This window comes from Calothrix sp. FACHB-168, from assembly GCF_963889195.1.
Lineage (GTDB): Bacteria > Cyanobacteriota > Cyanobacteriia > Cyanobacteriales > Nostocaceae > Aulosira > Aulosira anomala_A.
In genome coordinates this window covers 57,672-111,697 of the sequence record NZ_CAWPNJ010000028.1, presented here as the reverse complement: position 1 = coordinate 111,697, position 54,026 = coordinate 57,672, and the positions used below count along the sequence as shown (strand labels likewise).

The following is a 54,026-nucleotide window of genomic DNA, read 5'->3' as shown; positions in this document are numbered from 1 at the left end:
TTTTTTGGGGCGCTTCCCCTACCCGTTTATGGTGTATTTTTTTAGTTCAGTAAATCTGTTGCTGTTATTTTCTGTTTGCTTCCATTTAGTCTAAACTCCAGCTAGAAGGGTATTGCTATACCAACAAAGCCTGCAAAGGCAGGCTATCAAACTTTTAGCCTGCCTTTGCAGGCTTCGTATTTCTAGCCCCACCCTTATAGGGTGAGGGCGTTTTTGCACATTTGGGATGCTCCCCCCGCTAATTGCTTTCCTTCGGAACGCTCCGCAAACGCAATGTAGGGAGATATTTTTACTTCTCAGAAACACGCACTGCCTCTTTTTGGCACAGTTTTCGGGAAATGTGGGTAGTAATAATTAGCTTTGTGAGGGAGATGACGATGCAAAGCATGAGATCCATACCCCGAAACTTTCACCGCAGACATGGGTTAATTTTATTTTATTAATCATACAGTTAGGGGCACAAAATTTTGTGCCCCTGGGATATCTGTGTATAATTTTATCGCGCTTCCCTGAATAGGTGAAAAACCGAGTAATTATTGAATACCTAGCAATTCCACATCAAATACTAGGGTAGCGTTAGGCGGAATTACACCACCAGCACCACGAGCGCCGTAACCTAAATCTGGGGGGATAATTAACTTACGCTTACCACCAACTTTCATGGTGCTAAGTCCTTCATCCCAACCTTTGATGACTTGTCCAACACCAAGTTTAAAGCTAAAAGGTTGACCGCGATCGACTGAACTATCAAACTTTTTACCATCAGTTAAAGTTCCGGTATAGTGAACTACAACCGTTTGTCCAGCTTTTGGAATCGCCCCAGTTCCTTCTTCGATTTCAGCATATTGTAGTCCAGAATCAGTAGTCACGGTATTGGCGTCAGACATAATATTGCTCGCAATCAAATTATTGTTTTCAGTAATAGTAGTGGCTGCTGGTGCAGTGTCGGTGAGATTAGCAGCTATAGCAGAGTCCTGTTTACTACCAATTTGTGCTAAAACTAACACCACAACACATACCAGCATTAACCCAACGCTGAGTAAAATCGCTTTCAAAATTAAGCCTCCCTATAATGGCTAATGTGTCTCAGTTTGACTAACAGGACACAATTAGTAAATCACAAAGGATGTCTTAACGCCAAAGCTTATTTTCTAAATCTCGTACTTGCCGTTCTAAACGATCGATTCTACCGCGTAATTCATCTACTTCTGATTGCCGCGCTACCCCTAAATCTTGCATCATATTCCGCATTTGCCGTTGCATTTGCGCTTCCCAAGTTCCCTGTTCCGATCGCAATTGCTGTGCAATATCATCCATCACAGCTTTAGCTTGTTCAGGATTCAGCTTACCATCTTTCACCAGTTCGTCGCCCACTTGCCGCAGCTTATCTGCTACTAAAGATGTTGTCCCAATACCAAGCATTAATAACTGCTGCATCCAATTGTTATTATCCATACTCCCTTCCTGTGAAATTATTTCAACCCAGCCTACCCTTGCGCTTGTGTATATGCAATTGAGCTATGCTAATAAAAGCGTAGCTATTCTAGCCTACAACTCTATTTTGGCAAATTGGCAAGAGTAAGGAATAGAAGTAGGTGTGGTTATTACGAAATTGGGCATGGGGCATGGGGCATGGGGCATGGGGCATAACACACCCTACTTAAGTAACCATTGTACAGACAAGGGTTCATCGCGTCTCTAACGATTCATCGCGTCTCTAATGACAATTAAGCTTGCAATGCCTTAACGCATTTATTTACTACTGAACTGATTGTTTGTTTAATTTGATGGTTGCGGTTCCAGCGTTGGAAGGCTTTTTCGTATTCTTCGCCTTTGATGAGTAAGGTATTCCAGATATCTAAGCCTACGAGGAAGCCGCAAAATAATAGAATATATCGCGACCAAGTAAGACCGCCACCGCTCAGTAAATCTACTAAGATAAAGAAAACGTTGACAATGGCGTAATTTCCCAATCGCTTTTTCAATCTGTCTTGACGGTAGAGATTAAATACTTGCCGACGTTGGACTTCGCTTTGTTGCGATCGCCAATCCCGTTCTGCTAATTTGAGAATATCTGGTGATATTTCTAACTCTCCAGCGATTTCTAGCAACTCATTGTAAGAAAATTCTCTATTTATATTTTCCGCATGACTAGCGATCGCTAATTGCAAAATTTGCTGTACATCTTCTTGGCTATAAGAACGGATACTGTTTGGTTCAAATGCTGTCATAGTTCTTACTCTGAGTATCAGTTTTAATAATTATTTAAGTAGGTCATTGGTCATTGGTCACTTGTACTGAGCGAAGTCGAAGTATTGGTCATTGGTCATTTGTTAGGTTTTCTAGCCTATACTGCTTAGTAGGAGTTATCCAGCTATGCCAGCATCATTACTACTATTTTCATTATTTCTAGATTAACAAATCTAGCTATTGTCGGTGGTAGGAATTTATATTTTCGCCTGTAGGGGCAATGGCACTGCCTTGCCCTGAAGATTGTATCGGACTCAACCGATAACGCCTATATTTGTTGAGTCCAAAATTCTGCATTGCAATAAATTACCAGGCTAATATAACAATTCTCGCTGAGATGAAAACCCTCAGGTCATGGCAGTGCCATGCCCCTACATCTGGCGATATATTTGGGTCAGCGACAAGTATTGTAAAAATTTTTTCGTCATAATTACTTAGTAGGGTGCGCAAATAAGTAAGTTGACTGTAAACAATAAATCTATGCAAAATCGCTACCGAGTTTACATCCGTCGCTTGTTAATTGCGGCTGTTGCCACTTTATTATTATCACCCGCACTTTTCTACGGATTTTTGTGTCTGTTTCGCCCATCCCGCACTGATGAACAGCAGGTATTGTTTCAAGGTATTGTTTACCAACGGCGGGCTATTTCCCAACCGCGCCCGGTGACAATGCATATTGTCACGGTTGATTTAACAGCACCGGGGATTAAACCTTTCGTCACGCCGGGAAATCCCCATAAAGGGAGAAGAAAAACCTTCGCCCGCACTACTTCAGAATTTCTCCAAGAATTTCAGCTGCAATTGGCGGTAAATGGTAGTTATTTTCACCAGTTTTATGAAAAAACTCCTTGGGATTACTATCCCCATAGCGGCGATCCTACCCGTCCTTTAGGGGAATCTATTTCTAATGGACTGCGCTATTCTCAATCACAATCGGATAAGGCGGTGATTTGCTTTGGTAAAAATAATCTGGCGCAAATTATCGCTAATGGTAAATGTCCTCAAGGTACTATTCAGGGAATTGCCGGTCAAGAAATGTTCGTTGCTGATGGTAAGACTGTGACTGCGCAAATTTCTGAGAATAAACCTTATCCCCGGTTAGCAGCTGCAATCAACCGGGAGGGTAATAAACTTTGGTTAATTGCTATTGATGGTAAACAGCCTTTGTATAGTGAAGGTTTAACTTTGACTGAGTTGGCGCAAACTGCGATCGCTTTAGGTGCTGATAATGCAGTTAATTTAGATGGTGGCGGTTCTGTAACTTTAGTTATGGACAAAATGAAAAAACCTCAGGTATTAAATGCTCCCATTCATACCAGAATACCGATGCGGGAACGTCCAGTTAGTAATCACTTAGGTTTTTATGCTGTGCCAGTAGATGTTAAAACCTCTACATCGAAATAACCGCACTTTAAAGGACGGACACCTCTACTGTGAGAAAGATTAAAATAAATTTACATTTCGTTACACTAGAGACATCGAGAGGAAAGCAAACCTCAAGATAATGAAATCAAAGGTGAACGACATGAATGGCACAATTCGCGTTGGTAATCTCTTCGGGATTCCCTTTTATATCCATCCATCATGGTTTTTAGTTCTGGGTTTAGTAACTTGGACTTATAGTAGCGGACTGATGGGACAATTTCCCCAATTATCCGGGGGGCTAGCTTTAATCTTAGGATTGATGACAGCGCTGTTGTTATTCGCCTCTGTCGTCGCCCACGAATTAGGACATAGCTTCATCGCCCTGCGTCAAGGAATTGATGTTAAATCCATCACCTTATTTATCTTTGGTGGTTTAGCTAGCTTAGAAAAAGAATCGGAAACTCCAGGCGAGGCTTTTTGGGTAGCGATCGCAGGGCCGTTGGTTAGTATACTGATATTTGCTGTAACTACAGTAGTTGGTTATGCTACCGCCGCAACAGGCCCAGTAGCCGCAATTCTTGGTGTGATAGCTGCGGTTAACTTAGCTTTAGCGCTATTTAACTTAATTCCTGGCTTACCTTTAGATGGCGGGAATATACTGAAAGCTTTAGTTTGGAAAATCACAGGCAATCCTTATAAAGGTGTCACATTTGCCAGCCGAGTCGGACAGATATTTGGTTGGATTGCGATCGCCTCTGGTTTAATTCCCTTACTATTAGTTGGCAGCTTTGCTAACGTTTGGAACTTGTTAATCGGTTTCTTCTTGTTGCAAAATGCTGGAAATGCGGCACAATACGCCAGAGTTCAAGAAAAACTCACAGGTTTAACCGCCGAAGATGCAGTTACACCCAATAGCCCGATAGTTTCTGCAAATATCACCTTAAGAGAATTTGCTGATGAAAGAATTATCACTGGTGAAAGCTGGCATCGCTTCCTAGTTACCGATGATAACGGACAATTAGTAGGCGCGATCGCTGCCAATGATTTACGCACTATCCCCACAACAGAATGGTCACAAACGCAAATTAAACAAGTAATGCGACCGATTGCTGAATCTACCACAATTCAATCTGACAAACCGTTAACAGAAGTAATTCAGCTACTCGAACAGCAAAAATTATCTGCACTGACTGTGATTCGTGAAAACGGCGTACTCGTCGGGATTTTAGAAAAAGCAGCGATTATTCAACTACTGCAACGCAGATCTGAATTAAATCCTGCATAATTTGGGCATAGGGCATAGGGCATGGGGCATTGGAATTCTCAAACAATAGTCACCGCATTTCTCACAAGCTGTAGGGGCGGGTTCATAGATATGCTCTCATCATCCATGACTATTTAGCTTAATCCGCCCCTACGATTTCTTAACAACGAGAAAACTTAAATGGGCAAAATTCGTGAGAAATCCAGGTAGTATCTATCCTAATGTGCTATTAGCCATCAATGTAAAATATTCCTTCTCGAACCTCCCTCAGCAAAGCTGGGGGAATTTTTTATAAAATTCCAGCCTGCGAAGCTGGCTTTGTAGCAATAGCCCCAGGCTTCGAGCCTGTGGGCGGTATGTTGGGTAAGTGAGAATATATTTGATAAATATTTAGGGGTAAATGGTAAAACTTATCATTCACCAACAATGTGCGGAAAATTTTCACAAAACAAAAATCTATGCAATTTTAATGACAACTAATTTGCTGCACGTAATATCAAGTAAGATTTCTCATACGATAATAATCGTTGAGTGTATCTCTCTATGTCTAAACCCTTGTCTCCTCCCTCCAGCAAACCTGCAAGTCCTTTCTTCTCCTCTGGCCCTTGTTCCAAGCGTCCTGGCTGGTCTGTGTCTCAGCTAGAAAACGCCTGTGTCGGACGTTCCCACCGTTCCAAAGATGGTAAAGCCAAAATCAGCGATGTCATTGAACGTTCTAAAAAAATTCTTGGCGTTCCTGCTGATTACCGCTTAGGTATCGTTCCCGCATCGGATACAGGCGCAGTAGAAATGGCTTTGTGGTCGCTTTTGGGAAGCAGACCCCTAGATATCCTGGCTTGGGAAAGTTTCGGTCAGGAATGGGTGAAAGATGTCACAGATGAGTTAAAGTTACCTGATACTCGCTTGATTAAAGCACCCTATGGCAGTTTACCTGATTTAAATTCTGTTGATTTTAGTCATGATGTTGTCTTTTTGTGGAATGGTACCACATCCGGCGTGCGCGTCCCCAACGGCGACTGGATTAAAGACGATCGCGAAGGCTTAACTATTTGCGATGCGACATCCGCAGTATTTGCGATGGATATACCCTGGAGTAAATTAGATGTTGTCACTTACTCTTGGCAAAAAGTATTAGGTGGTGAAGCACAGCATGGCGTAATTGTCCTTTCTCCCCGCGCTGTGGAACGTTTGGAAAGTTATAAACCAGCTTGGCCTTTACCTAAATTATTTAGAATGACCCAAAAAGGTAAGCTGATTGAAGGTATTTTCAAAGGAGATACCATCAACACCCCATCGATGTTGTGTGTGGAAGATGCTTTAGATAGTTTAATCTGGGCGGAAAGTATTGGCGGACTTCCCGGTTTAATTAATCGTAGCGAAGCTAATTTAAAAGCGATCGCGCAATGGGTAGAAAGTAGCGATTGGGCAGATTTCTTAGCAGAAACACCAGAAACTCGCTCTTGTACTTCCATTTGTTTAAAAATTGTTGATTCTTGGTTCACCAGCCAAACACCAGAAGCACAAGCTAAATGTGCATCTGAATTAGCCAAATTGCTGGAAAAGGAAAAAGTGGCTTACGATATCGCACCCTATCGCGCCGCACCTCCAGGTTTACGCATTTGGGGAGGCGCAACAGTTGAAACCGCAGACATCGAAGCATTGCTTCCTTGGTTAGACTGGGCTTACAGTACAGTTAAAGCTGAATTGATGTCTTTAGTTTAATATGCTCAGGGGCTTTGGTTGAGCGAAGTCGAAACCAACCGCCCCGAACATTCATCTGGTTAGGGACATCCAATTTTTTAAATACCCAATAAATAAATTTGTAGTGCGAGCATCTTGCTCGCTTTTGAACACCAGCGAGCAAGACTTCGGCGTGAGCGCTCAGTCGAACGCTGCTCGCACTACGAAATATGGGTAATTTATTTTTTTGAAGTTTCGTTCCTCAACCCAACCTTGTATATTGACTATTGACTATTGACTATTGACCATATAATCAACCAACATCAAAGCTAATTGACAAGGTAGCAGTATCAGAATTACTTATCGGCGTAGCTTGCTGAACAACAATCCCACCGCGCACATCTGTTAAATCGCTCAATAAATCGCCCATTATCTCATCTGCACCTCTGGTTTCACCTCTTAATATTAATGTGCCGCGATCGCGCTTTTGTTCTCTGGCTAAAGCTGATAATGTCTTGACTGCATTCTTTAAGGGTTTTTTACTGATAATAATTAACGCTTCTCCTGTACCTTTCTCAATCGCTTGGATGGGATTACCAATATCAACAGTTTTATTTGCGGGTAATACCATTGATTCCTCAGCTATAGCCCATTCATAAGGAAATACAACTAATAAATCACCAGTAGAATCAAATAGCAAAACCGCAAAATAAACGGGAGTTGATTCGTTATTTGTGACGCGGAACTGAAACTGTTTTTTTACAATCACCTTGCGAGAATAGATTTCCTCTGCATTTCCCCGATTATTAAGGTGGCGTTTTGTTGCAGTTCTGGCTACCATTTTCCCAGGTTCATCAAGTAAATATATTCCCGCTTCCACATCCAAGGCTGAAGAGTTGCTATTAAGGGTTTTTTTGATAATACTCGCTGCTAGCATTGACTTCAATTTTGGATTTAATCTTTTTACCGCATCTTCTACTGTTTCGCCAGGATTATCAAAAGATTCTAATACTAGTTCCCCACCTTCTGTAAATAAACACAAACTATTGACATCTGGTAACTTTCCTAAGGATTGCTGCTGCAATTTTTGGCGATAAGCAGGTGTGATGCGACTGAAAATATATTGTACACCATTAGGATAAGGTGGATTTTGCTTTTGGGGTAAAATTGCTTGAATTCGATTGATAGATTCTATTGCTTGCTTCGCTTTATTAATATCTTTACCCAAAGATAGATCTAAGCCAATATTTAACTTTAAATTTTTGGGGACTATGCGTGTTAATTCTTGTAGCAACATCCCCGATTTTAAAGCAGTAACATTATCTTTTTTGATCAGTTTTGCTTGCGCTTTTAAACCGCGACGCGGAGAAACTAACTCTACTTCTCCAGAGACTTCACCCTGTTGATTCACAATTGCAAAAGTAGCCTTTTCTCTAAAAGCGTCTAAACTTTCCTTATCTACTCCCCCTAACCACAAGGTAGCTTTGTCACCATTACCTTCAATAATTACTGCATCAGTTGGGGGAATTCTGTTATTAATAAAATATACTGGCTGATTTGCTTGCCCATCAACTCGCGGAGTCTGCCTGTAGACTGAGTTTAGCACCGGAGTAACTTGAGCGATCGCACTACCTACATTACCAGTTTGTTGCCATAAATATTGCGTTAATAAGTAAGTAAATGCACCAGCATGAAAATCACCAAAACTAGCATCAGCCGCTACTTGATATCCTTGCGCTGAAGCTAAAACTATACCCTTACGCTGGTTATCTCTACGCCTTCTCGCCAATTCTTCGGCATTAATATTCAGCCGTTGCATCAAATCTTTTTGATAAGCAATTTCTTCCTCCGATACTTTTCTATCATTATTCAGAGTCGAACGGATAACTAAATTTCCCCTTGTTCCACCACCAGAATAACAACTATCTAATACTACCGTTACATTCTCTGTATTCAAAGCCGAAATTAGCAAAAATAAAGTCCGCCCCGTAATATCCCTAGCTAGAGGCTCATTGCCAATATCAGCAGTCACTAAGGTACTATTATAAGCATCATTATTTACCTTATTACCATCAAATTCAGCCAGACGAGAACCATGTCCAGAAAAGTGGAAAACTACCACATCCCCTGGTTTAGCTTGTTTAATTAAATGCTTTTCAAATTTTTCTAAAATATTTTTCCGCGTAGGTGGTTCATCTTTTGGATCGCTGGTTAGTCTCACAATATCTTCAGATTTAAAACCGAAGCGATGAATTAATAACTCTTGCTGTAAATCTACATCGGTAATACAGCCACGAAGATTACTTCCTTGCAGCTTAGGATAATCATTAACCCCCACTAATAACGCCAACTTCCGCCCTGTATCCTGGGCTAAAACTTGTCCATAGCGATTTCCTTTTTGCCAAATATCAAATTGGCTCAAACCTAAAGTAGCTAAAGTTGAGGTAGAGAATTGTAAAAAATGACGGCGTTTCATAATAACTATGTTCTTTCTTGCAATGCAATTTGTTTTACAGACAATTGGTATAAGTAGTAGCGTGTCTAGCTTAAAATTTTGCAATATAATTTTATTGTGGGGTGGACATCTTGTCCGCCCAAAACGGGCGAGACGCCCATCCCACAAGAGTTTTATTAATGCACCATTTTAGCCGTGTCAGTCCACTACTTAACTGGCTAAAACTTAAGGGTTACTGGCTAAATAATCTCTCATAGCAGTAGGTGTATTACTTGATGAACAATAATCAAAAGAGGGAATTTGTTGCTGAATCTCCTTTAACTCTGGCGATGGATTTGGTACAGCATAAATTTCCCTTAATGCATCCGCCCACATTTGCTTTTTAACAAACAAATCTACTTTTTCTAAAGCAATCGTCTCTGTCATAGTTCCTTGCTGTTTAGATTTAGCTTCGATTTGTTGCAATTCACTAGCAATTTGATTCCGCTTTTCTTCTCCCATAATCTGAAAAGATAGTAGTTCTACAGGGAAAGGAATATGTAACCACAAACTGTATACCTGACCCGGTTGTAGTGGTTCGCCATCATATATAATGCTGGTTTGACCTGGAGAAATTTCTTTATCCCAAAAAGCCTTTTCACTACCCGGTTTAAATAACTCAATGCGCTTGACATTTCCTTGTTTCATATTCCAAAGAAATAAGGGTTTTAAACTCCAAATCTCCAGAGGCGTATTTGCATTTATATTTGTTGATAAAGCAGGATCTACTAAAATTTGCGGTGAAATGACACAAAGTTTTGGATCTCTTCCCCCAGCAGGAACTTTTGGACGGCGTAATAATGTCCATAAATCCCTTAGTCCCAAGGATATAAAATTATTATTTGTATTACTAATTGAATTTTGCGGCAGTTGTTTTTTAATAGTAGCTGCGCTAGATATTGTCAAGCCAAAATTAGCAATCAATACATTTGTTAACAAAATAGCCTGTAATAATTTCAATTTATTCACGAATGTTTCTCCTTGTAGCAATTAGGATGTAAATACCGAAAGTTAATGAGGGAAAAAACCAGGGAAGTAAAATCGCTGCTGAGGTGTAAATTTGTAACGAACTCAAAAGATAAATGACTAATCCACCCCAGAATATCTTAAATATTTTTACCTGATTGCGAGGATTTTCAATGATAATTAAAGTAACTGCTTTCCCTAACAAAGCACCTACTAAAATCATCAAAAAATCCGGTACAGGTACAACTAATCTTTGAGTGAGTAAATGGTGAACCATGTAAGCATGGGCTGCGCTTCGAGAAAATATACCATCTCCCCACCCATTCCAAAAAGAAATTGCTGGAGGTACAGTTTCATTGTCTTCACCCTTACCTCTAATTCCCGCTTGTTTATATCCAGATGGGACAATAATTACTACTTTATCTTTTAAGTCATGGTGTATTTGGGTTGTTGATTCACAAGAACCAAGTAACTCACAAGCCGAGATACTTTTGTAAACTTGGCTAGGAGGAAGAGAAAAGTCAAGAATTGGTTGAAAAGATTGTTGCAAATTAGATAAGGGATGTAAGCGCAAGTTTTGCAAAAAATTATATCTTGCATCTGACGATTTTATTGGTTGAGTAATAGTATTGCGAAAATCATTTTGGCTAGATAATTGCGGTTTAGGTAAATTAGCAAATAATGAATTTTGTGACTTTTGATGTTGTACAGCATAAGCTAAGGCTAAAAGATAGCTAAAAGGGTAATTTTTCTCATTATTTATCTTTGTTGGTAACTCAACATACCATCTAGCAATATAAACATCACCCGCCATACTCCAATTCAAACTAGCAATATCAGCAGTGACAGTTTCTTTTATATTTTCATCTTCAGTAGACAACGCCCCAAATACAAACCAATTTCCTTGAGATACAGCACCACGAATCGCCTGATTAAGTAGTTTAGTTTGCTGTGGTTGCTGTCCACCTTGATCTAAAATATAATCAATACCGATTAATTGCGAATTGGATTGAGATAGTTTTTGAATTATCTTGGCTAAATAACTATAATCTAAAGGATAAACTTGTTTAATGTTATCTTCATTTAACGATTTATTATCAATTTTGACTAAGACTAAGGGAGACTCTTGTTTAGAGAATTGATGAGTAAATTGGCGATAAAATGCTTGCAGCCATATCCGCTTATCTAAGAAAAAATCTTGGACATGAGGCAGTAAACTAATTAATAAAAGCAATAATAACCAACTCTCATATTTTGGTTTTGGTAACCATTTTTTAACTGCATTCCAAAAACCAAACGATTTCAGGCGAAATAGTTCTGCATCTGGATGACGATAGAGTGAAGGAACAAGATAAGCAGAAGGGTAAGAAAATCGCGTAACTTGTTGTTTGAGATATTGACAAGCATCTAATAAAGCCTGATGAACATCTTTGTATTCAGCTAAACTCTTGACAAATTGCACTAAAAATTTACGTGCTACGTGATTGTGTATTGGTTCTCGCATCACAATTACTTGGCTTAAACCCAAGTTAATTAGTGATTCAGCAATATCTATTCCACTACAAGAGTTAAAAATTGCAAACTGTAGTCCTCTCGCTTGCGCCTTTTTCAATACTTCTGCAATATCTTGAATTCCTAAAGAAACATTGGGCGCTACATATAACTCTCCCCCAGTTAATATATTTTCGTTACTGTGTCCAGCAAAAAACAAAATATCCCAGCCTTTATTATCATTAATTGCATTAAATATTTCTGTTTTTAATTCTGTTTCATTATCGGCATTAAGTACTTTAGATTTTTTCGTATTCCAACCGACAAATTCAATATATGCAATTGAATTTAGCGATTCTAATTCTTGTTTATCAGCTTGAAAATTTAAGTGCGTATCATAACCAATAATAGCTAAAATTCTCGCTTTACGTTTTAACGGACGGATAGGTTGATTGCGAATAGTCGCCGGAGTCCGGTAAATTTTGATTTTTTCGGGGATACCTAAATCTGTGCCAATTTCCCAAGTTTCCCAAGGTAATCTAGCTATTTCTATGGGGTTACAAGTTAAGAATACTTCAACAGATTGATATTTATCTGCTAATTTTCGCGCCGCATTCGCAATTTCCCGGCGAATATTAATTAAATCAGGACTCAACAACCAGCGATAAAATTCATCTAAAAATTGAGCTTCTGCATCTTTAAGTTGTTTGCTACGGTCTACTGTAATTTTACCAACACCGCTAATTACTTTTCTGCCGCGAAAATTTTTATTAATTACATTCCAGCCACGCAGATGAATATTAGGTAATTCCTGTTTCTGCAAATCGTGGATAGTTTTACGTCCCCGTAAATGTCGATAATAATCTAAATAAGCTCTTTGCCAATCTTCATAACATTGAGTTAATGATAAAGGATAATCAACTTGTTCGGTAATTTTTTGTCCTTCTCCTTGTAATTCAAATTGACATACTGATTGAATGCGAGTTACTGTGAGGTTAAAAAATGTTCGCGTTGTCGTCATGATTTTTTATTTGTCATTTGTCATTGGTCATTTGTAATTTGATAAATACAATGCATCAAAGTCAGTATGTGTAGTAAACTGACATATTTAAAATGTTGCAATCTAATTTTCTTGTGGGGTGGACATCTTGTCCGCCCAGGACGGGCGAGACGCCCATCCCACAAGAGTTTTACTAATGCAATATTTTAGCCTTATCAATTCAGTAGGGTGCAGATAGATTATCTACTCAAACTCACATATCTCTCATGAGGGGGAGGATATGTAGAAATTTACGGAGAAATCATCATTTGAGATGCAATATCTTAATATTACTTAACAACCATGCCAGCTATACCAGCTATTAAGCGGCAACTATCAAGCTAATTACAAATGACCATTGACCATTGACCATTGACCATTGACTATTGACTATTAACCATTAAACTCTAATGGCGGTAATGTTTGCGTTTGTCCGTTAGCAGATGTAATATTCACTAAAAATTGATCGTCGTAACTTCCCTCAACGAGAGTAAAGATATAATCCTGTTGCTGAGGTTGTAATTCTTCTTCTACTAAAATCTCGGTTTTATCAATTACTCGCAATGTAAAGCCAGAGGTAGGAGAGTTATTATCTGTAATAGTCTTCAAAATTAATAGTAGATTCCAGCCAAAGTTGTCATCTGGTAATAACCAAGTCACAGCATATAAGCGTAGTAAACATTCTAATTGTATTTCTTGATAAGCTCGTCCTGCTGTTGGGGGAATATCTATATTATGTGTAGTTTGAATGTGAGTGAGAATATTGTCTAATTCTTGTTCAGGGGTTTGATTGGCGCTGAGTAATGGGGTAAATGGTGCTAATACCTGCCAAGATAATTCTGGAATTGCTTGATATAATTGATGATTTAACCATGACCTTACATTAACGGCTGGCTGGGTGACAATTTGTAATAAATCTGGTGTTGTTAGTACTTCTATTCCCTGTTTCCAAGTCAAAACTTTGCACAGAGGAGAGTTACGTAATTGCAGTAATAGTGTTAAGAATTCTGCTGAAATTGTAGCGAGAAAATTTTGGCGATCGCGCGGAATTTCTGGTAAACTAATTGCCGAAGGTGAGAGACATTGCAAATACAGCAATAATTCGTTAGCATCGCTGTTAAACCAATCTAGCGGTAAGCGATAATTCCAATCTAAATCTGGTTTTAGTTGTGGTTGATATTGGCTGATTTCGTCATATCGTAAAAATCCCCTGATACTAGCTAACTCTATTTCTTCCTCAATACCAATGACTATATAAAAATGGGCATTAAATTCCGGTAAATCTAATAATGCTCTGGGTATAGTAACCTCTACATCACTAAAACCAAGATTGGGAATTAAACAAACTTTAAATTTACCAATAGATAGATTAAATGCAGTATTAATTACATCTGCATATTGAGTTTGCCAAGTTATCAATTCATCTTGATTAATTTTCAGTGTTGGTTCCCGTTCTGCTAACCATTCCCTACAAGCGAAATAAGTTAAAAACTGTAAATAAATCTGCCATTGTTTCGATTGATTGTGATATTTTAAACTATGCTTACTAGCTTCAGTAAAATATGCTGATGTTAAAGTAATGGATTCAGAAATTTGACTGAATTCTAAAAAATAATCCGTTTCATCATGATGTACATACATAATACTAAGTCCTTTTTCTGATTTCTATGCGCGTGCAAAGATATTCGCAAATAGCTTTAGCCAACTGGTTGTGGATGAGTTGCTTTGCTCCCGTACTTGCATCTATTCTCGCTTTTTCCATGACAGCTTGAATTTCTTCATCCAGGATAGCTTTTATTTTTGAGTCTAGTTCTATTATTTGGCTAGGATGAACATAAGCTTGTGCTATATCATTAACACATTCAAGTAAATAAGATAAAGTATTGCGACCAATATCAATGCGTAAATTTTTCAATGCTAATAATCGACTCACTTCTGGTTGATCCGTTAAATTTAATTGTTGAGCAATTTCTGTCATTGAAACTCCGCAACAATGAAATAAATGCAGAGCTTGAATATATTTTTCTGCCTTTTTTAAAGATTTAGGGGTTTTTTTACCTTGTAAGTAATCGAATCTAGCTCGAATGACTAAAAAAGCCGCATTAATCAGACATTGCTCGAAATTTTGCTGATACTTGGCTAAAAATGCTAATGGTTCGTCGGATGTTTCGGGAATGAAAATTTGATTATCATCTACTAAAGGAGTTAGACGAGGTAACCCTTGTTTAGCACGGATGCGTTCTGCGCGAATTAACTGAGCAAGATTTTGCAGACATTCGCGGATTTCTTCAGGAGCAGTGATTTCTTGATATAAATTTGCAATTTGTTGCAATTGTTCCCAAGTCGGCTCTGGATATCTAGTTTTAGCACCATTTTTTCTAATTTGTAATAGATGGGTGCGATAAATTTGGTGATAACTATTGAGAAGTTGGATGGCTCGGTCAATTTCAATTTGTGTGCGCTGGTAATTTGATAAAATTCGAGCAAGGTTTCCTGGTGTGGTGTAGTTGAGAATCATCCAATCTGTGATTTGTTCAATACCATGTTCTAGTAAAAACTGTTTGACAGTGCGATCGCTCTTTAGTATCCTGTTTGTCCAAGTTGATAAATTACTTTTTTCTGGGTCAAAAGTCTCTAAAATCTTCATAGTCAGGGATTGAGCATGATTAGCGTTTTTGCGATCGCCATCCAGCACCAGTGGTAACATCTCCTCAAGAGTAAAATCATGGGTTTTGCCAAATTTACTGGTTAAACCCTCGCAAATCGCCTTAATTTCGTGATAAATAAAGCAGCGCAGACAACCCAGCGCCAATTGCTGAAGATTTCCATCATGACGATATAACTGCATCAGTTGGCGCTGAATATCCCTGTCTGGTATATTTTCTTGCTCAAGTATCCCGGAAAACTGTTGCAAGAAAAACGCTTTATTCTGCATCAGTTCATGACAACAACTACGACCAAAACTATTAATGCTAACTAAGAGCCAATATTTAGATGCTCTATCTATCCCTGCTCGATTCAGATGCTTTTTGGCTACCATAAATGATAGTTTATTCGTGTTTTCACTAGTGAGATTGAGTTAAGATTGATAAAATCGCACCTAGCTCGTCTAAACGGCAGTATTTTGCCAAATTTCTGAATATACATTACCTGTTAATGGACTCCCGTATTCTCTACTTAGCTATATCTTTGGAGAATTTGAACTTATGTATTTTTTGGATGAACCATTTCCGCTTCAGATACAGCACTTTGATTGATATTAACTAGGGTGGTGCAATGAAAGATAGCTGAAGAAGGTTGTCATTAGTTATTGGTCATTTGTCATTTGTCTTAGGTTGGTCTTCCCGCATGTAAACCCAACTATGCCAAGCTTTTTAGTTGTTGGGTTTACTTCCTTAACTTAACCTAAATCTCTTATTACCTTCGGCAGAGAATAATCTCAAATCCCTATGTTTACGTCTATTTTCCACAAATGAATTTAGATGATGAAGCAGATATGCGTTCGCTCAATTCATTATTTTATTTAGCATTCAAAGTTAAGGGTATATTTTTCTCTCCTCGTAGTTACAAAAGAGGAAATATTTAGGACAAAATTAACTTTTTCAGAAATTATGTGCTATTTTCATTTAAAAAGTAAATTATTTTATTTTATTTATCAAGGGTGTTTGCAGTGGCAAGTTACTTATTTTGCCATTGATTTACCGTTTATAAAGACTGATATTTCAGTCTTTATAAGTGACCGTCTTTTTAGGCAACTGCACAAAAGCAACTAAACAAATTTGGAAAATTGGCTAGACATTTTAGGAGATAAACACCATGACTACACTAAAAGGAAACCGTAGAAACAACCGCTTAGTTGTACCTAAAGGAGATGCGAATCTTAAAAGTTATCAAATTTTCGGTCTTGGCGGTAACGATACCCTCATAGGTGGCGGTGGTAACGACACCATCATTTCGGGTAGCGGCAGTTCTTACCTCGATGGGGGTAACGGTAATGATATCCTGATTGGGGGCAGTGGCAAGGATACACTCGTTGGAGGTAGTGGCAATGATACCCTCAATGGTGGGGATGGTAATGACTTACTTGATGGCGGTAGCGGCAATGATATAGTGCTTGGGGATCTCGGCGATGATACCCTCAATGGAAATGATGGTAATGATAACCTCAATGGATATGATGGCAATGATAGCCTCAATGGTGGGACTGGTAATGACTTCCTTGATGGAGGTAACGGCAATGATATAGTGCTTGGGGATGTCGGCGATGATTTTGTCAATGGCAATGATGGCAATGATAACCTCAATGGAGGGGCTGGTAATGACCTCCTTAATGGCGGTAGTGGCAATGATATAGTGCTTGGGGATCTCGGCGATGATACCCTCAATGGCAATGATGGCAATGATACCCTCAATGGCAATGATGGTAATGATAGCCTCAATGGTGGGGCTGGCAATGACCTCCTTGATGGCGGTAGCGGCAATGATATAGTGCTTGGGGATCTCGGCGATGATACCCTCAATGGCAATGATGGCAATGATACCCTCAATGGCAATGATGGCAATGATACCCTCAATGGCAATGATGGTAATGACCTCCTTGATGGCGGTAGTGGCAATGATATAGTGCTTGGGGATGTCGGCGATGATTCTGTCAATGGCAATGATGGCGATGATTCTGTCAATGGCAATGATGGCAATGATACCCTCAATGGTGGGGCTGGCGACGATATAGTATTTGGGAATACTGGTAATGACAGCCTCGATGGTGGGGCTGGCGACGATATAGTATTTGGGGATACTGATAATGACAGCCTCAATGGTGGGGCTGGCAATGACATTGTAGTTGGTGGTCAAGGTAGCGACACCCTCACTGGATTTAGCGGTGTGGATTACTTAATTGGTGGTGGTTTCGTTGACTCGGCTGGTAATATTAATGACCCTTTCGCTCCCTCAGCTAGAGATGGCGTTCGAGACACTTTCGTACTGGGAAATACTACTAATAGTTTCTATGCCAATGGTGGTGACAGCGACTTCGCGGCTATTTTCGGCTTTGAGGCAGCTAGTGATGTTCTTGCTGTCAGCCCATCTATAGGTTTGGCACTAGGAGTTGGAACTGTTAACGATCCTTTCTTCGGTGGGGTGAGTGGTACATTACTTTACGCTAATCTTTCTACTGGGCTGGACTTAATTGCCGTACTAGTAGACCTATCACCTAATTCACTCACTAGCGCTAACTTCATCGCCGCTGCGTAAAGTCGTCTTTTTGAGAGCTACTTTGCCATAATCTCGCAACATACCCTTGCTAGAGACATAGCACCGCAATTGTTAGCTCAACTGCCCCATCCTCTTTTGAATGGGGCTTTTAACTAGGCGATAAAAACTTCTGTCATTTGTCATTTGTCGTAGGTTGAGCGTACCGCGTGTAAACCCAACTATGCCAAGCTTTTTAGGTATTGGGTTACCCTACGGGAAGCCGCTCCGCGTCTACGTTCTTCAACTCAACCTACATCTAGGTTACGAAATGTAAATAGCCTTGAAATCCTTACCAATGACAAATGACAGCCGTCACCAGTTATGTTTAATTGCACCGCCTTACTGAAATTTACAAAACTTTTACATAACCCCCCAACCGCCAAAGATATATGTAGGTAATTTCAGTGTCTTGACAATTCATCTATGCGTCGTAGTCCTTATCTTTTTATAGCTCAACCCTTACAACGCCTCACCCTTGCATCTTTGGTGCTATACTTCACATCTCCCTTGGGTGCTTTAGAACTAGTACCCTTGAGAACAGCGCCAGCATCAGCACAAAGCACCAATAATCGCAAAACCGAAGCGGATAGACTACTCAAACAAGGTGATGAACTGTTCGATAGCGATGAAAATCAAGCGGCGTTAAAACTTTTCCAACAAGCTTTGACAATATACCGTCAAATTAAAGATAGCCAGGGAGAAAGTATCGCGCTCAGAAAAATTGGCACTGTTTACGATTATTCGGGTGAGTCCAAACAGGCGATGACTTACTATAAACAAGCTTTAGACATTGCTGAAGCTATTAATAATACTGATTTAACATCAAGAGTATTGAGCAATTGGGGACTTGCTTATTTACATTTGGGAAATAGTCAGCGTACAAATGAATATTGCCAAAAAGCTTTAACAGTGGCTCAAGAAAGTAAAAACTATGAAACTGAAGCATTAGCATTAAAATGTATATCGGCTTTTTACTTGAATAGTCAGAGCTTTGAAAAAGGAATTGATTTGTTAGAAAAAGCTTTGGAAGCTATACGCAAAGCAAGCGGTACTCCAGAGGATAAACTGCGCCAAAGCAGGCTTGAATTTAATATCCTTAACGCTCGTGGTAATCTTTATTATGCCCTTGGTGGGTTCAAAATTTTCAATAAGGATGAAGCTGGTCATCAATTATTAAATCAGTCGATTCAAGATCAGCAACAAGCTCTAGCAATTGCTAAACAAATAGGCGATACTCGCAGACAGGGCGAAGCCCTCTTGGATCTTGGAGATACATACTCTTTCCAAACTCAGTATTCCAAAGCTGTAGAAACATTCAACCAAGCTTTAAAGCTTTTCCAAGCTAGTAAAAATTCTCGAATTCAAGTAAGAAAAACTTACACCAATTTGGGTGATGTTTACAAAAGATGGGGCAAGAAAAAGGAAGGACTAAAATATTATCTGCAAGCCCTAGAAATTATCAAAACAGAAGTGCCTAATTCTCCTGGAGAAAAACTCTCTCAGAATACAAATCAAGGCTGGCTTTTGTTAAATATTGGCATTGCTTACTCTGAGACAAGTAAGTATGAGGAAGCAATAAATTATTACGAAGATGCATTAAAAATATTGCATTCCGCTCTCAAGCAATCCGAAACAATTACTAACCCAACTGTGAAATATCAACAAACAAACATCAACAATGGAATTCAGTTGAGTTATCTAAATCTGTGTGTCGCATACAAGTTTATAGGTAAATATGAAGAAGGAACTAAAGCTTGTAAAGCTGCTGAAAATTATAGGAGTAATTCAGGTAATTCTACTTTGCCAAAAAATCTCTCTTCAGACAAGCTTAAATCAACTAAATCTCCTGAAAAAATAGCCAAGGCAGAAAAAGAGTTACAAGACGCTAAAGAAAGTTTAGAACAAGCACGAGTATTTCAGAATAAAAGCTTGGAAGCATATGCCCTAGCTAAGATTGGTGATGCTTATTCTGATTTAGGAAAATATCAGGAAGCTGAGATATATTTTAAACAAGCTATAGAACTTAGCAAGAGTGTTGAAAGTCCTGAATATAAACCAGTGCTATTTTTTCTTGTTGGAAATTTTTACAGTAAACAAAAAAAACAGGATGAAGCAATTGAGTATTACAAACAAGGCGGAGATTATGCCAAAGAAACTGGTTATAAACTACAAGAAGCAAATATATTTGCCCATAGTGGTATGACTAGTTTTTTAGCAAATAAACTACCTGAAGCCACTGATGCTTTATATAGAGCAGTGGATGTTTTTGATGCGATGCGTGATGAATTAAAAATAGACGGTAATCGGATTGCCATTTTTGAAACCCAGGCTAGAGTATTTAGTCTGTTACAAAAAGTTTTAATAGAGCAGAATAAATTCCCAGAAGCATTAGAAGTTGCCGAACGCGGACGTGCTAGGGCGTTTATTGCTTTATTAACATTACGAAATGCCAAAAAAGGCAATAATAAACAAAATACTGAATTACCAGAACTAATTCCGCCAAAAAATCAAGATTTGCAAAGAATTGCCAAACAACAAAACGCCACAATTGTAGAATATTCAGTACCCGAGCCTCCGCGATATGATGATGGAATTCATGATGAAAATCAGCCAGTATGGGATGGTAAAGAAATTTATATTTGGGTAGTTAAACCAACTGGTGAGATAGAATTTAAATCTCAAAAAATCAATATTCCTTTAAAAAATTTAGTTGCCACCACTCGTCTATCTATTGGAGTAGTAGATGATTCTCGTGGCCTTTTTAAATCAGAATATAACGTTAACGAAAAGCTATATCAACTGTTAATTAAACCCATTGCTCAATATTTACCTACAAATCCGAATGAAAAAGTTATTTTCATTCCCCAAAACGAATTGTTTTTAGTTCCCTTCCCTGCAATTAAAGATGAGCAAAATAAATACTTAATTGAAAAACATACTATTCTCACAGCGCCAGCAATTCAGGTATTAGAACTTACGCATAAACAACGCCAACAAGTAACAGGAACTGGGGCGTTAGTTGTAGGTAATCCAACCATGCCTATTCTTGCCAAGAAAGGAGCAACACCGCAACAGTTGCAACCTTTAAAAAATGCAGAGCAAGAAGCGCTTGAGATTGCTCAAATACTCAAGACTAAATCTTTAATTGGTAAGCAAGCTACTAAATCTGCTGTGAAACAACAGATGCTAAATGCGAGATTTATTCACCTAGCAACGCATGGATTGCTGGATGATTTTGGCTTGGGGATTCCAGGTGCGATCGCACTTGCACCTGATAATATTCCTAATGGCGAAAAAAATGATAATAACGGTTGGTTAACTGCTAGTGAAATATTGGATATGAAATTAAAAGCCGAACTAGTAGTATTAAGTGCTTGTCAAACAGGACAAGGTGATATTAAAGGTGATGGAGTAATTGGGCTTTCTCGCTCTTTAATTGCAGCAGGTGTTCCTAGTGTAGTTGTGTCTTTATGGAGTGTACCTGATGAATCTACCAAGTTATTAATGACGGAGTTTTATCGACAAATGCAGCAGACACCTGATAAAGCTCAAGCACTACGTCAAGCTATGTTAATTACAATGAAAATTAAAGAATACTCCGATCCTATAAATTGGGCGGCGTTTACTTTGATTGGAGAATCGACGTAAATTTTAAACAATCATTTCTTTACTAGCTTCTAAATCACCTCTCCCCGCTTCGGGAGAAGGTGATAAAGCCACCTATAAAACTCAGGAGATTGAAGCCATTTTCTGTGTCAAAGAAGGTTTGGTAAGAGGTTAATCGAACTCACATTAAATTCACAGTCAATTTTTCCTGAATTTTTTATATATTCTCCCCATGCAGGGAGATATATGCAATTAGCAATAAACTAGAAGGAGTTAAAAATATGAAATGCTCAATTAAGCAATATTTCGGTGTTTGTATAGCATTAAGTTTAATAACTTATATTCCTATTTCAGTTAATGCACAAACGACTCAATCATCAATAGCAGGAACTTACAGTTGCCAATATTTAATATACGGTTTAATGGGTGTTGTACCTGTTCCTGCACCTAGCCCAGTGGGTACAATCCAGCTTGATGGTAGAGGTAGGTATTCTTCTGATAATTTTGGCAGTGGTAATTATGTATTTGATTCCTCAAAGAAAACAGTGAGTTTCATAGATGGAAAAATGGCAGATGCAGTTGCGGCTTATTCTATAGATGAGAAAGGTAATCCAGAAATTAGTTTTGAGCCAGAACTTAATCCTAAAATTAAGTTTGATCAGTCTCACTATTGCCCAAAAGATAGTAATTAAAAAAGGTACAGATCATTGTAAGCGCACAATATTGTTTATCTGTGTCAACTTAATCTAAAAATAGCCTCTCTTTTAGCTTTGTCACCCGCCTTTCGACTTCGCTCAAGGCTAATAGCCAAAGTAGGGGCGGGTTCAGCGAGATAGTCGTGAATTATTGGAGCATATCTGTGAACCCGCCCCTACTGAAGTAGACTCAAAATTTTGCTACATATCTAGTCATCTTTAGATGACTTTCGCTATGAGCAAGGAACTTCAGTTCCTTGCGGGGCAAAGGTTTCGTGTTAAGTTGACACTACCTGTGGACTTTATTAATCTCTCATCTTCCTGTATGTACACAGAATACAATTTTTTAGGGTGCGATCGCGGATAGATTTTGCATAATTATATCGAGCTTATGGGCGATCGCTTTTTTTCATCTTCTGCAATCAACGATAAATAAAAAAGAGTTAAAAATATGAACTGTTTAACGCCCTCACCCTAGAAGGGTGGGGCTAAATAAACAAAGCCTGCGGAGGCAGGCTAATAATATGCATCTTCATATCGAAATGGTATTACACCTGTGTTGATTCGAGATTTATCAATTAGGAATTATCGTACATAAAAGGGTTTAAGACCCCTACGTCTATAAGTAGTATCATTTTCAGTAGGGGTTTAAATCGCCGTCTGAAAACGGTAAACTTTTTTGGAAGCAGGAGAGGATGTCAAAGTCAGAATTACTGCTTTAAAGGATGAAGGTAGTATTAAAAATGTCAAATATTATGAGTAACGACAATCAAATTGCGATCGCTCACCATGAATGTATTTCTCTTTGCTAACCCACAATTAAGTTTATTTACTGACTGGCAAGAATGGATAACTGTATCTGCATATTTAAGTTTGACAGTTTTGGTCATCTGGGGTGTATTTAACGCCCAGAAGCGATGAAAATTACCGCTTAAAGAAACGACATATCAGTTCACCTGGGTCTTTGTCGCCAAATGCTACAAAAGTCCCATCTTTGAGAATTTTAACTTGAGAGCGGCAGTTATAAACTTTCGTCGGCTCTTTGACATCATCTACGCTCACAGAAGCTTTGTATTCCCAGTAGTTTTTAGCACTACGTTCAATACTGAGAATGCAAACACGATGTCCATGATAGTTTTGGCATACAGCAGCAGTAGCTGGAAGCGCTACTGTCAACGAAAGCATCAGCACCAGTAAAAAAGTCAGATATCTAATCGCGCTCATGGGATCTTTATTCTCATTTGCGGGAAATCATACAGTATCTAGGTGCAACCTGCTGTATCTATGACGTAGAATGGGTAGATTTACCAGCTTATTTCCCCAAAAATGGCGATCGCAGAAAAATATGTAGGAATTGTGGTGGCAAAATCTGTATTGCATTCAACTAATTTATTAACTTATTGCAATTAACACATGAGTTAAATGCATTAATTGCATATCTAGGTTTGAATCAAAACCAGATAGATGCGATCCTCATTAGTGGGAATAAAGATGAACGCCCCTGGTAATAACCGGGGGCTTTTTGTTTTTAGGTTGCAAAGCGCTACATCACTACAGAAGCGATCGCACTCCTTCACCCTTTTACGCTTTAAACGTCAACACAGGACTCAACCGCGCCACTACACCCACCATTTCCGCCTCAACCTGCACATCAATTACAGATTGAATTGGTTTATAAGCGGCTGGTGCTTCCTCAATTCGCCGCTCTTCCCGTAGGGTGATGCAGTCAACTCCAGTTAATCCGAGTGAGGCTTCACTGTGAGATGCACCTTTGCGGTTGAGTTCAAACCGAGATTTTACTCTCCCCGCACCATGTGATGCAGAATAACAAAATGCCGGATTACCTTTACCCACCATCAAATATGAGTAAGCACCCATTGAACCAGGAATAATCACAGGTTGTTCTGCATAAGCCGGACAAGCGCCTTTGCGGGTTACCCATCCCTGACCTTCGGGTAAGGTGATGTTGTGCGGTAAGTCGTAAACTAGAGGTGCTTCCACATCACCGTAAACTTCCCGCAACCGCAGACGTAGTAGTTCAGCTAAAAGTAGGCGATTGATAAAACCATAGTTAGCAGCTGTGGCTTCAGCTTCTAAATAACTGGCGACTAGTTCGGGGTGGGAATGTACAGAAAGGGGGAAAATCTGGGATTCTGGGTATTTTAAACCCTTTTTCCAAGCAGCTTTCGCTCTATCTCGCCACATTCCCCCAATATACTTACCCACATTCCGGGAACCAGAGTGAACCATGAAAGCTAACTGTCCCTCACGCACTCCCCAAGCATGAGCCAAGGCGCGATTTTCTACTTTATCTACTCGTTGCACTTCGACAAAATGATTCCCAGAACCAATAGTTCCTAGTCCACCATCCCGTACTAATCCCTCATCGGGAACTAATTCTGCGGGTGCAAGTTTCCAGTTACCATCCATTGAACCATTGAGAAAAATACCATAATCGCTCTCCTTTGCTAGTTGTTCTATATCAGACTTAACTAAACTCCCCGTAGGTCGGTCTAGCATTGCATCTAACCAACCAGGAACCCCATGCTGAAACAATGCACCCATGGCATTGGCAGTCATTGTGACATCGCGCGTACCGAAAAAGTAATCACCTTTCATCCGTTCGACAAATATGTCGCGCTTGGCGAGAAATTGCTCGATTGTTAAATCCGCAACATGCAGGCGCATCCCACAGTTAATATCAGAACCAACAGCCGCAGGGATAACTTGACCGACAGTTTCGACTACAGAACCAATAGCTACACCCGCATCACCAGGGTGAAAATCAGGGGTAGCACAGGCGCGACAAACACATCCGCCTGCTGGGTGACGAATGCTAGCGAGGTTTGCTAATTGCTTTAAAGCTTTGGCTTCTACGGGGAAGTTTTCTGGCAATAGGACTTCTGCTACAGTTGCATCAGCAATATTACTTAAGCGAACAGAATAGGTATGGTTGTGATAACTCACATCCAAACCCTGCCGAGCTAAAGCACGCAAGAGACGTTGAAGATTTTTTGGCTGCATGAAAATTTTGTAGAGTCTGGAATTAGACTCGCAATATTGATTGAAGAGGTTAGGAGACTTGGGTTCAGCAGCCGCGTCTCAATGGTGTAAAGCTGGTTTTCCAGGATTTGAGGGAAAACAACAGGTTAATTATTTTGATACCACAAAATTTATGCGTTTGGCAAGGATTTTGTATTATAGCTGTTGACAGTTGACTGTTGACAGTTGACAGACTTAAAAGCCTTTTAGTATCAGAGTTTTATCTTAGCTTGATGTCCTAATCTATCTGGCTACAGCTAGACTTCGTATTACATTAGGCTCAATAAGTTTGTAAACAAATATGAAGTTTGGCAAAAAAACTTGTAAACCTACTGGACTCTCCAGTCGAAGGGAGAATTTAGGATGAATATCAGGTGAATATCAGTCAAGGATTTTTGACGGATCGGCCTTAGCAGCATCACCAAATGGCTGTAATGATGTCGGGGATGGCTGGAAATCAGCTACTCACTCACAAATTATTTGTTTGACTCAAGCTATCATCGAATCGCAAACTGCTGAATTTCAGCAAATGCAGCAATGGTATCAAGCTTGGTCTGATTTTATTTCCCTTCAATCATCTTAAACTTATGACACTGAAACTTACTGTTCCTAATATGGCTTGTTCGACTTGTGCAAACAATATTACCAATGCACTTAAAGCCATCGATGCCAATGCTAATATTCAGGCAGATCCTAAAACTAAGCTGGTAAGCGTTGATACTCAAATCTCGGAAACGACTATCAAGGAAGCCTTGGCTGCTGCTGGTTATCCGGTTGCTTAATTGTTGACGGTTGACGGTTGATTGTTGACGGTTGACGGTTGATTGTTGACAGTCAACCATCAACAAATTTGAGGATTTAGCGCAGTACTTGAAAATTATCAATGGTCAGATATAGCTCTTCATCGGCTATCTGGGCATTGTAATCGATATTAATTTGAGTCGGGTGACCGTATCTTGCAGAATAGTTGACATCTAGGTTGAAGGCTTGACGCGCGATCGCATCTTGAATTACATTAAACAGCTTAGGAATGGTATTGTAATTTGCAAAAAATTCTGGATTAGTAACTGGTAAGCCTGTCTCTACAGAAGTGATAGATCTTGTTTTCCCGTTACGGACTTCAATGACTACTGGCCCTCTAGCATCAGGGATGCAAAAGCAACCATTACTAAATGTATAGCGATAGTTAAGAATATTTTGTTTCTCCCACAAACGGCGATTGAATTGTAACTTCCGTTGATTCAAGCTAGTACGTACTGGTGATTGTGCTATCTCGATGGGAGGTTGAGACATTACTGGTAGGTTGAGACCGAGTAATATTAAGTATCCAGCACTGAGAATGATTGATAGGCGCATATTATTTGACTTGATTACAAAACCTGGGATAAATATATCCCCTTAATATTTTAAATTTAGGTTATTTTGTGCTTAAAATTAGCAAAATGTTGATATTTTTTAGCAAAAAGATTCTCTAATAAATCCTTAAGTCAGTCTTACCAAGGCTTCACAGCGATTCCTTCATCTTCCAGCCACGAACATCAGTAATTGAGCGCTTCTGGTATCGTCCCTTGTAGGGGCAAGGCAGTGCCTTGCCCGCAAAAATGTATCGGACTCAACCGCTCGCTGATATACAGCATATTTCAGGTAAATGAGGTACAGGCTTCGGGGCATAGCAGTGCCAGTGCCCCTACAATCAACGATAATCTGCTGTGTATATACTTTCCTTCCCAATGATAGAGAAAGTAATTATCCTGGTTTTCTAAAGTTGAGTCATTGTCCAACATCCTTGGAGATGCGATCGCATTTCCAAAAAACGCAACCAATAGATTACTGTGGAGAAGCAAGTTTATGACTCAAGCCAAAGAACTACAACCACCGCAACAGCAAAATCCTCCTGGTAGTGAAGCGCAAATGACGCCCAAGCCTCAGTCTGATGATTCCAAATACCGGGGAAGTGGCAAATTACAAGGTAAAGTAGCTTTAATTACTGGCGGTGATAGCGGTATTGGTAAATCTGTTGCTATTTTCTATGCCAAAGAAGGCGCAGATGTGGCAATTATGTATAAAAGTGAGCATAAAGACGCGGAAGAGACAAAACGCCTGGTAGAAAAAGAAGGCAGACGTTGCTTAACAATTGCAGGTGATATTGGTGACGAACAATTCGATCAACAAGCTGTGCAGCGAGTCGTTAAGGAGTTGGGACACCTCGATATTTTGGTGAACAACGCCGCCGAACAGCATCCCCAAGAAAGTATTGATAAGATTACAGCTGAACAATTGGAGCGGACTTTCCGCACCAATATCTTTAGTATGTTCTTTCTCACCAAAGCCGCTTTACCCCACCTCAAAGAAGGTAGCGTAATTATCAACACTACCTCTGTGACTGCTTACAAAGGTAGCCCCCAACTGCTCGATTACTCAGCAACGAAGGGGGCGATTGTCGCTTTTACCCGTTCTCTTTCCCAATCTCTGGTAGAGAAAGGAATTCGGGTGAATGGTGTAGCTCCCGGCCCGATTTGGACGCCACTAATTCCCTCTACATTCCCAGAGGAAAAAGTCAAGAGCTTTGGTTCTCAAGTACCGATGCAACGCGCCGGACAACCGGAAGAAGTCGCACCTAGCTATGTATTTCTCGCATCTGATGACTCTTCTTATATGTCCGGTCAAATTCTCCACCCCAACGGCGGCGAAGTGGTGAATGCATAATTAGGGCATTGGGCATGGGGCATAAAAAGTCAAAAGTCAAAAGTCAAAAGTCAAAAATATTTCTGAATTTTGAATTTTGAATTGATTTTGTCCCCCTTGTCCTCCTTGTCCCCCTTACCTCTCTTCACCCTAATCTCTTCTCTAAATACTGACCAATCATTAACTGTTCGCCAGCACGAGAGATAATCGTCTGGCGAGTGCGGTATTTAGTGCCGATAAGCTTTAACTCTTCCTCGAATACCGAGCCGTTGTACTCTGTGCGCAAACACAATGTTTTGGGATTGGGGAAATAATATTCGGCGCTAATTGGCTTAGATGTGGCGAAACCGCGATCGCGATATAAAATATTTCCTAATGCACCAAATAACGTGGAACCTTGAGATTCTTGCTTACCTGTGACTACATCTGTACTATCCCAGGTGACTTCTGTACCACATACCAAACTGACTGCATCTGGTAATTCGTGTAATTGCGCTAGCTTTTGCAGTTCTTCGCATCCCGGCTCTAAAAACCGAATTGCGATCGCGCTAACTATTTCTTTGGTCGTTCCTGATGATAGGGTGTAATAACGCCGTTCCGATCGCCACTTACCCACTGATTCCTGAAAAAATTCTGCAATCTGTGATTCTTCAGTGGTTTTTGTCAGTTTGAGTGGTGATTTCACTGCTTTCCTTCCTTAGACAAAATAATATAGATAGTAATAGATAGTTTGGCTTGGAAACTCTCTACATTACATCTGTCCCTAATACCAAATTTCTTTACTATTTTTAATCTAAACTAGATATTGAAACTATTACTGATAGTTTGGCTACAATGCTAAACAACCAAATTTTTACTTTCTTTCTGCCTGGGGATAGAAGCCAAAAATTAAATAATTACTTCGATCATCTCGCTTTGTCTTATATCTTGCGGCAGATATTAGAAATGCTAAAAATACGTATACTAAATTTACATGAGGAGTTCAGTACATTAAATTCTCTGGCACTGTCTACAACTAATTCTTCCTTGTGGAAAATGCAGGCTTGATATCTAGCTTCAACCGGTTAGGGTAAAAGCTGATTCCATGCAAATTCACAAAGAATTGGTGACAGCAGTACAGCAAAGAGAATTTATCTGCTTTTGTCTTTGTAGACGGCTGTTTTCAGCCAGCGCCGCCCTGTGAGGAAATCAATGATTTTTTTGGACGGAAATAAGCCGCACAAACTCTTAAACATGCCAAATACTATAGCTGCATCCCAAATAATTAACTCTCGGTTACATCACAAAGCCGATCAAGAACATCAGCAAAAGTCTAGGTTAGTAATTGCTTGCTTCCTGGGCTTGAGCTTATTCACAACGAGTTGTGCTTCATCACCCAAAGAATCAGCCGATGCTCAATCTCAAGGGCCTGGTGCAGGTAGACAAGGGGGTGGCGCTACACCTGTAGATGTAGCGATCGCGCGCACGGATAGCCTGCAAACACAACCAGAGTATACTGGTAGTACCATTCCCTACCGTACAGTGTCACTGCGATCGCAAGTTGAAGGGCGATTATTAGGATTAAATGTCGATGTTGGCGATCGAGTTAAACAAGGGCAAAACATCGGACAATTAGATGATGTCCTGCTGTTAACAGACCTCAAGCAAGCAGAAGCAGAATTAGCCTCCCTGGAATCAGAAGTAGCCAGAGCTACAAATCAAGTAAGTAATGCCCGCGCCCAAGTCGAAAGCGCACGGTTGCAATTAGTACAAGCTCAAGCCGATTCCCAACGCCAACAGCAACTAGTTGAACAAGGCGCGATCGCCGAGCAAACAGCCCAACAAGCCCGCACCGAAGCCCAAACAGCCGCCCAAGCCTTACGGTCTGCCACCGAGCAAGTACGCACCGAACAGCAAGCAGTCGCCGCCGCCCAAGGTCGAGTAACTGCCCAAAAAGCTGTAGTTGCCCAGGCTAAGGAACGCCGTTCCTATACCCGCATAACATCTCCCATTACTGGTGTAATTACTGAGAAAGTTACAGAACCAGGCAACCTACTCCAAGCAGGTGGGGAAGTATTAAAAATAGCCGACTTTAACCGGGTGAAAGTCGTCGTCCAAGTATCCGAATTAGAACTCGGACAAATTAAAATTGGGCAATCTGTAGAAGTGCGTTTAGATGCTTTCCCCGACCAAACATTAGTCGGGAGAGTCGCCCGTATTTCCCCCGCCGCCGATGCGACAGCTAGGTTAATTCCTGTAGAAGTAGTCATTCCCAACAGCCAGGGTAAAATTGGTAGCGGATTATTAGCAAGAGTTAATTTTGCTACTCAAGCAGCCCAGCGAGTAGTAGTACCGCAAACAGCACTTCAGAAACCACCTAGAAATCAAGCTGCTTCCCAAACCACAGAAAATAAACAAGCATCAAATGAGCAAACAGGCACTTTATTTGTAGTTACAAATACTGAAGGTAAAGCCCAAGCCACAGCCCGTTCTGTAACTCTGGGAAAAAGAGCTGATGCGAAAGTCGAAATTTTATCTGGGTTACAAGCAGGAGAAAGCTATGTTGTGCGCAGTGGGAGACCACTAAAAGATGGGGACGCCGTGCGTCTTTCAATTATTTCAGAAAAATCTCAGTCAACCCCGAAAGGGAATAAACAGTAATTTTTGAATAATCAAACAGAAAGATGCAACAGGTCAAACAAAGTAGCGGTTTTAGTATCAGCGCTATCTCCATCCGCCAACACATTGGCACACTTATGCTTACCCTGGCAGTAATAGTTTTAGGTGTATTTTTTATCGTCAAACTGCCAGTAGATTTACTACCATCAATTACCTATCCCCGGATTGGGGTGCGGATACAAGCTCCCGGCGTTTCTCCAGAAGTTGCGGTTGATGAAGTCACCAAACCCCTAGAAGAAGCCTTTTCCGCCACAGAGGGAGTATTACAGGTTTTTTCCCAAACTCGTGAGGGACAAGTCAGCTTAGATTTGTTCTTCCAACCAGGGGGAAATATTGACCAAGCCTTGAATGATGCAACAGCAGCATTTAACAGAGCCAGAAGCACCTTACCAGATACCATTGAAGAACCGCGCTTATTTAAAGTCGATCCTTCCCAATTACCAGTGTATGAATTGGCGTTAACCTCACCATCCTTAGCAGGTGTGGATTTGCGGGTTTTCGCCGAAGAAGAATTAGCCCGCGAACTCGGTGTAGTTCCCGGAGTCGCCGGGGTAGATGTATCGGGGGGAGTGCAAGAAGAAGTTAGGGTGAATATCGATTTAGACAGGTTACAAGCCTTAGGTGTAGGTTTAACCGATGTCTTAGATGAACTGAGAGACCGTAACGTCGATGTCTCTGGCGGTCGGATTTTAGGGCGAAATTCCGAACCTTTAACCCGGACTGTGGGACGGTTCAAAAATGCTCAGGAACTGAGAAATTTATCTTTTGAAGTAGCTTCAAATCCGGCTAACTCAGCCAGCAATTCCCAAACCACAGTTCCAGCACGCCGCGTTTACTTGCGGGACTTTGCCGAAATTATTGATGGCTCAGAACTACAACGGGTTTACGTTCTTTTGAATGGGGAAGAAGCGGTTAAAGTCAGCATTCAAAAGCAACCAGACGCAAACACCATTGACGTTGTTGATGGTGTAAAAAAACGTTTAGAAGAACTGCGCCAATCTGGGGTGATTCCCGAAGGGACAATTTTGACACCTACCCTAGATGAATCACGGTTTATCCGTAATTCTATTTCCAATGTTACCAGTTCTGGTTTGATTGGGACAGCATTAGCCGCGATCGCAGTTTTACTCTTTCTTGGTTCCCTCCGACAAACATTCATCATCGTCATTGCTATTCCCCTAGCCACTCTCGCCGCAATTATCTTCATGGGAATATTTGGTTTATCCCTCAACGTTTTTAGTTTGGGTGGTTTAGCTTTAGGTGTCGGTATTGTCGTCGATAACTCCATCGTCATGTTGGAGAACATCGCCGAAGGTGCGGGAATGACTCCCGGTAAAGATAGCAAAACCCGCTTGAGTTCGCAGCAACTCATTTCTCAAGCTGAACAAAGTAGCCAAGAAGTAGAATCAGCCCTGATTGCTTCCACCAGTACCAACTTGGTAGCCGTGTTACCGTTTTTGCTCATCGGCGGCTTTATCGCCTTACTCTTCAACGAATTAATTCTCACCATCAGCTTTTCCGTCGCCGCCTCAATTTTAATCGCAGTTACCGTTGTCCCTATGCTTTCTTCGCGGATGTTGGGATGGCGGTTTTCCAGTAGATTGAGTGAATTTTGGCTACTTAAACAATTTAACCGCCAATTTGATGCTGCTACAGGCGGATACGGTCGGTTTTTAGCAGGTATATTGCGCTGGCGGCTAGTTACAGTTGCTATAGTATTACTGCTGTTTGGCGGTGGTAGTTTGTGGATGGCTCCACAAATTCCCCAAGAAATTCTCCCCCGCATCAACACCGGACAAGCCAACTTAAATGCCCAATTTCCCCCCGGTACACCCTTAGAAACCAACCAAAAAGTCATGAATGCGGTGAACGAAATTCTCCGCAGTCAACCAGAAACCGAATATGTATTCACGACAATTGGGGGTGCGCTCTTTGGTAACACTACTAATGCTAATCCCCTGCGAGGTACTAGCAACATTACCCTCAAAACAGGTACTAACGTAGAAGCTTACGTAGAAAGAGTTACCCAGCAATTTAACAAGCTGAATTTAGCCGGAATTCGCCTGCGCCTTTCCCCCGGTCAAGTCCGAGGTTTAATTCTCAACAACTCACCCATCAGAGGTGCTGACATTGATTTGATTCTTCAGGGAAATAACACAGACACCTTAGAACAAGCTGGTCGTCAAGTCTTAGCCGCCTTAGAAGAGCAAGCCACCCTCGCCAGATTCCGTCCTGATGCAGACGACCGTCAACCAGAAATTCAAATTCTACCCGACTGGGAACGAGTTGCAGCCTTAGGACTAACAACTCAAGACATCGGTGGCACAATTCAAACAGCCCTCGAAGGTAGCGTACCCACTCAACTACAACGCGGTAACCGCTTAGTAGATGTTCGCGTACAGTTAGATGAAGCATCAGTACAAGCACCTTCCCAATTAGAAAGGCTACCTTTATTTGTCGATAATAATCGCCAAATTCGCTTGCGAGATGTTGCCAAAATCGTAGAAGCTCAAGCACCCGGAGAAGTACAACGCATTAATCAACGTCAGGTATTCTTAATAGCCGGAAACTTAGCCGAAGGAGCTAGCCTAAGTGACGCTCTCGCCCAAGTAAATAAAGTAGTTAATAGCATAGATTTACCTGAAGGCGTTAGTTTATTACCAAGTACAGCTGCTGAATCTAATCGACAACTTCAAAGTTCATTACAGCTATTAGGCGGATTAGCTAGCTTTTTAGTATTTGTAGTGATGGCGGTACAATACAATTCTCTCATTGACCCCCTAGTAATTATGTTTACTATTCCCTTAGCATTAGCCGGGGGTATATTCGGACTTTACATTACCCAAACAGCCATCGGTGCGACTGTAATAGTTGGTGCAGTTTTACTAGTCGGTATTGTAGTTAACAACGCCATCATCATGGTAGAACTAGCAAACCAAATACTCGAACGGGAAGAAGTTGACCGCAAAACAGCAATTTTAAAAGCAGCACCCCAACGCTTGCGTCCAGTCTTAATGACAACAATTACCACTGTTTTGGGTATGTTTCCCCTAGCCTTAGGCATTGGTGAAGGTTCAGAATTTTTGCAACCATTAGGAGTAGTAGTATTTTCCGGTTTATCTTTAGCAACAGTATTGACCCTGTTTATCATTCCCTGCTTCTACACACTACTCCACGATATTCTTGATTGGCGCTGGACAAAGCCCATTTTGATGCGGTTGCGTTTATTGCGGAAAAAATTTTCCTAAATCTCACTAATTGCTAATATTCTCTCTGCGCTCTCTGCGTTCTCTGCGGTTCAAATAATTGATTTAACCACAGAGGACACAGAGACACAGAGGTAAGAGATTAGATAAGACATCAATCACCCATCAGATAACACCAACTTTTGCAGCCGAGAATTAGGACGATTTAAACGCCGCGATACTACAGCACTCAACAACATCCACCAAGCCACAGGCGAAAAAATCGCTGGATATACCATTGAAAAAAATACCTTTAGCTGTCTCTGCTTCAAAGCCACAATAGACCAATGTAGAATGAGATAATTTTTTGTATTCTCCAACTTGGGTATATGCGATGTATGCTTTTGATTAACTAAGGCATAAATCTTTTCTTTCATCAAAATATTAGTCTCTAAACGTTTAAACAGAGAAAACTTTTGATTATAAGCACCAGGCCAAATTGTCCGGTAAGCAAGACTTTGATTTAGGAATATAGCATCCCCAAACTGGGCAATCCGAATCCAAGAATCGATATCATCACAGTTAGCATCAAGTTGAGAATCCCAACCACCAGATTGCAAAAATGCATTCCGCGAACAAGCTACTTGCACTGGCGTCCCAAAAGGTACTAATTCCAAAAGCATACCGTAATGAATATCCGCTTGAGGAATAGATAAAGCTAACCCTGTACCAAATTTGGCGGTACGGCTGAGTTCCACACCATTACTATCTACCTGCGCCGCAATACAAGAACAAATAACAGCAGTAGGATGAAGTAAAATAACCTTTGCCATCTCTTCTAGACAATTAGGCGCAAGATAATCATCATCATCTAAAAACTTAATCCATTCGCCGCTAGCTTTTTCCACACCTGCATTTACCGTTGCTGCATGACCTTGATTTACAGTATTGCGATGGTAAACAACAGAGTCACCCAAGCTTTTAACATAAGCTTCCGTTTCATCAGAGGAACAGTCATCAGCAACCACCACCTCACAAGGAATCGTTTGGTTAAGCGCTGATGCAATTGCTCGTTTGAGTAAATTTAAGCGATTATAAGTAGTTATAACGACAGTAAATTTCATAATTTTGTCAATAGTCAATAGTCAGTGGTCAGTAGTCAGTAGAAAAAATATCGCTACTAATATCTTGGTTATTCGTCATTTCCTCACTTCGTCAATCGCTTAATTACTAGTAGATCAATGTAACTTATGTAACTTTTTCCTAATTTAATGGTTATAACATTGATGTAATAATTTTTATCTGTAGTAGTTAGGGTGAAGTAAAATCATCCATATCTAACTACTGGACTCTCAGACTGGAATGGATTTATGATTGATGATCGTGAGTTTTTTAAAGCAGACAGGCAATGAACGCTCAAGAGATCATCCGTTCCATTGAAGGGGAACAGCTAAAATCTAATCTGCCCGATATTTATGTGGGCGATACAGTTAAAGTCGGTGTCAAGATTAAAGAAGGTGAGAAATACCGCGTCCAACCTTATGAAGGCGTAGTCATTGCCAAACGTAATGGTGGTATCAACGAAACAATTACAGTCCGTCGGGTATTTCAAGGCGTAGGCGTTGAGCGGGTATTCCTGCTACATTCTCCACGGATTGATAGTATTAAAGTCATGCGTCGTGGTAAAGTACGTCGCGCTAAACTGTACTATCTCCGTCAACGTGTTGGTAAAGCCACTCGGATTAAGCAACGCTTCGATCGCGCTTTGTAATTTACAATTACAAGTATGGGAGAAGCGAGCATCAAAAAGCGGCATCTGCCGCTCACTTGCATTCCAGACAAAAGTAAGGTATGATTAAATCCGGAATTGCGTTAAACTAATAAATGAGTTCAACGCAATCGCTGAATCCAAGACAGCTTGTGCGCTCTTAGTTCAGTTGGTAGAACGCAGGTCTCCAAAACCTGATGTCGGGGGTTCAAGTCCTCCAGGGCGCGCTCAAAAGCAAAAAACACAGCCCGGAATATCAATACAGCTGCTAACATAGCAGCTAGTACTGGTGATTTCGGGTATAATTATTTTGCAGCTTTTTTGCTTCCAGATTTAAGTTGGGATTGACTCAAGCTGTAAACCTGAATCACAATTAGTAGCTTCTAGCTCTAGAGACAACGGGGGGATAAACGGCTGTGGCCAAAAAAAATGAAGCGGAAATCCCAGAAAACACAAATGGGTCAGCCTTAAATAACTTTTTTCAAGGAACCAAAGAAGAACTTGAGAAAGTTGTCTGGCCTAGTCGGAAACAACTGGTGAGCGAATCAGCAGCTGTTTTATTGATGGTGACATTATCCGCATCTTTGATCTATTTGGTCGATGGATTGTTTGGGTGGGCAGCAAAACAGGTGTTCTGATGACTTTTGCAACAGACGAACCACATGACCAGACGTTGCAGTCAGAGGAAGCCGCAGAAGCAGCGCTCAAAGAAGCACGGTGGTATGCGGTGCAAGTAGCCTCAGGCTGTGAAAAACGTGTCAAGACAAACTTGGAACAGCGCATTCAAACTTTTGATGTGGCTGATAAAATTATCCAAGTCGAGATTCCGCACACGCCGGCGGTGAAAATCCGTAAAGATGGCAGTCGCCAAACTACAGAGGAAAAAGTATTCCCTGGTTATGTATTGGTGCGCATGGTGATGAATGATGATACTTGGCAGGTAGTGCGCAACACTTCCCATGTAATTAATTTTGTGGGAGCAGAACAAAAACGCGGCACTGGAAAAGGTCGCGGACATGTTAAGCCAGTACCCCTTGGTCATTCAGAAGTTGAGCGCATCTTCAAACAAACCAGCGAACAGGAGCCAGTTCTGAAAATTGATATGGCGACTGGTGATAAGATAGTTGTGCTTTCTGGGCCGTTTAAAGACTTTGAAGGTGAGGTAATTGAAGTTTCTCCTGAACGGAGTAAGCTCAAAGCCTTACTATCTATTTTTGGACGAGATACACCAGTAGAGTTGGAATTTAATCAGGTAGAGAAACAGAGTTAAATAAAAATGGCAAAGAAAGTAGTAGCGGTCATTAAATTGGCCCTGAATGCTGGAAAAGCCAACCCAGCACCGCCAGTAGGCCCTGCGTTGGGTCAACATGGCGTTAACATCATGATGTTCTGCAAAGAGTACAACGCCAAAACAGCAGACCAAGCTGGGATGGTAATTCCTGTAGAAATATCGGTTTATGAAGACCGGAGTTTTACATTTGTACTCAAGACCCCACCCGCATCAGTACTAATTCGCAAGGCAGCGAAAATTGAGCGTGGCTCTAATGAACCCAACAAAAAGAAAGTTGGTAAAATTACCAGAGCGCAATTACAAGAAATAGCTCAAACCAAACTACCCGACCTCAACGCCAACGATATCGACGCGGCGATGAAGATTGTCGAAGGTACTGCCAAGAATATGGGCGTAACTATAGCAGACTAGTCAATAGTCATTAGTCAATAGTCATTAGTAAAAATTTAGATACAAATGACAAATGACAAATGACCAATGACAAATCACAAAAAATTATCGGGGGAGAGGCGAAGCTTCGGAAGTACCCCAGGAGAGAAGAATGGCAAAAAAAATATCACGGCGCTTGCAGGCATTGCAGGACAAAGTAGAAGATAGAGATTACGCACCCTTAGAGGCGCTAGCACTGCTGAAAGAAACAGCAACAGCAAAATTTCCTGAAGCGGCGGAAGCGCATATTCGCTTAGGGATAGATCCAAAGTATACAGACCAACAATTGCGGACAACTGTAGCACTGCCCAAAGGTACAGGACAAGAAGTACGTGTGGCAGTAATTGCTAGAGGTGAAAAAGTTAACGAAGCCAGTAATGCTGGTGCGGATGTCGTTGGTTCAGAAGAGCTGATTGACGAAATCCAAAAAGGCAGAATGGACTTTGACAAGCTGATTGCGACACCAGATGTCATGCCACAGGTAGCGAAGTTGGGTAAATTGCTCGGGCCCAGAGGCTTGATGCCATCACCCAAAGGTGGTACGGTGACATTTGACGTAGCCAGTGCGATCGCAGAATTCAAAGCTGGTAAATTAGAATTCCGGGCTGACAGAACAGGCATCGTCCATGTTATGTTTGGTAAGGCATCGTTCTCGCCAGAAGATTTGTTAGTCAACCTGAAGGCGTTGCAAGAGACGATTGACCGTAACCGCCCTTCAGGAGCCAAAGGTCGTTATTGGCGCACAGTTTATGTGTCTTCCACAATGGGGCCCTCTATTAAAGTCGATATCAGTGCCCTACGGGATTTAAAACTGACCGAAGCAGCATAATAGGGTCTAGAGATTAGGGGCTAGGGACTAGGGAATAAAAGCCCAATGCCCAATGCCCAATGCCCAATGCCCAATGCCCAATTAAATAAACACAGCCAAAGACAGCAGGGGCCTATGGCTTAATATCCTGCCGAGGTTGCAAATCTAAATTGCCTCAAGTACCGCTAGTGATAGTGTGATGACTATGGCAACAACAGACTTGCTAATAAACCCCGGCTGTCCCAGCTGGGGTTTATTGTTTGAGTTGGTCAGAACAAAACACAACAGTAGGGAAAATCGATGATTTTGCTCTGGGAGGTGAAATAAAAGATGGGTAGAACGCTAGAAAACAAACAAGAGATAGTTGCTGACCTCAAAGAAACTTTGAGCGAGTCAACTCTAGCACTGGTAATTGATTATCAGGGGTTAACTGTGGCTGAAATCACAGACTTACGGCGGCGGCTGCGTCCTAGCGGCACTGTATGTAAGGTAACAAAAAATACCCTGATGGGCATTGCCATTCAAGACCAAGAGCAATGGCAACCATTGTCAGAACTGCTCAAAGGGTCTTCTGCCTTTTTGCTAGTTAAAGACGATTTCTCGTCAGCAATTAAGGCTTACCAAGATTTCCAAAAAGCCACCAAGAAGACAGAACTTCGCGGCGGTGTGATGGAAGGTCGCTTGCTGAAAGAACCTGATGTCAAGGCTCTAGGAGACTTGCCATCTAAGGAACAACTCATGGGTCAAATTGCTGGAGCCATCAACGCTTTGGCTACCAAGATTGCTGTGGGTATCAACGAAGTTCCTGGTTCACTGGCGCGTGCATTGCAAGCAGTTGCTGATGCAGAGAAAGGCGATAGTGCCGATAGTGCTGGCGAATAGACAGTCAAAAGTCAAAAGTCAAAAGTCAAAAGTCAAAAGTCAAAAGTCAAAAGTAGAGTAGTTTTTGACAACTGACAACTGACAACTGACAACTGACAAATAACTAAATCAAACATCATAGGAGTTATATCAATGTCTGCTACAACCGATAACATTTTAGAACAGTTGAAATCTTTGACTTTGTTAGAAGCTGCTGAATTAGTTAAGCAAATTGAAGAAGCTTTTGGCGTAAGTGCAGCTGCACCTGCTGGCGGTATGATGATGATGGCAGCTCCTGGTGCTGCACCTGTTGCTGAAGTAGTTGAAGAGAAGACCGAATTCGACGTAATTCTCGAATCTGTACCTGCTGACAAGAAGATTGCTGTACTGAAGATTGTTCGCGAAATCACTGGCTTAGGTTTGAAAGAAGCTAAGGATTTGGTGGAAGCAGCACCCAAGCCTGTTAAGGAAGGTATTGCTAAGGAAGCTGCTGAAGATGCTAAGAAGCGCATCGAAGAAGCTGGCGGTAAGGTAACTGTGAAGTAATCCAGTTTTTAAAACCTGTTGTTGATTGAGGAGCCAAATAATGTGGCTCCTTTTTTTGTTTTAATTTCTCTTAACCCCAGTTTCAATAATCTTTCATTCCTTAATAGTCAGGGTTTCTGATATATAAAAATAAATGCGATCGCTATTTTTTTGTAAAAAATAATAGCAATTCAAATAATGTTTGCGACACATCAAAATATTCTAGAGGGCATGGCAGTGCCAGTGCCCCTACAATCTGTCGCATTCTTTTTTACAATTGGTATTACTATATTGAAATTGTTATAAAAAATATTGAGTATCTTCACTGTAGTTTGAAAGCGAATAATACACAGAGGATATAGGTGTTAGGAAATAATGTGGTTTGAACTACACTATTGAGTTGAATTATTAAGATAAACTGCCTGGATGTATGTCATTAAACTACTGACTGAAATTAAGTTACAAAGTAAGGATAAACTATGACTATGAGCAAAGAAGGAGCCAAGGTAATTTTATGGGAAGAGAACCAAAAAGATTTCCTCAAAAAATTTTATGATCTACAATTTATTCCCAGGCTGGGAGAGGAAGTTTATCTAAAAAAGGAGAACTGGAAAGTAACGAGAGTTGAACATGATGTAGAAGTTAATGAAATTAATGTCTACTTGCAAATAATCAAAAAAGCCAAGCAGGATAAATAATTTAATTCATCGGCTTACAGGTGACTCGCGTGCAGATGGTAAATGTTTCTGTCACGTAATTAAGCTAGCCAAAATTGAGCGAGAAAGAGAGAGATTTGTCTCATATCAGGACTTACGCAAAATCATGAAAAAACGAACCACGGACTCCAAAGGAGAACCCGAAGGGTAGTAAAGAGAGTTTGGGAGAGTTATTGCGTAAGTCCTACATATAAGTAGGTCGGCGTAATTAAAGACAACTGGCGAGGTCTGTCATTTGTCATTTGTCATTTGTCATTTGTCATTTGTCATTGGTAAGGGTTTCAAGCATGTTTACATTGCGCAATATAGTTTGGTTTATTCCCGCCGACTTACTTATCTAATACCAATTTAAAAAAAGAATGCGACAGATGCGTAGGCGTTGGGATCTTGGGTTACCCTGCGGGAAGGCGCTCCACGTCTACGTTCCTCAAACGCCACTGAGGGAGCCGGGAAACCCGTCCAACGCAGTGGCTCCCCAACCTACATTGAAGTCTAATTTAGGGTTTGAAAACAGTCCCTAGGGCGTGTTTTCAAACTCCAAAAGTAGGTTGCTTGAGGTGAAAGCAACCCAACGAAGTAACGTAAATGTTGGGTTACCCTGCGGGAAGCCGCTCCGCGTCTACGTTCCTCAACCCAACCTACATTGAAGTCTAATTTACGGTTTGAAAACAGTCCCTAGTGGTGGTTAAGATACTTTAAACATCGTGGTAAATTTGGTCTGCGAGTGGGTTTTCAGGCTCAACAGGTAAAAGTACCCTAGCTCACAGATATTCAAGTTGTTAGTATCGATTATTATAAGTGCGTTAGTCTAGAGCATAAAATACTTAGATACCTGGTTTTTTAAAAAAGTCGGGGAGCTAAATCCATCTGATGTTTTTTAATTACAAATTACCATGAACCTGTTGAACGATCGCTATCAAGTTATCCGCACGTTGGGTGCTGGTGGGTTTGGGGAAACCTATCTTGCAGAGGATACTTATATGCCCTCAAAGCGCCGTTGTGTGGTAAAACAACTCAGACCGATTCAAAATAATCCCCAGATTTATCAACTGGTGCAAGAACGGTTTCAACGAGAAGCGGCGATTTTAGAAACTTTGGGCGGTGCGACTGACCAAATCCCAACTTTATATGCCTATTTTGAAGCAAAGGAACAATTTTATCTGGTGCAAGAATGGGTGGAGGGAGATACTTTAACAGGGAGGGTACAACAGCAAGGTTTATTTAGTGAAGGCGCTGTCCAAGAATTATTGCTAAATTTGTTACCTGTATTAGAATACGTTCACGGTAAATATATTGTTCACCGAGATATTAAACCAGATAATATTATTCTCCGCCATCGTGACGGTAAACCCGTACTGATAGATTTTGGTGCGGTGCGGGAATCGATGGGAACTGTGGTGAATTCCCAAGGAAATCCTACCAGTTCAATTGTGATTGGTACGCCGGGATTTATGCCTAGCGAACAAGCCGCAGGTAGACCGGTTTATTCTAGTGATTTATATAGTGTGGGGATGACGGTAATTTATTTGCTGACGGGGAGACAACCGCAGCAAATAGAAACAGATCCGCAAACGGCGGATATTATTTGGCGACAATATGCTAGTCATATTAGCCCCATGATGGCAGAGATTATCGATCGCGCGATCGCTTATCATCCCCGCGATCGCTATCCTACTGCTAGAGCGATGCTAGATGCTTTACAGAGCATATCTAACTCCATTGCACCAACGCAACCATTCTACCAGCCGCAGGTGAATTCTGTACCACTAGCGCCAACGGTTCCTGTGAGTCCTGGGGCGATAACGGAACCGCCAAAAACTGAACCGCCAAGAACCGAACCGCCAAGAACTGAACCGCCAAGAACTGAACCACCCAGAACGGAAAGTAATAATCGCAACGCTTTTATTACCGGGGGTTTAATTGCTGGGGGTTTAATTGCTGCGTCTATAATTCTGAGTCAAGTGTTAAAACCTACTCCACAAGTAGCACAAACAACAGTCACACCGACAGATACCTCATCAAATGCGACATCTCCAATTACACAAACTCCCACTAGTTCGCCATCGCCCATCGCTCAACCCACTGTAACACCGCAAGCGACGCCTACGGCAACCCTTTCGGGGAACGCTACTCCTACTCCCACATTTTCAGCTTCTACAAATACATATACACCACCAACTAATAACGCTACAACTAACGATTATTCTTGGCTTTCCCAAAGGGCTGTGACTGATGCAGATTTAGCGGGTAAAGATGGTTTTGAATTAGATATTATGCGTAATTGGGTATTTGCAATTCATGGTAGACAGTTTGATACTCCCGGCATACAAGATTACTTTAATAATCAACCTTGGTATCAACCGACATATTCACCAAAACAATTTCCTAATCGATTATTAAATCGTATAGAAATTCGTAATGCCGATTATATTGCCAAATACCAAGACCGTTATAACTTGCGTTATTTTAGGAAATAGAAATTGGTATTTTGATGCCAAAAAAATTTTGAATAGCAAGACCGATGGTAGCATCACCTAACGGCAGCTTTTCATCGAGTAAATATTGCTGATTTTCCCAAAGTATACGCAGTTCTTGCTGTTTATCTAAAAGCTGTTCTTCAGGGAATAGCTCAAGATTATCGTCATATTTTACCATTTCTAATGTTTTAACAAAATTATATTCAGAAAATATAATCTGTTTTTCCCATTCCTCATTTTCTCCTTCTAACCAAGCCCATGTTGATTGACATCCATCTGATAGCCAAGAAAGTTTTCTAATGATACTTCCTGCTTGGGAATGTTCATACTCAAATTGATCGTTACTAGTCTCAACACTAATAAAAATTGTTTCCCCAAACTCTAAAGAAATATCTTGAGTAAAGTAGAATCCAGGCTCAAATAGTCCATGAATATAATCTTGGTGGAAATTGCAGACAATCCATTCTGATTCGGAAAATGTCTCTACTCTAGAAAATTTTTCTTGGAGTTTTGTTACAGATTCTTGAGTTTTGATAAAGAAAGAATTATAAAATAAGCTCATATTTGAATTGTGGTAGTAATTTAAGTTTGATCGAGTATATAGCCGACTTTCAGATCCCCGACTTCTTTTAGAAGTCGGGGATCTATACAGCAAAAATTTTCACTATTTATATAGTTATAAGCACAATTTCGGATAATTGGGTAGGGTAAAAGATGCTAAAAAAAGCACAGGATATATATTAATTATCAATGCCCAATGCCCAATGCCCAATGCCCCATGCCCAATTTATTAAAATATATCTTTGCGCTTTTGTAACCAAAAAGTAATAGTTAAATAAATGGCGGCATGTAATAATAAAAATCCCCAATTTAAATGTAAATTGCCCCATGTTGCTTCGTAAACTGCTGTGGGTTCAAATGGTTGGGGGACTGTACTGCCATCAGGTAATTTGGTTGGTTCGGGGACTAAACCGTTGACATTTACTAAAGCACCATAAGCCCCTACAGACCAACGACTTAACATCAGCCATGATAATGTTTTATTTAGATCGCCAGTTGTTTTAAATAATACTCCAGAAAAGATAATTTGGGGTAGTAAAAGTAATGGTAAAGCGCTATTAGCTTGACTACTATTTTTCACACATGCTGAGATTAATAAACCTAAGCTAAAACTAGCTAATAAGGTGAGAAAAGTTGTAATTGCTAATCCTATCGGCCAAAAAATTAATTCCGAACTTGGAGATTTAAAGCCAACGAGGATGACTATTAGCATTAATAAAGTTTGCGCGATCGCTAAAATTGAAAGGATGGTAACTTTCGAGCTAAGATAAGCTAATAATCCTAAATTAACTAGCCTTTCTCTTAAATAAATTGCTGCTTCTTTGACAATTTCTTGCAAAGAACTAGACAGTCCTACCCATAAAGCAGCACAAGTAAAGACAAACAATACTTGCAAAGCTAAGGGTGCAAGTTTGGGATCTGGTTCTGCGCCTAAAACAAAGGGTATTTTATCTTTAATTGCTAAAGTAATTAAACCAATACCGATAGGTGCGGTTAAAAGTGAGAGGAGAAGATTAACGCGATCGCGTAAAATTAATTGCCAATATCGTTGCGTTAATAAAAACCACTGTTGTAAAAAGGAAACTTTTTTGCGTGTTGGTGCTAAAGACTTTGATGGCTGTGGAGTTACAGTATTGATTTGATTGCCAATATAACGTTGATAAAACGGTGATTGCTGAAATAAAGTGGCATAGTTAACAACTGCTTGTTCTTGTTCGAGTTTAATATAAATATCGGCAAAGTCACTCACGCCAAAAAACTTCAAAGCTTCTTGGGGTGTACCAAAATAGCACAGTCTACCACCTAAACCGAGAAACACAATGCGATCGCATTCGGTAATATTAGCTGTTGCATGGGTGACTAAAATAATCGTTCTTCCCCCTTGATGGGCTAAATCCTTTAATAGCTGCATCATCTGCTTATCTAAGCCGGGATCTAATCCAGAGGTGGGTTCATCTAAAAAGAACAATTTGGGGTCAGCTAATAATTCTACGCCAATACTCACCCGTTTGCGTTGTCCGCCACTGAGATCGCTCACTAAAGCATGACGCCGATGAGTCATTTTAATTGCTTCTAGCGCCTGTTCTACCAGTGGTTGCAACTGGATATCTGGTGGTAAGCGCAATTTAGCTGCATAGGTGAGTACCTCAGCAACGGTCAATTCTCGGTGGATAATATCATCTTGGGGAACATAACCAATTTGGGTGCGGTACAAATTAAAGTTTTTTTGCAAATCTTCACCATTAATCTGCACTTCACCTTTTGTAATTTTCTCAATTCCTAACAGCGTCCGCATTAATGTAGATTTACCCGCACCACTTCCCCCGACTAAAGCAACAAATTGTCCCGGTTCAATTGCAAAAGATAAATTATCTAATCGCCGCTTACCGTTAGTTTCTAAAAGTATATTCTGTGCATCTAGACGAATGCGATCGCCTTGATCGAGAATTTCTAAATTATCATCGCGCACCACCAAAGTAAACGGCCCGATGCGGATTTTCGCCCCATTTGACAGTACAGCCGTTCCCATGACTTGTTTACCGTCAATAAACACCCCATTGGTGCTGTAATCTCGCAGAATATAGCGTCCTTGTCCATCAGTATCAATGGTTGCGTGACGCCGAGAAACCGTAGGCGCATCTAACTGTAAACTAGCTTGAGGATCGCGTCCGAGTAAAATTGATCGCTGTTTTAACGAAATTGCCCGAATTGCTGGTGTAGTTACTGAATGGGCGTTAGCAGGATTGCCGTATCTAATTTGAATCAGTTGATTTGGGTTTTGGGCAATTTGAATTTCTACACCATGGGTTAAACAATAGCCTTCTTTGGGGGTAATTAGGGAATGATTGACATATAGCTTATTACTACTCGCTTTTTGCCCATCGCCGTCATAAATGCGGTAATCTGCGCCTTCTTGACATAACACCGCTTGACAACGGGAAACTACTTCCCAATGTTGGGGTACTAGTAAATCGCTGGTACTGGGATCTCGTCCCAAAATATGCTGTGGCTTTTTGAGTTCAAAGTAGAGAATTTCACCTTGGTTGTTTAATTCTATAAAAGGATTGGAGCTAAAAACAGTCCGACTTTGGGAAGGTGGCTGCACCATAAATTGCTTAAGGGGCTAGGGGCTAGGGGCTAGAAATTTTCATGGACAGGTTTGTGAGATTTTCTCGTGAATGGCTGTTTTTCATCAATTCTGGTGTACGCAGTTCATGATGGCTACTTACTCTGAAATTTCGCTGGTTAACAGTAATAGTTGTCTACTTATCAAAAATTAATTTTTTACGCAAAAACTAAATTAATTACAGGTACTAAAAGTTTATGATATTGAACAGCTAAATATAAATTATATGTAAAAAATAGGCAATTACAACATTAGATATTGATTAAATAATGAATATATTGAGGAATTATTCTGAGTTTTATCCTGCGTAGTCCGGCGCATAGGTTAGACAGTCATCGCTAAATTCAGCAATGCCAAATAGCAAAGTCCAGTTTGATTTTTGAAAAAAGCCTACTCTGATACTTTTCCATTACCCGTTCTGTGTTTGCTCTGTTTACGAGTAAGTTCACAAATCAAAGAGGAGTGTTTATGACCGTGACATTATTAAATAATCGTTATCAAGTTTTGCGAGTGCTAGGGAGTGGAGGATTTGGGGAAACTTTTTTAGCCGAAGATACTCAAATGCCTTCTAATCGCCGTTGTGTGATTAAACAACTTAAGCCTATAGCCAATAATCCCCAGGTTTACCAATTAATTCAACAACGCTTTCAGCAAGAAGCAGCCATATTAGAAGAACTAGGCGATCGCAGCAATCAAATACCCAAACTATATGCCTATTTTATCGACAATGGGCAATTTTACTTAGTCCAAGAATATATTGAAGGACAAACCTTAACCCAAAAAATCCAACAGCAAGGGGTATTAAGTGAAATTGCTGTTAAGGGAATATTAATTGATATTTTACCAATTCTAGAATTTATTCATAGCAAGCATATAGTTCATCGAGATATTAAACCAGATAATATAATTTTGCGTTTCGCTGATGGCAAGCCCATATTAATTGATTTTGGTGCGGTAAAAGTATCAATGGGCACAATTATGACCGCATCTGGTAACTCCACCCCATCAATTGTCATTGGAACGCCGGGATTTATGCCGATGGAACAATCGGTAGGTAGGCCAGTATTTTCCAGCGATATCTATAGTTTAGGACTGACAGCGATTTATTTACTGACAGGGAAAATACCCTCAGAATTTCCCACAAATCCGGCTACAGGGGATATTCTCTGGCGAAATTTTGCGTTTAATATTAGCCCAGATTTTGCGGCTGTATTGGATAAAGCTGTACAACAATCACCACGCGATCGCTATCTTACTGCTAGAGATATGTTAATCGCATTGCAAAATCCCGTTGCGCCCACTGTACCTGTTATACCCACCGTACCCCCTACTAATCCCACAGTAATTGCCACACCAGTCAACGGAGGACATGTTTCAACGCCAACAGTTCCATCTCCACCCCCTGTATATCAGCCGCCAATTTCTTACTCTCCAGAACCAGTACCATCTCCTAAAAGTTTGGCTACTTGGCAACAAGGGGTAATTATTGGTAGTGTAATTGGCTCATTAGTTGTCGGTGGTATATGGTTAGTCAGAGGGCAATTATCTAGTCCAACTCAACCATCAATAAATGTAGCCACATCTCCTACACCAACCAGATCGCCAAGCTTAAATTCATCTAATAATTCACCTAATATCAATGAGCAACAATCAACTCCCCCAACATCCAAAGTAGTTGATTCAAACTCTTCTAATTATAATCGTCAAATTAATACTCCCTCAACACCTATTTACACAGAAAAACCAACCACATCTGAGAATAATTCAACCAGGGTAGAAACACCTGTAACATCAACAGCAACACTCACAGAAGCAGGAGCAAAAAATGTAATTAATAATTGGTTAAAAGCCAAGCAAGTTATGTTTGCACCACCCTACAATCCTCAACCCGCTTCTGAGTTAACTACTGGTCAACAATACGAGCAAGTTGCTGGCTATGATGGTTCAATCAACTCCCTCAAAACTGACGGTCATTATTATCAATATGGCTTACAACAAATTGATGGAGTAGACGAGTTTTCTGTTAACGGTAACCAAGCGACTATTCAAGTAAAAGTTACTGAAGACCGCACGCTTTTTGATAGAAATGGCAATATTATCCCTAAAGAAACTGATTTTAAAACTAGAACAGTCAAATATACTTTACAGTTTGTAGATCAACGTTGGAAAATAGCCTCTACGCAAATAATTAGTAACTAATTAGCAAATAATTCATAAATTATCATGAGATTTTTCTCAAAATTACCTTATATTGTGAGAATTTTAGCGATTGCTACAATTGTGGCATTTGGTATTATCCTGTGCGGTACTTTAATGATGAGATTTTCTACCTCAAATGTACCCGTGCAAGCTAAAACTTATCCAACGGTAACAACTACAGTCACAGCGCAACCCAACTCAGAACCTATAGCTTTACCAACGGCGAATATTCCTACTAATTCCACACCCTTAGAAATTAGTAGAACCTTGCAAATTGAGAAAACCAAACATCAAAATACAACAACATCATCAAATCAAATTGCTTACGGGCATTTTCCTTATGCACAAGCCGATAGTAGCCAAATGATGCTGATTGGTAGCTATGCAACAGGTGCAGATCAGCGCTTTGAATCTTTAAATACCGAAGCTGTACAAGCATTTATGAAAATGACTTATGCAGCCAGAGAAGTAGGTGTTTGGATTATTCCTGTATCTGGATTTCGGACTATAGAACAACAAGAAAAATTATTTCAAAACCAAATTAAACGCCGGGGTTCTGAACAAGCAGCCGCAAAAATTAGCGCACCCCCTGGACATAGCGAACATCATACAGGTTTTGCTTTAGATTTAACAGATGGTAAATCTCCGAAAAAAGATATTACTTTAGCATTTGAAAATACAGATGCTTATCGTTGGTTGACTAAACATGCTCAAGAATTTGGCTTTGAACTGTCTTTTCCTCCCAACAATAAACAAGGTGTCAGTTTTGAACCTTGGCACTGGCGATATGTAGGTTCAGCAAATGCAGCCGCAGTATTTGCTAATGCGAGAAATCAGCAATAAATAAGAAGTTGGAAATTTTGCCATCATGGAAATACATACACCTAAATAAAAATAAAGATATTATGACTCAAGCTGTACCAAAAATAGTTACTTTTGATGAATTTATTGCTTGGTATCCCGAAAACTCTGGGGTACGCTACGAACTGCACAATGGGGAAATTGTCGAAATGTCACAGCCAACAGGGAAACATGAGAAAGTAAAAGGGTTTTTGGTAAGAAAGCTATCTGTGGAGTTTGACAGGTTAAATCTTCCCTACTTTATCCCTAATCAAGCGATAGTAAAACCTCCAGCAAGAGAATCAGGTTATTTCCCAGATGTTTTGATCGTAAATGATGCAGCTTTAGCCTCGGAACCTCTTTGGGAAAAATCTTCCACTATTATCAATGGTGCATCAATCCCTTTAGTTATAGAGGTTGTAAGTACTAATTGGCGAGACGATTATTATTTAAAACTTGCTGATTACGAGGAAATGGGTATTCCTGAATATTGGGTTGTTGACTATGCAGCGTTAGGTGCGAGAAAATTTATTGGCAATCCTAAACAACCTACTTTTTCACTTTATCAATTGATTAATGGTGAATATCAAGTTACTCAATTTCGGGGTAGCGATCAAATTCAGTCTCCAACATTCCCGGAATTAAATTTAACAGTAGAGCAGATATTTATAGCAGGATAATAACCTGATATTTTCATAGGCGTGGTGAAGCGATCTCCAATCAATAACTAAACATTCTCTGCATTGTTTTGTTTCTACGTCTCCCTTCCCTTCAGCAAAGCTATCTTGTTTAAATCTCAAACCCAACATGCTATAAAATATACAATTGATATCCTGATTCTGACTGGCTAACGCCAACTTATGCAAACGCTGCTTAACAATCGCTATCAAGTAATTGATACCTTAGGGGGCGGTGGATTTGGTGAAACTTTCTTAGCAGAAGATACCCAAATGCCCTCTAGGCGTCGCTGTGTAATTAAACAACTTAAACCAATTCAAAATAATCCCCAGGTTTATCAACTGGTACAAGAACGGTTTCAAAGAGAAGCAGCGATTTTAGAAGATTTAGGTGGCGCTACAGACCAAATACCCGCCTTATATGCCTATTTTCAGTCAGAAGGGCAATTTTATGTAGTTCAGGAGTTGATTCAAGGTCAAACTCTGACTGCAAAGATGCAACAGCTAGGAAGATTTAGTGAAAGTGCTGTTAAAGAAATATTAGTAAATTTATTACCAGTTTTAGAGTATATTCACTCAAAGCGGATTATTCACCGCGATATTAAACCAGATAATATTATTTTGCGCGATCGCGACGGTAAACCCGTACTGATAGATTTTGGTGCAGTGCGGGAAACAATGGGCACAGTATTTAATTCCCAAGGCAATCCTACCAGTTCAATTATCATTGGTACACCCGGTTATATGCCCAGCGAACAAGCAATGGGGAGACCGGTATTTTCCAGCGATTTATATAGTTTAGGTATGACAGCAATTTATTTGCTGACGGGGAAACAACCACAAGAATTAGAAACAGATCCAAGAACAGGGGAAATTATTTGGTCTCATTATGCATTAAACGTGAGTCCAACATTAGCAGGAGTAATTGATAAAGCGATCGCCTATCATCCACGCGATCGCTTCGCTACAGCTAGAGAAATGCTACAAGCCTTGCAAATTGGCGCAAATACATTTCCACCCACACAGCCTTATAATCCTCAACCAGTAGCATCAACACCACAGACAATTTCTGTTAGCCCAGGCGTATCTTATCAACCTACGAATTCAGATAAAACCAAAAATGGGATGTTTTTAGTAATTTTGATATTTTTTGGTTTAATTGGTGTGGGTGCGATCGCTATTTATATCAAGACTACGTCAGTCACTCAGACTGCCACATTTCCAACAAATCAACCGTTATCTCGTGGTTGGATTAGGCTTGGTGCTGTTAATAATACTGTAGGTACTGCCACAGTTGGAGAAACTCTAATTTCCACAAATCAACCTATTACAATCAGCCCCTCTGTTGTTCCTCAAGTTGGTACTCAGGTGACAGTGATTAATGGAGTCAATGTTAGGAAAAATAAACCACAAAAACCTAATTATGAATTACCAGAAAAAGTTAGTACTTTAGCAAATGGCGAGAAAATAGTTATTCTGAACTTAGATTATTTTATCGATCCAACCTCTACTTCTCCATATACTGCTGTTTGGGCAGAAGTCGGCTTGCCAAATTAACAATAAACACGTAATTATAAGTTCATAATATTCAATTAGGCATTAAGTAAAAATAAGTAGTGCGAGCATCTTGCTCGCGCGGGCAAGATGCCCGCACTACAAATATTAAATTGTTCAACGTATTTTTACACGACTCCTTAGTAGATTTTGCCTTTAATGCAACATGCTATAAAATATACAATTGATATCCTGATTCTGACTGGCTAACGCCAACTTATGCAAACGCTGCTTAACAATCGCTATCAAGTAATTGATACCTTAGGGGGCGGTGGATTTGGTGAAACTTTCTTAGCAGAAGATACCCAAATGCCCTCTAGGCGTCGCTGTGTGATTAAACAACTCAAACCGATTCAAAATAATCCCCAGGTTTATCAACTGGTACAAGAACGGTTTCAAAGAGAAGCAGCGATTTTAGAAGATTTAGGTGGCGCTACAGACCAAATACCCGCCTTATATGCCTATTTTCAGTCAGAAGGGCAATTTTATGTGGTTCAGGAGTTGATTCAAGGTCAAACTCTGACTGCAAAGATGCAACAGCTAGGAAGATTTAGTGAAAGTGCTGTTAAAGAAATATTAGTAAATTTATTACCAGTTTTAGAGTATATTCACTCAAAGCGGATTATTCACCGCGATATTAAACCAGATAATATTATTTTGCGCGATCGCGACGGTAAACCCGTACTCATAGATTTTGGTGCAGTGCGGGAAACAATGGGAACGGTATTTAATTCCCAAGGGCTACCTACCAGCTCGATTATCATTGGTACACCCGGTTATATGCCCAGCGAACAAGCTATGGGGAGACCGGTATTTTCCAGCGATTTATATAGTTTAGGCATGACAGCAATTTATTTGCTGACGGGGAAACAACCACAAGAATTAGAAACAGATCCGCGAACAGGCGAAATAATTTGGTCTCATTATGCATTAAACGTGAGTCCAACATTAGCAGGAGTGATCGATAAAGCGATCGCCTATCATCCACGCGATCGCTTCCCTACAGCTAGAGAAATGCTACAAGCCTTGCAAATTGGCGCAAATACCTTTCCTCCCACACAACCTTATAACCCTCAACCAGTAGCATCAACACCACCAACAATCCCAGTTAGTCCAGGTGTATCTTATCAACAGCAGACAATTCCCGTTAGTCCTGGTGGATCTTATCAACCAACTAATCCTCAGCCTACAAATAACGGACAAAAAGGAGTCTTAATCGCCAGTTTAATCGCAGGTGGCTTGATTGTGGGTGCAGCTATAATTGGTTTTGCGATCGCTAATAATAAACAACCGCAAATAGCACAGTCCCCACAGCCATCTAACGAATCTGCAACAATCCGCAATCAACCCCAAGAAACCGCTACACCAAATACCACCATTCCCAGTCCTACCCCATCTGTGCAAGTTTCTCCCATAACACCAACATCAGTTGAACGTCCATCACCAGAACAAGCGATACAAGATTATTTTGCAATTATCAATCAAGGTCAATTTCCAACTTCATGGAATCTGCTAGCACCCAGCTATCAAAATAATCGCAAACTTCACCCCAACGGCTATCTTTCCTATATAGATTGGTGGGGAAATAGAGTCCAAAGCGTATATGTTTCACAAGTTAATTTACTACAAGCCAACGAAAATGCAGCTACACTTAATACTAATTTAGAATATACGATGAAAACAGGAAAAATTGTCCCAGCCAAGGTGACTTTTCTATTATTATGGGATGCTGAAAATCGCAGATGGGTTGTTGGTGATACTAGATAATTTGCTCACAAGCCAATAGTCAATGGGGTAAAAAAGCAAATTCTGATTTGATATGCCATCGCTTACATTCGTGAATTAATAATGTTACCTTATCAGCAATAAAATCAAAATATAACTGGCGATTTGCAAATTCTGGCCAAGCTGCTTGAAAATTTTGTCTGGTTAAATCGCGGAAAGCAACTGTCATGTGGGGTGTAAAGCGGTGGTTTTTACCTTCCTTGTCTACAATACCCAAATTTGCTTCGACAACGGCTTTTAAGTCTGCTTGCAAATTCAGCAATTCTTGGCTTTGCACCACATCTATATAGATGACATGGGGTGGAAAAGCTGCAAACCCATTCAGAGTAATTGGTAGCGACTGTTTTTGACTCGCAAACTCCGCCAGAGTAGCTTCTATTTTAGATACATCACGATTTGCCCATTTAAAAGGCTGTTGTAGCGTAATGTGCGGCGGGGACTTTTGCGCGTGTCGGCTGGCGTAATTATCAGCAAAATACTGCTTGATTTCGTTGGCGTAATCTTGAATATCTTGCGGTGGTAACAAAGCTATGAAAAACAGGCTCATTTAATTTTAAGGTAGAGGGCAGATCGCAGAAGGGGAAGGACTTAGGGACTTCCAAATAAAAAACATCCCAATCATTAACTTATACCAATTGGAAAAAAGAAGGCGACAGATTGTAGGGGCACTGGCACTGCCATGCCCTCGATAATATTTTGATGTGTTGCAAAGATTATTTGAATTGGTATTACCAAGCCCGCAACTCGTAGGGCTTGGGTTACCGTAGCCCTACAATTTGGGATAATTTATTTTCTGGAGTTCCCTTATCCTATGGATTTGAGGATAGCAAAATTCTGGAGGTTGTGAGTAAATGCCAATTTTCGTCAAAATTGAAACGGGCAAAGTTGATAAACCTACCTTTGACAAATATGTACCTGCCCATAAAGCTTACGTTGAGGATTTAATTACTAAAGGACATAAAGCCAGAACTGGTTACTGGGCAGAATTCGGCGGCGGGATGATGGTATTTGAGGCGCAATCAATGACAGAAGCCCAAGAAATTATCGCCCGTGATCCCTTAGTAGCAAACGGTTGTGTGAATTATCAGCTACACGAATGGCGAATTATTGTGGAATAACATCCAATTACGGAATTATTGTGCTACTCTATTAATAGACCTGGACTTATGCGACTTCAACGCCCAAATCTTGTCAGGACCGGAAGGTAGCAGCAATACGGGATGCTTGTGGTAGGCG

General features: G+C 40.4%; 42 protein-coding genes, 1 tRNA gene, 1 other RNA gene and 1 other annotated feature (1 of these 45 only partly in view). Of the genes, 28 read left to right on the top strand and 16 right to left on the bottom strand.

Going from position 1 to position 54,026, the window contains the following annotated elements; all coding sequences use genetic code 11:
• Nucleotides 1-533: 533 nt before the first annotated feature.
• From AACW45_RS17800 to AACW45_RS17790, 3 genes are all read right to left on the bottom strand, one after another.
• A complete protein-coding gene (locus AACW45_RS17800) occupies nt 534-1,055 on the bottom strand; it encodes an FKBP-type peptidyl-prolyl cis-trans isomerase (RefSeq protein ID WP_190633849.1) in 522 nt (173 codons plus the stop codon).
• Nucleotides 1,056-1,131: 76 nt separating this feature from the next.
• On the bottom strand, nt 1,132-1,455 hold the full coding sequence (locus tag AACW45_RS17795; RefSeq protein ID WP_096641866.1) for a phasin family protein: 324 nt from the start codon (nt 1,453-1,455) through the stop codon (nt 1,132-1,134).
• 272 nt (nt 1,456-1,727) lie between these two features.
• On the bottom strand, nt 1,728-2,231 hold the full coding sequence (locus tag AACW45_RS17790) for a 2TM domain-containing protein (protein ID WP_190633848.1): 504 nt from the start codon (nt 2,229-2,231) through the stop codon (nt 1,728-1,730).
• A gap of 499 nt (nt 2,232-2,730) precedes the next feature.
• On the opposite strand from AACW45_RS17790, the gene AACW45_RS17785 reads away from it, so the two are divergent.
• The 3 genes from AACW45_RS17785 (at nt 2,731) to AACW45_RS17775 (ending at nt 6,601) form a co-directional block, all read left to right on the top strand.
• Nucleotides 2,731-3,654 (top strand): phosphodiester glycosidase family protein, encoded by a 924-nt coding sequence (locus AACW45_RS17785; protein WP_190633846.1) that lies wholly within the window; start codon nt 2,731-2,733, stop codon nt 3,652-3,654.
• A 121-nt stretch (nt 3,655-3,775) separates the two neighbouring features.
• Nucleotides 3,776-4,900, top strand: coding sequence for a site-2 protease family protein (locus AACW45_RS17780; RefSeq protein ID WP_190633865.1), 1,125 nt, complete (start codon nt 3,776-3,778; stop codon nt 4,898-4,900).
• A gap of 522 nt (nt 4,901-5,422) precedes the next feature.
• The gene (locus AACW45_RS17775) at nt 5,423-6,601 is read left to right on the top strand and encodes a phosphoserine transaminase (protein ID WP_190633843.1); all 1,179 of its coding nucleotides are present in this window, start codon (nt 5,423-5,425) and stop codon (nt 6,599-6,601) included.
• Between the two features lie 271 nt (nt 6,602-6,872).
• On the opposite strand, the gene AACW45_RS17770 is transcribed toward AACW45_RS17775, so the two are convergent.
• From AACW45_RS17770 to AACW45_RS17750, 5 genes are all read right to left on the bottom strand, one after another.
• On the bottom strand, nt 6,873-9,035 hold the full coding sequence (locus AACW45_RS17770) for a caspase family protein (protein WP_199331171.1): 2,163 nt from the start codon (nt 9,033-9,035) through the stop codon (nt 6,873-6,875).
• 204 nt (nt 9,036-9,239) lie between these two features.
• Complete coding sequence (locus AACW45_RS17765) at nt 9,240-10,022, bottom strand: DUF928 domain-containing protein (protein ID WP_190633841.1); 783 nt, start codon at nt 10,020-10,022, stop codon at nt 9,240-9,242.
• Nucleotides 10,015-12,531, bottom strand: coding sequence for a CHASE2 domain-containing protein (locus tag AACW45_RS17760; protein WP_190633839.1), 2,517 nt, complete (start codon nt 12,529-12,531; stop codon nt 10,015-10,017). Before AACW45_RS17760 ends, AACW45_RS17765 begins: the two co-directional genes overlap by 8 nt.
• 411 nt (nt 12,532-12,942) lie before the next feature.
• The gene (locus AACW45_RS17755; RefSeq protein WP_190633837.1) at nt 12,943-14,190 is read right to left on the bottom strand and encodes a DUF1822 family protein; all 1,248 of its coding nucleotides are present in this window, start codon (nt 14,188-14,190) and stop codon (nt 12,943-12,945) included.
• Between the two features lie 4 nt (nt 14,191-14,194).
• Complete coding sequence (locus AACW45_RS17750) at nt 14,195-15,589, bottom strand: hypothetical protein (RefSeq protein ID WP_190633833.1); 1,395 nt, start codon at nt 15,587-15,589, stop codon at nt 14,195-14,197.
• Between the two features lie 776 nt (nt 15,590-16,365).
• Between AACW45_RS17750 and AACW45_RS17745 the strand changes: the two genes are divergently transcribed.
• From AACW45_RS17745 to AACW45_RS17730, 4 genes are all read left to right on the top strand, one after another.
• Entirely contained in the window at nt 16,366-17,802 is a 1,437-nt protein-coding gene (locus AACW45_RS17745) for a calcium-binding protein (RefSeq protein WP_190633831.1), read from the top strand.
• Between the two features lie 423 nt (nt 17,803-18,225).
• Nucleotides 18,226-21,450 carry a CHAT domain-containing protein gene (locus AACW45_RS17740; protein WP_190633829.1) on the top strand — a complete coding sequence of 1,075 codons (3,225 nt, stop codon included), beginning with the start codon at nt 18,226-18,228 and terminating at the stop codon, nt 21,448-21,450.
• 239 nt (nt 21,451-21,689) lie between these two features.
• Entirely contained in the window at nt 21,690-22,100 is a 411-nt protein-coding gene (locus AACW45_RS17735; RefSeq protein WP_190633826.1) for a hypothetical protein, read from the top strand.
• A 792-nt stretch (nt 22,101-22,892) separates the two neighbouring features.
• Nucleotides 22,893-23,024 carry a hypothetical protein gene (locus AACW45_RS17730; RefSeq protein ID WP_277880412.1) on the top strand — a complete coding sequence of 44 codons (132 nt, stop codon included), beginning with the start codon at nt 22,893-22,895 and terminating at the stop codon, nt 23,022-23,024.
• Between the two features lie 3 nt (nt 23,025-23,027).
• Here AACW45_RS17730 and AACW45_RS17725 read toward each other — a convergent pair whose 3' ends face one another.
• On the bottom strand, nt 23,028-23,327 hold the full coding sequence (locus AACW45_RS17725) for a hypothetical protein (protein WP_190633824.1): 300 nt from the start codon (nt 23,325-23,327) through the stop codon (nt 23,028-23,030).
• 357 nt (nt 23,328-23,684) lie between these two features.
• Entirely contained in the window at nt 23,685-25,127 is a 1,443-nt protein-coding gene (locus tag AACW45_RS17720) for an RtcB family protein (RefSeq protein WP_190633822.1), read from the bottom strand.
• 605 nt (nt 25,128-25,732) lie between these two features.
• On the opposite strand from AACW45_RS17720, the gene AACW45_RS17715 reads away from it, so the two are divergent.
• Nucleotides 25,733-25,927, top strand: a complete 195-nt coding sequence (locus AACW45_RS17715; RefSeq protein WP_190633820.1) for a heavy-metal-associated domain-containing protein — start codon at nt 25,733-25,735, stop codon at nt 25,925-25,927.
• A gap of 76 nt (nt 25,928-26,003) precedes the next feature.
• Here the strand turns inward: AACW45_RS17715 and AACW45_RS17710 are convergent, their stop codons facing one another.
• Nucleotides 26,004-26,501 (bottom strand): DUF6174 domain-containing protein, encoded by a 498-nt coding sequence (locus tag AACW45_RS17710; protein WP_190633819.1) that lies wholly within the window; start codon nt 26,499-26,501, stop codon nt 26,004-26,006.
• A gap of 492 nt (nt 26,502-26,993) precedes the next feature.
• Between AACW45_RS17710 and AACW45_RS17705 the strand changes: the two genes are divergently transcribed.
• Nucleotides 26,994-27,851, top strand: coding sequence for an SDR family oxidoreductase (locus tag AACW45_RS17705; RefSeq protein ID WP_190633817.1), 858 nt, complete (start codon nt 26,994-26,996; stop codon nt 27,849-27,851).
• Between the two features lie 124 nt (nt 27,852-27,975).
• Here AACW45_RS17705 and AACW45_RS17700 read toward each other — a convergent pair whose 3' ends face one another.
• Complete coding sequence (locus AACW45_RS17700; protein WP_190633815.1) at nt 27,976-28,515, bottom strand: phycobiliprotein lyase; 540 nt, start codon at nt 28,513-28,515, stop codon at nt 27,976-27,978.
• A 548-nt stretch (nt 28,516-29,063) separates the two neighbouring features.
• Here AACW45_RS17700 and AACW45_RS17695 point away from each other — a divergent pair.
• Together AACW45_RS17695 and AACW45_RS17690 are read left to right on the top strand one after the other, a co-directional pair.
• Entirely contained in the window at nt 29,064-30,470 is a 1,407-nt protein-coding gene (locus AACW45_RS17695) for an efflux RND transporter periplasmic adaptor subunit (protein ID WP_190633814.1), read from the top strand.
• Nucleotides 30,471-30,493: 23 nt separating this feature from the next.
• Nucleotides 30,494-33,736: an efflux RND transporter permease subunit gene (locus tag AACW45_RS17690; RefSeq protein ID WP_190633813.1), complete on the top strand. Its 3,243-nt coding sequence runs from the start codon at nt 30,494-30,496 to the stop codon at nt 33,734-33,736.
• A 116-nt stretch (nt 33,737-33,852) separates the two neighbouring features.
• On the opposite strand, the gene AACW45_RS17685 is transcribed toward AACW45_RS17690, so the two are convergent.
• Complete coding sequence (locus tag AACW45_RS17685; protein ID WP_190633812.1) at nt 33,853-34,797, bottom strand: glycosyltransferase family 2 protein; 945 nt, start codon at nt 34,795-34,797, stop codon at nt 33,853-33,855.
• 284 nt (nt 34,798-35,081) lie between these two features.
• Here AACW45_RS17685 and rplS point away from each other — a divergent pair, with 284 nt between their 5' ends.
• From rplS to AACW45_RS17635, 10 genes are all read left to right on the top strand, one after another.
• On the top strand, nt 35,082-35,444 hold the full coding sequence (gene rplS / locus AACW45_RS17680) for a 50S ribosomal protein L19 (protein WP_190633811.1): 363 nt from the start codon (nt 35,082-35,084) through the stop codon (nt 35,442-35,444).
• Between the two features lie 151 nt (nt 35,445-35,595).
• Nucleotides 35,596-35,668 (top strand) — tRNA-Trp (locus AACW45_RS17675).
• A gap of 189 nt (nt 35,669-35,857) precedes the next feature.
• On the top strand, nt 35,858-36,079 hold the full coding sequence (secE, locus tag AACW45_RS17670) for a preprotein translocase subunit SecE (protein ID WP_096646275.1): 222 nt from the start codon (nt 35,858-35,860) through the stop codon (nt 36,077-36,079).
• Nucleotides 36,079-36,711 (top strand): transcription termination/antitermination protein NusG, encoded by a 633-nt coding sequence (gene nusG, locus AACW45_RS17665; RefSeq protein ID WP_096646274.1) that lies wholly within the window; start codon nt 36,079-36,081, stop codon nt 36,709-36,711. Before secE ends, nusG begins: the two co-directional genes overlap by 1 nt.
• A gap of 6 nt (nt 36,712-36,717) precedes the next feature.
• Nucleotides 36,718-37,143 carry a 50S ribosomal protein L11 gene (gene rplK, locus AACW45_RS17660; protein WP_045868213.1) on the top strand — a complete coding sequence of 142 codons (426 nt, stop codon included), beginning with the start codon at nt 36,718-36,720 and terminating at the stop codon, nt 37,141-37,143.
• A 130-nt stretch (nt 37,144-37,273) separates the two neighbouring features.
• The gene (gene rplA, locus AACW45_RS17655; RefSeq protein ID WP_096646273.1) at nt 37,274-37,990 is read left to right on the top strand and encodes a 50S ribosomal protein L1; all 717 of its coding nucleotides are present in this window, start codon (nt 37,274-37,276) and stop codon (nt 37,988-37,990) included.
• Between the two features lie 77 nt (nt 37,991-38,067).
• Nucleotides 38,068-38,236 (top strand) — a sequence feature (ribosomal protein L10 leader region).
• Nucleotides 38,237-38,299: 63 nt separating this feature from the next.
• Complete coding sequence (gene rplJ / locus AACW45_RS17650; RefSeq protein WP_096646272.1) at nt 38,300-38,851, top strand: 50S ribosomal protein L10; 552 nt, start codon at nt 38,300-38,302, stop codon at nt 38,849-38,851.
• Nucleotides 38,852-38,983: 132 nt separating this feature from the next.
• Nucleotides 38,984-39,376 (top strand): 50S ribosomal protein L7/L12, encoded by a 393-nt coding sequence (rplL, locus tag AACW45_RS17645; RefSeq protein WP_190633810.1) that lies wholly within the window; start codon nt 38,984-38,986, stop codon nt 39,374-39,376.
• 458 nt (nt 39,377-39,834) lie between these two features.
• Nucleotides 39,835-40,053 carry a hypothetical protein gene (locus tag AACW45_RS17640; protein WP_242045710.1) on the top strand — a complete coding sequence of 73 codons (219 nt, stop codon included), beginning with the start codon at nt 39,835-39,837 and terminating at the stop codon, nt 40,051-40,053.
• 905 nt (nt 40,054-40,958) lie between these two features.
• Nucleotides 40,959-42,548: a protein kinase domain-containing protein gene (locus AACW45_RS17635; protein ID WP_190633861.1), complete on the top strand. Its 1,590-nt coding sequence runs from the start codon at nt 40,959-40,961 to the stop codon at nt 42,546-42,548.
• Here AACW45_RS17635 and AACW45_RS17630 read toward each other — a convergent pair.
• Entirely contained in the window at nt 42,538-43,110 is a 573-nt protein-coding gene (locus AACW45_RS17630; RefSeq protein ID WP_190633809.1) for a hypothetical protein, read from the bottom strand. The two genes, AACW45_RS17635 and AACW45_RS17630, sit on opposite strands and share 11 nt — an antisense overlap.
• A gap of 228 nt (nt 43,111-43,338) precedes the next feature.
• On the bottom strand, nt 43,339-45,717 hold the full coding sequence (locus tag AACW45_RS17625; protein ID WP_190633808.1) for an ATP-binding cassette domain-containing protein: 2,379 nt from the start codon (nt 45,715-45,717) through the stop codon (nt 43,339-43,341).
• 486 nt (nt 45,718-46,203) lie between these two features.
• On the opposite strand from AACW45_RS17625, the gene AACW45_RS17620 reads away from it, so the two are divergent.
• The 5 genes from AACW45_RS17620 (at nt 46,204) to AACW45_RS17600 (ending at nt 52,772) form a co-directional block, all read left to right on the top strand.
• Complete coding sequence (locus AACW45_RS17620; RefSeq protein ID WP_190633807.1) at nt 46,204-47,934, top strand: protein kinase domain-containing protein; 1,731 nt, start codon at nt 46,204-46,206, stop codon at nt 47,932-47,934.
• A 24-nt stretch (nt 47,935-47,958) separates the two neighbouring features.
• Nucleotides 47,959-48,777, top strand: a complete 819-nt coding sequence (locus AACW45_RS17615) for a M15 family metallopeptidase (protein ID WP_242045709.1) — start codon at nt 47,959-47,961, stop codon at nt 48,775-48,777.
• Between the two features lie 62 nt (nt 48,778-48,839).
• Nucleotides 48,840-49,454 carry a Uma2 family endonuclease gene (locus AACW45_RS17610; RefSeq protein WP_190544072.1) on the top strand — a complete coding sequence of 205 codons (615 nt, stop codon included), beginning with the start codon at nt 48,840-48,842 and terminating at the stop codon, nt 49,452-49,454.
• Nucleotides 49,455-49,634: 180 nt separating this feature from the next.
• Nucleotides 49,635-51,008, top strand: a complete 1,374-nt coding sequence (locus tag AACW45_RS17605; RefSeq protein ID WP_190633806.1) for a serine/threonine-protein kinase — start codon at nt 49,635-49,637, stop codon at nt 51,006-51,008.
• A gap of 216 nt (nt 51,009-51,224) precedes the next feature.
• On the top strand, nt 51,225-52,772 hold the full coding sequence (locus AACW45_RS17600) for a serine/threonine-protein kinase (RefSeq protein WP_190633805.1): 1,548 nt from the start codon (nt 51,225-51,227) through the stop codon (nt 52,770-52,772).
• 19 nt (nt 52,773-52,791) lie between these two features.
• Here the strand turns inward: AACW45_RS17600 and AACW45_RS17595 are convergent, their stop codons facing one another.
• Complete coding sequence (locus tag AACW45_RS17595; protein WP_190633804.1) at nt 52,792-53,337, bottom strand: 2'-5' RNA ligase family protein; 546 nt, start codon at nt 53,335-53,337, stop codon at nt 52,792-52,794.
• A 304-nt stretch (nt 53,338-53,641) separates the two neighbouring features.
• Between AACW45_RS17595 and AACW45_RS17590 the strand changes: the two genes are divergently transcribed.
• Nucleotides 53,642-53,908, top strand: coding sequence for a YciI family protein (locus AACW45_RS17590; protein ID WP_190633803.1), 267 nt, complete (start codon nt 53,642-53,644; stop codon nt 53,906-53,908).
• Nucleotides 53,909-53,945: 37 nt separating this feature from the next.
• An RNA gene (ffs, locus tag AACW45_RS17585) (signal recognition particle sRNA small type) lies at nt 53,946-54,026 on the top strand; it runs 16 nt beyond the window's last position.

What these genes read in the sequence shown, in the direction of transcription:
- AACW45_RS17795 (WP_096641866.1), bottom strand. Translation starts at nt 1,455, where the DNA reads ATGGATAATAACAATTGGATGCAGCAGTTATTAATGCTTGGTATTGGG.
- AACW45_RS17790 (WP_190633848.1), bottom strand. Translation starts at nt 2,231, where the DNA reads ATGACAGCATTTGAACCAAACAGTATCCGTTCTTATAGCCAAGAAGAT.
- AACW45_RS17785 (WP_190633846.1), top strand. Translation starts at nt 2,731, where the DNA reads ATGCAAAATCGCTACCGAGTTTACATCCGTCGCTTGTTAATTGCGGCT.
- AACW45_RS17780 (WP_190633865.1), top strand. Translation starts at nt 3,776, where the DNA reads ATGAATGGCACAATTCGCGTTGGTAATCTCTTCGGGATTCCCTTTTAT.
- AACW45_RS17775 (WP_190633843.1), top strand. Translation starts at nt 5,423, where the DNA reads ATGTCTAAACCCTTGTCTCCTCCCTCCAGCAAACCTGCAAGTCCTTTC.
- AACW45_RS17770 (WP_199331171.1), bottom strand. Translation starts at nt 9,035, where the DNA reads ATGAAACGCCGTCATTTTTTACAATTCTCTACCTCAACTTTAGCTACT.
- AACW45_RS17760 (WP_190633839.1), bottom strand. Translation starts at nt 12,531, where the DNA reads ATGACGACAACGCGAACATTTTTTAACCTCACAGTAACTCGCATTCAA.
- AACW45_RS17755 (WP_190633837.1), bottom strand. Translation starts at nt 14,190, where the DNA reads ATGTATGTACATCATGATGAAACGGATTATTTTTTAGAATTCAGTCAA.
- AACW45_RS17750 (WP_190633833.1), bottom strand. Translation starts at nt 15,589, where the DNA reads ATGGTAGCCAAAAAGCATCTGAATCGAGCAGGGATAGATAGAGCATCT.
- AACW45_RS17745 (WP_190633831.1), top strand. Translation starts at nt 16,366, where the DNA reads ATGACTACACTAAAAGGAAACCGTAGAAACAACCGCTTAGTTGTACCT.
- AACW45_RS17740 (WP_190633829.1), top strand. Translation starts at nt 18,226, where the DNA reads ATGCGTCGTAGTCCTTATCTTTTTATAGCTCAACCCTTACAACGCCTC.
- AACW45_RS17735 (WP_190633826.1), top strand. Translation starts at nt 21,690, where the DNA reads ATGAAATGCTCAATTAAGCAATATTTCGGTGTTTGTATAGCATTAAGT.
- AACW45_RS17730 (WP_277880412.1), top strand. Translation starts at nt 22,893, where the DNA reads ATGAATGTATTTCTCTTTGCTAACCCACAATTAAGTTTATTTACTGAC.
- AACW45_RS17725 (WP_190633824.1), bottom strand. Translation starts at nt 23,327, where the DNA reads ATGAGCGCGATTAGATATCTGACTTTTTTACTGGTGCTGATGCTTTCG.
- AACW45_RS17720 (WP_190633822.1), bottom strand. Translation starts at nt 25,127, where the DNA reads ATGCAGCCAAAAAATCTTCAACGTCTCTTGCGTGCTTTAGCTCGGCAG.
- AACW45_RS17715 (WP_190633820.1), top strand. Translation starts at nt 25,733, where the DNA reads ATGACACTGAAACTTACTGTTCCTAATATGGCTTGTTCGACTTGTGCA.
- AACW45_RS17710 (WP_190633819.1), bottom strand. Translation starts at nt 26,501, where the DNA reads ATGCGCCTATCAATCATTCTCAGTGCTGGATACTTAATATTACTCGGT.
- AACW45_RS17705 (WP_190633817.1), top strand. Translation starts at nt 26,994, where the DNA reads ATGACTCAAGCCAAAGAACTACAACCACCGCAACAGCAAAATCCTCCT.
- AACW45_RS17695 (WP_190633814.1), top strand. Translation starts at nt 29,064, where the DNA reads ATGCCAAATACTATAGCTGCATCCCAAATAATTAACTCTCGGTTACAT.
- AACW45_RS17690 (WP_190633813.1), top strand. Translation starts at nt 30,494, where the DNA reads ATGCAACAGGTCAAACAAAGTAGCGGTTTTAGTATCAGCGCTATCTCC.
- AACW45_RS17685 (WP_190633812.1), bottom strand. Translation starts at nt 34,797, where the DNA reads ATGAAATTTACTGTCGTTATAACTACTTATAATCGCTTAAATTTACTC.
- rplS (WP_190633811.1), top strand. Translation starts at nt 35,082, where the DNA reads ATGAACGCTCAAGAGATCATCCGTTCCATTGAAGGGGAACAGCTAAAA.
- nusG (WP_096646274.1), top strand. Translation starts at nt 36,079, where the DNA reads ATGACTTTTGCAACAGACGAACCACATGACCAGACGTTGCAGTCAGAG.
- rplK (WP_045868213.1), top strand. Translation starts at nt 36,718, where the DNA reads ATGGCAAAGAAAGTAGTAGCGGTCATTAAATTGGCCCTGAATGCTGGA.
- rplA (WP_096646273.1), top strand. Translation starts at nt 37,274, where the DNA reads ATGGCAAAAAAAATATCACGGCGCTTGCAGGCATTGCAGGACAAAGTA.
- rplJ (WP_096646272.1), top strand. Translation starts at nt 38,300, where the DNA reads ATGGGTAGAACGCTAGAAAACAAACAAGAGATAGTTGCTGACCTCAAA.
- rplL (WP_190633810.1), top strand. Translation starts at nt 38,984, where the DNA reads ATGTCTGCTACAACCGATAACATTTTAGAACAGTTGAAATCTTTGACT.
- AACW45_RS17640 (WP_242045710.1), top strand. Translation starts at nt 39,835, where the DNA reads ATGACTATGAGCAAAGAAGGAGCCAAGGTAATTTTATGGGAAGAGAAC.
- AACW45_RS17630 (WP_190633809.1), bottom strand. Translation starts at nt 43,110, where the DNA reads ATGAGCTTATTTTATAATTCTTTCTTTATCAAAACTCAAGAATCTGTA.
- AACW45_RS17625 (WP_190633808.1), bottom strand. Translation starts at nt 45,717, where the DNA reads ATGGTGCAGCCACCTTCCCAAAGTCGGACTGTTTTTAGCTCCAATCCT.
- AACW45_RS17620 (WP_190633807.1), top strand. Translation starts at nt 46,204, where the DNA reads ATGACCGTGACATTATTAAATAATCGTTATCAAGTTTTGCGAGTGCTA.
- AACW45_RS17615 (WP_242045709.1), top strand. Translation starts at nt 47,959, where the DNA reads ATGAGATTTTTCTCAAAATTACCTTATATTGTGAGAATTTTAGCGATT.
- AACW45_RS17610 (WP_190544072.1), top strand. Translation starts at nt 48,840, where the DNA reads ATGACTCAAGCTGTACCAAAAATAGTTACTTTTGATGAATTTATTGCT.
- AACW45_RS17605 (WP_190633806.1), top strand. Translation starts at nt 49,635, where the DNA reads ATGCAAACGCTGCTTAACAATCGCTATCAAGTAATTGATACCTTAGGG.
- AACW45_RS17600 (WP_190633805.1), top strand. Translation starts at nt 51,225, where the DNA reads ATGCAAACGCTGCTTAACAATCGCTATCAAGTAATTGATACCTTAGGG.
- AACW45_RS17595 (WP_190633804.1), bottom strand. Translation starts at nt 53,337, where the DNA reads ATGAGCCTGTTTTTCATAGCTTTGTTACCACCGCAAGATATTCAAGAT.
- AACW45_RS17590 (WP_190633803.1), top strand. Translation starts at nt 53,642, where the DNA reads ATGCCAATTTTCGTCAAAATTGAAACGGGCAAAGTTGATAAACCTACC.